This is a genomic window from Cryobacterium sp. TmT2-59, from assembly GCF_004403545.1.
GTDB lineage: Bacteria > Actinomycetota > Actinomycetes > Actinomycetales > Microbacteriaceae > Cryobacterium > Cryobacterium shii.
In genome coordinates, this window is sequence record NZ_SOGM01000021.1 from 1 (window position 1) to 57,147 (window position 57,147).

Sequence of the window (57,147 nt, forward strand, 5' to 3'; positions counted from 1 at the left end):
CGTCGACCTCGCCGACGAGCACGGAGTCGGCTGGATCGACGGGGTCGAAGCCCCGGTGTCGATGCGCACCGTGAATCAGCTCATCTGCGCCGGCGGGTACCGCAAGATCGTCTTCGGCGTGAACGGGGAGGTCCTCTACCTCGGCGGCAAGGAAAGATTCTTCAGCCAGGCCCAACGCCGCGCGATCGCCGCCCGCGACGGCGGCTGCATCATCTCGGGCTGCCAGGTCAACGCGGCCTGGGCCGAGGTGCACCACATCATCCCCTGGGCCAACCACGGCCCCACCGACATCAACAACGGGGTGCTGCTGTGCTGGTTCCACCATCACAGCATCGAGACCTCGGGGTGGCTGATCCGGATGGTGCGCGGCAAACCCGAGGTCATGGCCCCGGTCTGCTACGACCCGGCCCGCACCTGGGTACCGGGCCAGGACCACCGGGCCCACCGGGCCAGCGGTGCCGGCCGCGGCAACCGGGCCAGGACCCGCGCCCACCCCCAGGCCACGGTTTCAACCGACTAGCCGCCAACAGTCGTGTCAGGCTCGTGAGCGTGCGCGGAAGGCGCCGGGAGTGACCAGGAGGCCATTGCGGGGCTGCTGAGGCTGCTGAGGCTGCTGAGGTTGCTGAGGCTGGTGAGGCTGGTGAGGCTGGTGAGGCTTGCAGGGCCTGCTGTGACTCCTACCCGACCGTGTTCATCAGCAGTGGGCCGCAGAATGAAGAACGCCCGGCCCCGCAAGCGGGGCCGGGCGTTTCTACTGTGGAGCCACGGGGAATCGAACCCCGGACCTCCTGCTTGCAAAGCAGGCGCTCTACCAATTGAGCTATGGCCCCGCATGATCACGGGGAGTGGAATTGAAGCATGTGTGCAGTGCTACGTGGGGATACCGGGATTTGAACCTGGGACCTCTTCGTTATCAGCGAAGCGCTCTAACCAACTGAGCTATATCCCCCTCTTGGGCAGATTTGAGACTACCCGATGCGGCGGGTAAATCCCAATCGAGCCGGAAATCGGCCCGATCGGGATGACCCGAGACTAGTTGTTCGTGAAACCGACGAGCAAACCGCCGGTGATTTTCACGCTCAGGTTGTACAGAACCGCGTACACGGCTCCCAATGCGGTGATGACGACGGTGTTCAGGATGGCCACCACGAAGGCGAACCCCATGACGTTCCCGATCGAGAGGATGCTCGCCAGGTCCGAGGAGGAACCTGCGATGTCCGTGTACAGGGCGTCGATCTTGTCAAAGATTCCAGTGCCGTTCAGAACGGTGAAAATCAGGAACGTGGCGACAATGGTGACGATGCCGAGGCACAGCGCGACCAGAAACGACAGCTTGACCGCGGACCAGAAGTCGACGTAGACGAGCTTGAGCCGGACCTGCTTGGTCGTGGCCGGCTTGCGTCCGGACTTCTTGGCGAGCTTTTCGGCGACACTACTCATTTACGGGCTCTTCCTCTCCTAAGACGCTCTCCGGGTCGCCCGCGGTGATTTCGGCGACCAGATTACGCTCAGTGTTCTTCGCAATGGCGATGATTCTGTCTTCATCCGCAAACTTGGCGAAGACCACGCCCATCGTATCCCGTCCCTTGGCCGGGACCTCGGAGACGTCAGAGCGTACCACCTTGCCGCTGGCAAGTACCACCAGGACCTCGTCCTCCTCCTCGACGATGAGGGAGCCGACCAGGTCACCGCGGTCGTCATTGAGCTTGGCCACCTTGATGCCCAGGCCGCCGCGGTTCTGCAGGCGGTACTGGTCTGCGGCGGTGCGCTTGGCGTACCCGCCCTCGGTCACCACGAAGACATACCCGTCGTCAGAGACCACGGATGCGTCCAGCAGGCTGTCGGCGCCGCGGAAGTGCATGCCGATCACGCCGGAGGTGCTGCGTCCCATCGGCCGCAACGCCTCATCGGACGCCGTGAACCGGATGGACATGCCCTTGCGGGACACGAGCAGCAGGTCGGAGTCGTCCTCGACCAGCAGGGCGGAGACGAGTTCGTCACCTTCGCGCAGCTTGATCGCGATGATGCCGCCGGTGCGGTTGGTGTCGTACTCGCTGAGGGCGGTCTTCTTGATCAGCCCGTCTCGCGTGGCCAGGGTCAGATACTGGGCCACTCCGTAGTCACGGATGTCCAGAATCTGCGCGATCTGCTCGCCCGGCTGCAGTGCGAGCAGGTTGGCGACGTGCTGACCCTTGGCGTCACGGCCGGATTCTTGGGCCTCGTAAGCCTTGGCGCGGTAGACCCGCCCGGTGTTCGTGAAGAACAGGAGCCAGTGGTGCGTCGTCGTGACGAAGAAGTGCTCCACCACGTCATCGGCGCGCAGCTGGGCGCCCTTGACGCCCTTGCCGCCGCGGTGCTGGTTGCGGTAGTTGTCGCTGCGGGTTCGCTTGATGTAGCCGCCGCGGGTGACCGTGACCACCATTTCCTCTTCGGGAATGAGATCTTCGATCGACATGTCGCCGTCGAACCCGAACATGATCTCCGTGCGCCGGTCGTCGCCGAACTTGTCGGTGATCTCGGTGAGTTCCTCACTGATGATCGTGCGCTGGCGCTCCGGGCTGGCAAGGATCGACTTGAACTCCACGATCAGCAGTTCCAGCTCGGCGGCCTGGTCGATGATCTTCTGGCGTTCGAGCGCGGCCAGGCGGCGCAGCTGCATGGTCAGGATGGCGTCGGCCTGGAGCTTGTCCACGTCGAGCAGTTCCATCAGGCCGGTGCGGGCGTCGTCGACCGTGGCAGAACGACGGATGAGCGCGATCACCTCGTCGAGGGCGTCGAGGGCCTTGAGATACCCGCGCAGGATGTGCGCATCCGCTTCGGCCTTGTTCAGGCGGAACTGGGTGCGCCGAACGATCACTTCGACCTGGTGAGCGACCCAGGCGGCGATGAAACCGTCCAGGGACAGGGTGCGCGGCACCCCGTCGACGATCGCGAGCATGTTCGCGCCGAAGTTCTCCTGCAGCTGGGTGTGCTTGTAGAGGTTGTTCAGCACGACCTTGGCGACGGCATCTCGCTTGAGAACGATCACGAGGCGCTGGCCGGTCCGGCCGGAGGTCTCGTCCCGGATGTCGGCGATGCCGCCGATCTTGGCGTCCTTGACCAGATCGGCGATCTTGATCGCGAGGTTGTCGGGGTTGACCTGGTACGGCAGTTCCGTGATCACGAGGCAGGTGCGGCCCTGGAGCTCCTCGATGCTGACGACGGCGCGCATCGTGATGGATCCGCGGCCGGTACGGTAGGCATCCTGGATGCCCTTGATTCCGAGGATCTGGGCGCCGGTGGGGAAGTCAGGGCCCTTGATGCGCTGGATCAGCGCTTCGAGCAGCTCGTCCCGGGTCGCCTCGGGGTTCTCCAGGTACCACAGGGCACCGGCCGCCACCTCGCGCAGGTTGTGCGGCGGGATGTTGGTGGCCATTCCCACGGCGATACCGACCGAGCCGTTCACCAGCAGGTTCGGGAACCGCGAGGGCAGCACGGTGGGCTCGAGGGTGCGGCCGTCGTAGTTGTCCTGGAAGTCGACGGTGTCCTCGTCGATGTCGCGCACCATCTCGAGCGCGAGCGGAGCCATCTTGGTTTCGGTGTACCGCGGGGCTGCGGCGCCGTCGTTGCCGGGAGAACCGAAATTGCCCTGGCCGAGGGCCAGCGGGTAGCGCAGGCTCCACGGCTGCACGAGGCGCACGAGCGCGTCGTAGATCGAGGAGTCGCCGTGCGGGTGAAACTGGCCCATCACGTCGCCGACGACGCGGGCGCACTTCGAGAAGGCCTTGTCCGGGCGGTAGCCGCCGTCGAACATGGCGTAGATGACGCGGCGGTGCACGGGCTTCATGCCGTCGCGCACGTCGGGCAGCGCGCGCCCGACGATGACGCTCATCGCGTAGTCGAGGTAGGAGCGCTGCATTTCCAGCTGCAGATCGACCTGGTCGATCTTGCCGTGCTGCACGAGGTGCGCGGCCTTGGCGGCGGTGTCTGCTGCCAGCGACGCGGCATCGACCTCGGTGCTGCCCTCGCCCGGGGTGTTGGTGTCGCCGGTGTTAATGTCGTCAGATGTCAAGGAAACGCACGTCCTTCGCGTTTTTCTGGATGAAGTTACGGCGGGACTCGACGTCCTCGCCCATCAGGGTGGAGAAGATTTCATCGGCGGCGGCAGCGTCGTCGAGGGTGACCTGCAACAGCGTGCGGGACTCGGGAGCCATGGTGGTCTCCCACAGTTCCTTGTAATCCATCTCGCCGAGGCCCTTGTAGCGCTGAATGCCGTTGTCTTTCGGGATGCGCTTGCCGGCCGCGGCGCCATCGGCCAGCAGCGCGTCGCGTTCCCGGTCCGAGTAGACGTACTCGTGCGCCGAGTTCGCCCACTTCAGGCGGTAGAGCGGCGGCTGGGCCAGATAGACGTACCCCAGATCGATCAGGGGACGCATATACCGGAACAGCAATGTGAGCAGCAGGGTCGTGATGTGCTGGCCGTCGACGTCGGCGTCGGCCATCAAAACGATCTTGTGGTACCGCACCTTGTCCGGGTTGAACTCTTCGCCCATGCCCGCGCCGAACGCGGTGATCATGGCCTGAACCTCGGCGTTTCCGAGGGCACGGTCGAGTCGCGCCTTCTCCACGTTCAGAATCTTGCCGCGAAGCGGCAGGATGGCCTGGAATTCGGGGTTACGGCCCTGCACGGCGGACCCGCCGGCCGAGTCACCCTCGACAATGAAGATCTCGGAGAGGGACGGATCCTTGCTCTGGCAATCCTTGAGCTTGCCGGGCATGCCACCGCCCTCGAGGAGGCCCTTGCGCCGGGCGGTCTCGCGCGCCTTGCGGGCGGCCATGCGCGCGTTGGACGCCTGAAGCGCCTTGCGGATGATCTCCCGCGCCGGGTTCGGGTTGCGGTTGAACCAGTCGGACAGCTGGTCGTTGGCGACCTTCTGCACGAAGGACTTCGCCTCGGTGTTGCCCAGCTTGGTCTTTGTCTGGCCCTCGAACTGCGGCTCGGCCAGCTTGATCGACACGACGGCAGTCAGACCCTCCCGCACGTCGTCGCCGGTGAGGTTGTCATCCTTTTCCTTCAGGATTCCCTTTTCCCGAGCGTACTTGTTGACGAGCGTGGTCAGCGCGGCTCGGAAACCTTCTTCGTGCGTGCCACCCTCGTGGGTGTTGATCGTGTTCGCGTAGGTGTGCACGCTTTCGGTGTACGCGGTGGTCCACTGCATGGCCACCTCGAGCGCCATTTTCCGCTCATGGTCTTCCCACTCGAAGGAGATGATCTCGTCGTTGACGAGGTCGGCCTTCTTGGCCCGGTTCAGGTACTCGACGTAGTCGACGAGGCCCTTTTCGTAGAGGAACGTGCGGCTGACCGGCTTGCCCTCGTCGTCGAGGTGCTCCGGCCGCTCGTCCGTGAGCGTCAGGCTGAGGCCCTTGTTGAGGAATCCCATCTGCTGGAAGCGCGCGCGCAGGGTCTCGAAGTCGAATTCGATGGTCTCGAAGGTTTCCGCGCTCGGCCAGAAGGTGATGGTCGTGCCGGTCTCGTCGGAAGGTTCGTCCATCGTGAGCGGGGCGTTGGGCACGCCATCGGCGAAGCTCTGTCGCCAGACGTGTCCCTGTCGGCGCACCTCGACCTCGAGGCGGGACGACAGAGCGTTGACCACGGAACTGCCGACGCCGTGCAGACCACCGGATACCGCGTAGCCGCCGCCGCCGAACTTGCCGCCGGCGTGCAGAACGGTCAGGACGACCTCGACGGTGGAACGGCCCTCCGCCTTGTGGATGTCGACCGGGATGCCACGGCCGTTATCGGCGACGCGAACGGCGCCATCCGACAGGATTCTGATGTCGATGGTGTCGCAGTGGCCGGCGAGGGCCTCGTCGACGGAGTTGTCCACGATCTCATAGACCAGGTGGTGCAGACCGCGCGGACCGGTGGAACCGATATACATTCCGGGTCGTTTGCGAACGGCTTCAAGTCCCTCGAGAACCTGGATATCGTCGGCACCATATCCGTGCTCCGGCTCGATCTGTGGTTCAACTGACATCTGAAATTGGGCTCCTGACCGTCGCGCGGGCGACCCTTTAGCTTACCAAACGGGCCAAGCGTACGGGCCACAAACGGGCATCTGAGAGGTTTTATTCGCGGGGTTGACCTGTTTTGGCTACTTAGCCGTAGGTATCGCGCGGACCGCGCCCTGGAATTGATCTGGGACCCTTTTTCCAGGAGGGGGCGTTGGGCCCCTGAAAACGGATTGACTCGATGCCGGCATCCGGGTAACGGACCGCGATCTGAGTCATGATTTCGACCCGCATCATGCGCAGCTGCGTCGCCCACGCGGTCGACTCGCACTGCACCGTCAGCACACCCTCGTCGATTCCGGCCGGAGTGGAGTGTTTCGACGTTTCCTCGCCGGCCAACTCGATCCAGGAGGCCAGCAGCTCGGATTGGGCCAGCGGTGAATTCCAGCCCAGCTGCAGGGTGAGGGAGTTAATGGTGTCGCCCAGTCCCCGGGGGTCCCGACCCGCGCCGAAGGGAACACTCGAGCCGATCTCGGGGCCGGGTCTCCGCCGTGCGCGGATCCGTTTCGCGTTGGGATCGCCGAACACGTCTTTGAATCGCAGGTAGACCCTGGATGCCTCGCTCGGCTCAGCCATCGACGACCGCCCCGGCGTGAATGTGGATCGTGTGTGCCGTCAACTCCTCGGGAACATCCTCGAGCACCGCGGCGGTGATCAGAACCTGCTCGAAACCGGTGACGGCGGCCGCCAGCCGGCGGCGGCGGGACAGGTCCAGTTCGGCGAAGACGTCGTCGAGGATCAGCACCGGGTCGCCCGTGGCAGAATCGCGCCGCAATAACTCGGCCGACGCGAGCTTGAGGGCGAGCGCGAATGACCAGGACTCACCGTGGCTGGCATAGCCCTTGGCCGGCAGGGCATTGAGCATGAAGATCACGTCGTCGCGGTGCGGCCCGACCAGGGTCATCCCCCGGTCGATTTCCTTACGGCGCAGCCCGGCCAGGGCCGTCCGGAAAGCATCCGCCGTCGTGCCCGCGGTGTTCGTGCCGATCGATCCGTCTGGCCCGGTGCCGGACGAGGGCGGCGGGGTTACTTCGCCGGCCGCTTCGTCTTCGCTGTCCGCCCCGGTGATGCTGAGCAGGGGCACCAGTGCGGGGCCGTGATTCTCACCGGCGACGGCCTGGTACGCCGTGCCCAGTGGTTCGCCGAGAAGGCGAACGAGTTCGGAGCGTTCGTCGATGATCTCGGAACCGAGCGACACCAGGCGGTCGTCCCAGATTTCCAGCGTCCCCAGCTGCGTGGTGCGCAGTCCGGATGCCCTGGCCGACTTCAACAGGGTGTTGCGTTGGCGCAGCACCCGGTCATAGTCCGCCAGGACGCCCGTGAGCCGCGGACTGCGCAGCACCAGCAATTGATCGAGGAAGCGCCGGCGCCCGGACGGGTCTCCGCGCACGAGCGCGAGGTCTTCCGGGGCGAACAGCACGCTCGAGAAATAGCGTGTCAGCTCCCGGGTCTTGATCACGGACCGGTTGACCTGGGCCCGGTTCTGGCCGGACCGGTTGATCTGAACCTCGGTCAGGATGTCGCGCCCGTTGTACTCGAGCTTCGCCCGGATGATCCCGGCATCCTGGCCGGCGCGAATCATGGCCGCCGTATTCGATACCCGGTGAGAGCTCAGGGTACTCAGAAAGCCGAGGGCTTCGACCAGGTTCGTCTTGCCTTGGCCGTTGCGGCCCACAATGAGGTTGGGCCCGGGCGTGAACGCCACTTCGACCTGCGCGTAGTTGCGGAAGTCGGTCAGGGACAGGTGAGTTACCCGCACCCGTCTCAGTCGGCCTTTTTGACGGCGTGACCACCGAATTGGCTGCGCAGCGCCGCGACCGCCTTCATGGCCGGCGAGTCGTCCTGTCGGGAGACGAACCGCGCGAAGATGGCTGCGCTGATCGTGGGGACAGGAACGGCATTGTTGATGGCTTCTTCGATCGTCCAACGGCCTTCACCGGAGTCCTCGACGAAACCTTCGATTTCGCGCAGTTCGGGATCCTCGTCCAGGGCCTTCACCAGTAGCTCGAGCAGCCAGGACCGCACGACCGTTCCACGCTGCCAGGCCTTGAAGATGCCCGGAACGTCCTTGATTAAATCGTCGCGCTTCTCCAACAGTTCATAGCCCTCGGCGTATGACTGCATCAGGGCATATTCGATGCCGTTGTGCACCATCTTGGCGTAGTGACCGGCGCCGACCTCGCCGGCGTGCACGAAGCTCTCTTCACGTGGTCCTTCCGGGCGCAGTGCGTCGAAGACGGGCATGGCCCGCTCGACCTGCTCGGCCGAACCGCCCACCATCAGGCCGAAACCGTTCGTCAGTCCCCACACGCCGCCCGAGACCCCGGCGTCGATGTAGTGCACTCCCTTGGCGGCCAGGAGTTCAGCATGGACGAAGTCGTCCGTGAAGCGGGAATTGCCTCCGTCGATGACCAGGTCCCCGGCCGTCAGGACTCCCGACAGCTCGGTGATCACGGCATCCGTCACGGCCCCGGCGGGCACCATCACCCAGACCAGACGGGGGGCGGGAAGTGCCTCGATCAGCTGGGCTACATCGGCCACATCCGACACCTGGGCGTTCCGGTCGTAGCCCGTGACCTCGTGACCCCGCTCACGGAGACGGTCGCGCATATTCGCGCCCATTTTGCCGAGACCGATGATGCCAATGTGCATTGTTGTCCTTTAAGTGCTGCCGGTTTACTGCCGGTTTTCTAGTGCTGCTGGGTGGTAGCTGGCTGATCGGCCTAGCGCAGCAGCAGGTTCGGCTGGAGCAGGTACTTATAGCTGTCGGCGCCGGCCTGCTCGCGTGAGGTCTGGCTGGTGATCAGCACGGGGCCGGGCTTGTTGGGGTTCTCGGTCTTCGTGAACGAGATGCGAACGAATTCCGAGTGCACGGCGCCGAGGCCGTCCAGGAGAAACTGAGGCTTCAGCGACACGACGGTGTCGGTGCCGGAGAGGATCGCGTCGATCGTCTCGGAGGCCTGCGCCTGCTCGGATCCGACCGCTTCGAGGGTGAGACCGTCCGCGGTGAAGGTGAAGCGGAGGGCGGCCTCACGCTCGAGCACAAGCTGGACGCGCCGGGTGGCCTCGATCAGATCTGCCGTGTTCATGACCGCGTAGTTGTCGACGTTCTCGGGGAACAGCCGGCGCACGGGCGGGTAGTTCCCCTTGATCAGCAGTGACGTGACGGTCTTTTTGTCGGCCGTGAATGCGATCAGTTCCCGGTCGTCCGTGTTCGTAATGGCGATCGAAATGGTGCCGCTGTGGCCGAACGTCTTACCGACCTCCTGAAGAGTGCGTGCCGGCACGAGGGCCGTGATGGTGTCCGTGCTTGTGGTGCTGCCCGGGTCCCAGTCGATCTCCCGGACCGCGACCCGGTAACGGTCGGTGGCGACGAGGCTGAGGCTGTTCTCGGTGATCTGCAGCTGCACGCCGGTGATGACCGGCGTCACGTCGTCGCGTGAAGCGGCAACGGCGACCTGGGCGACAGCGGCGGAGAATTCTTCGGCCGGAACGAGCCCGGACTGCGCGCTGACCTGCGGGATGCTCGGGTATTCCTCAACCGGCATGGACAGCAGGGTGAAACTCGCGCTGCCGCAGCTGACCGTGATGCGGGACTCGTTGGTGGAAAAGTGCACCGGAGCGTTCGGCATCCGGCTGGCGATGTCCGCGAGGAGTCGGCCGGAGACCAGTACCTTGCCCACTTCTTCGACATCAGCGGCGATCTCGGTCTGCGCCGAAACCTCATAGTCGAACGAGGAGAGGATGAGGCTGGTTGCGGTCGCTTCGATCAGCACGCCGCTCAAAATGGGCAACGTGGTGCGCTGGGGAAGAAGCTTGACAGCGAAGGAGACGGCTTCACTGAAGACGTCCCGGTTGGCCTGAAATCTCACGAAGTCGCTCCTGTTCGGTTTAGACCTGGATACGGCCTCAATGGTAGTCGTGTTTTTGTTGGGACCCCGTGACACCGGCGGTGGCACTAAAGGTTGTTGGATCGAGAGAGATAGAAGTTAATTGTTAATATTCTTAACCAGTGTGGAAACTGTGGATAACTTTGTGGATACGGTTCCCTGACTGGGAACTACAACCGTGTGACTTGTTAGCAGCCTGTGAGCGTTAATCGCTCCTCGGCGGTGGGCCCTCGGAGGCCCCGAGCGAGTTTGCACAGGCATGACCCGAGTTTCTACAGGTTGAACCCAGTTGTGCAAAGTGTTTCCACAGGTTTATCCACAGGTGTGAAAACTGGGTCGAAAGGGACTTATTTGTAGCGGTGGTTCTGCTTGATGCGGTTCGTGAGCTCTGTGACCTGGTTGTAGATCGAGCGTCGTTCCTTCATCAGTTCGCTGATCTTCTTGTTGGCGTACATGACCGTGGTGTGGTCGCGGTTGCCGAACAGCTGGCCGATCTTGGGCAGGGAGAGGTTGGTCAGCTCACGGCACAGGTACATCGCGATCTGGCGCGCCGTGGCGATGGCCTGGGAGCGGGAGGAGCCGTAGAGGTCGTCGACCGAGAGCTTGAAGTAGTCGGCCGTGTTCGTGATGATGTCCACCGGAGCGATGACGTTGTCCTCGTCGAGGGTGATGAGGTCTTTGAGCACGGTCTGCACGAGGTCCATGTCGACAGGGGTGCGGTTCAGGCTGGCGAATGCCGTGACCCGGATGAGTGTTCCTTCCAGTTCGCGGATGTTCGACGAGACCTTGGAGGCCATGAATTCCAGGATGTCGTGGGGGACCTGCAGCTTCTCGCTCTGGGCCTTTTTGCGCAGGATGGCGATCCGGGTCTCGAGGTCGGGCGCCTGCACATCCGTGATCAGGCCCCACTCGAACCGTGAGCGCATGCGGTCCTCGAAACCGGTGAGGTGCTTGGGCGGCAGATCGCTGGTGATGACGACCTGTTTGTTGTGGTCGTGCAGGGTGTTGAAGGTGTGGAAGAAGGCTTCCTGGGTTTCCGCTTTGCCCTGCAGAAACTGGATGTCATCGATCATCAGGATGTCGATGTTGCGGTACCGGGACTGGAAGGCGGAGCCCCGGTTGTTCGCGATCGAGTTGATGAAGTCGTTCGTGAATTCCTCGGAACTCACGTACCGAACACGGATGCCGGGGTACAGGCTCATCGCGTAGTGGCCGATGGCGTGCAACAGGTGGGTCTTGCCCAGTCCGGAGGAACCGTAGACGAACAGCGGGTTGTATGCCTTAGCCGGCGCTTCGGCGACGGCGACGGCCGCGGCATGGGCGAAACGGTTGGACTGGCCGATCACGAAATTGTCGAAGCTGTACTTCGAATTCAGCCGGGTGTCGTGCGGTCGCTCCGGCGATGTGCTCTCGAAAACCGATTGCGGGGCTGCCGGGGTCTCCACATCGGGTGCGGACGAGGACTCGTGGACCGGTCGGATCGATTCCTGTTCCAATTCAGGATTCACCACGACGTAGAAGGTCGAGACCGCAGTGGACTCGTCGAGCTGGCCCATCGCCGTGAGCAGCGGAACGCGCATACGCTGGTTCAGCATGCTCGCCGTGAATTCGTTGGGCACCTCCAGGTAGAAGGTGCCGGCAGCGATTCCCTTGGGTTCGACCAGATTGAGAAAGCCGTACAGCATCGGTGTGATGGTGTCATCGGATTCCAGACTGGTCAGTACTGACCGCCAGGTCTCCTCGATCGGCTGTTCTTCGGTGGCCATGGTTTCCCCGTATCTCTAATTGTTGCCTTCTACGGCGAGAGAGATCGAGGGCTGTGCCCGACTCCGAACGCGTGATCCAGCCAAAGCATCCACAAGGTTATCCACCGCCTGTGTGCAAATAAGGCCGAATTCTCAGGGTTTGTTGAAAACCTGTGGATAACTTTGTCTCACGGTAGCCAATCACCGACGGTGAGGCCAAATTCGTTCGCAGTTCGTGCGCGTGTCGATGACGGAAAAGGGCGAGAATGTGTGTAAAACCAACTGTTCAGGGACTGCGAGTTTGACCAGCACCGGTCGAAGCCGTAGTTTTAATCAGTTGACCCCAGCCCGAGGGCTACCTCACTCTTTCCCGGCCGCTCAGTTTGGCCTACGGAGATTTAACACGTGGAGACAAAACCATGAGCAAGAGAACGTTTCAGCCGAACAACCGCCGTCGCGCCAAGGTGCACGGCTTCCGCCTTCGCATGAAGACCCGTGCCGGCCGCGCAATTCTGGGTGCTCGCCGTCGCAAGGGTCGCATCGAACTTTCCGCTTAAGCACTCTCGTGCTCGCGGGGGCCAATCGCATCACCAGCGGCGACGACTACAAAGCAGTCGTTCGCCGGGGTGTGCGGGTCGTTGGCCCACACCTGGTGACCTACCTGCGCAGGAACCCCGATGGGGTCCCCGTGCGGTTCGGGTTCATCGTGGCGAAGAACGTCGGTGACGCCGTCAGGCGCAACCGGGTTCGGCGCCGCCTGAAAGCCGCGAGTTTCGAGTTGCTGTCGGCCGTGCGCCCGGGAACGGATGTCGTCATCCGCGCACTGCCCTCCGCGACCGACGCCGAATGGTCGACCCTGCGCGCAGAACTGTCCGAGGCACTGGAGAAATACCAGCGCAACAACGGTTCCAGGGTCAAACCGACGAGCGCGATTCGAGAGAGTCGGTAAACGTCGGTGAACAGGGTCCTGGTAACACTGCTGCTCCTCCCCCGCAACGCGGGGGTTCTGCTCCTGCGGGCATATCGGGCCGTGATCTCCCCGCTTTACGGCGATGTCTGCCGGTACTACCCCTCCTGTTCGGCGTATGCACTCGGCGCCGTTCAGGAATACGGACTCATCGTGGGTTCAGCTCGAGCCGCGCTCCGGCTGGGCCGATGTCATCCATGGACCGAAGGCGGGATTGATGACGTTCCCCTCAAGCGGAAGCGTCGCTACACCGTGACGCCGTTTGGTTTTGTTATCGCAGCGAGCCACGGAAAGGGCTGACGCAAAGATGGACCTCCTAGGTACGATTCTCTGGCCTCTGAAATGGGCCGTCGAGCTTCTGCTCGTCGCCTTCCACTGGCTGTTCTCCAACATGGGGATGGGCTACAACGACGGCATCACCTGGGTGCTCTCCATCGTCGGCCTCGTCATCGTGGTGCGGGCCGCCCTGATCCCGATCTTCGTTCGGCAGATCAAGAGCCAGCGCAAGATGCTCGAGGTTGCTCCGCAGCTCAAGAAGATCCAGGACAAGTACAAGGGCAAGAAGGACCAGTTCTCCCGCGAGGCCATGTCCCGCGAGACCATGGAGCTGTATAAGCGCACGGGCACGAACCCGCTGAGCTCCTGCCTGCCGCTGCTGCTGCAGATGCCGATCTTCTTCGCCTTGTTCTCGGTGCTCAACGACGCCCAGAAGAGCCAGGCCGGCGTCGGGCCACTGAACAGCGATCTCGCCAAGAGCTTCGGCAACGCCCTCCTCTTCGGCAACGCCCCACTGCACGACTCGTTCGCCTCCCAGTGGACCAAAATGACGTCTGGTCAGGACTTTAACGCCACGGTCATGATCATTGCAGCCACCATGGTCGTGCTGATGACCGCGTCACAGTTCATCACCCAGCTTCAGATCGTCTCGAAGAATATGTCGCCGGAAACCAAGGCGAGCCCCATGTTCAAGCAGCAGCGCATCATGCTGTACCTGCTCCCCCTCGTCTTCGCCTTCTCCGGTGTCGCCTTCCCCCTCGGCGTGATGTTCTACTGGCTCACGTCCAACATCTGGACGATGATCCAGCAGTTCCTGGTCATCCGCAACATGCCGACGCCCGGCAGCGAGGCCGCCAAGGCCCGCGAGGAGCGTCTCGCGCGCAAGGGCAAACTGATCGCCCCCGACGGTGAGATCATCGTGGTTGAAGAACCCAAGAAGCCCCAGCGTCAGCAGCCGGTTGCGAAGAATCGTGCCAAGAAGCAAACCGGCCCCAAGAAGTAAGAAGAGACGAACGTGACTGAGAACTCAGATGTGATCGCCGCGGATGCCCCGGCAGACGACTCCCCCAGCCTCGACCAGCTCGAGCAGGAGGGGGATATCGCCGCCGACTACATCGAGGAATTCCTCGACATCTGCGACCTCGACGGGGACATCGACATCGACGCGCGCAACGGTCGGGCCTACCTGTCCGTCAACTCCGCGGACGTGGCGAACCTCCGGTTGCTGTCCAAGCCGGACACGGTCAATGCTCTTCAGGAGCTGACCCGGCTCGCCGTGCAGAACAAGACCGGTTCCTTCTCCCGGTTGATCCTCGACATCGGTGGATCGCGCGACGCCCGCCAGGCGGAACTCGCGTCTCTGGTGGCCCGCGCGGTGGAGCGCATCGAAGCCGGTGCCTCCGAGGCCGCCCTGCCGCCCATGTCCTCGTACGAACGCAAGCTCGTGCACGACCTGGTCTCCCTGGCGGGCTATGTGTCCGAGTCCAGCGGCGAGGGCCGGGACCGCCACACGGTCATCTCCGCTTCCTAGTTTCACGTGAAACATTGACTGACGCACTTGAGGTCGAGCCCGCCGCGGCGGCCGTCCTGTTCGGGGACCGGATCGAGGTGGCGCGAGCGTTCGTGGAGAACCTGGCGGCTCAGGGCGAAGAGCTGGGCCTGATCGGGCCGCTCGAGTTGCCGCGGCTCTGGAGCCGCCACATCCTCAACTGCGCCATTGTCGCTCCCCTGCTTCGACCGGGCCTGGTCGGCGATGTCGGGTCCGGCGCCGGGCTGCCCGGTCTGGTTCTCGCGATCGCGCGACCGGACGTGACCTTCGTTCTGATCGAACCGATGGAGCGCCGGGTGGCATGGCTGAACTCCCAGGTCGCCGCGCTCGGGCTTTCGAACACGAGCGTCGTTCGGGCCCGCGCAGAGGAGGTGCGACTCTCCCGCCCTCTGGACCAGGTGACCGCCCGCGCGGTGAGCGCCTTCCGCACGCTGATCCCGCTGACCGCCCCCTTGCTGCGGTCCGGTGGTGAGCTGGTCCTGATGAAGGGTGCGGGCGCCACCGCCGAGGTGGAGTCCGCCGCGAAGGCTGTTCGCAAGTACCGTCTCAGCAATGTTGAGGTAATCACGCTCGGCGAGGGCGTGCTGCAGGACGTGACGAGGGTCATAAGGGCTACAGTGGATTAGGTCCCCGGTGTCTGCGTCTTGTCTGCGTTTTTCAGTGGTGAGACACAACCGGGTCGCCCGTCGGATGGCTCATCAATCGTCGAACGCAAAGGTTTCACGTGAAACATCCTGGCGAATCCCAGCAAGTCAGCAAGACCGCCGCAGGGTACGACGACACCACTCCCCTGGCCCGGGAGATCTCGGATCTGACCCGCCGCCGGCAGTTGATCGCTTCGGAACGTCTGCCGAAGCCGGACAGCACCCGGGTCATCACGATCTCCAACCAAAAGGGCGGCGTCGGCAAGACGACGACGGCGGTGAACCTGGCCGCGGCGTTGGCACGGCAGGGTGCACGTGTGCTGGTGATCGACCTGGACCCACAGGGAAACGCCTCGACTGCTCTGGGTGTGGAACACCGCGCCGACACCCCGAGTGTCTACGACGTGATCGTCAATGACGTGGAGATGGCCGGGGTCGTTCAGAGCAGTCCGGAATTCGGCAACCTGTACTGCGTCCCGGCCACGATCCACCTGGCCGGCGCCGAAATCGAGCTGGTTTCCCTGGTTGCGCGGGAGCAGAGGCTCAGCCGGGCGCTGGCGCGGCACCTGAAGTCGATGGCCGACCCCTACGACTACGTCTTCATCGACTGTCCCCCGTCGCTCGGCCTGCTCACCATCAATGCATTCGTCGCCGCCCGCGAGGTCCTGATCCCGATCCAGTGCGAGTACTACGCACTCGAGGGTCTCAGCCAGCTGCTCAAGAACATCGAGCTGATCGAGAAACACCTGAACCCCGACCTGTCCGTGTCGACGATTCTGCTGACGATGTACGACAGCCGCACCAATCTAGCGAACCAGGTGGCGCAGGATGTGCGCGATCACTTCCCGGAACAGGTGCTCAGCACCCTCATTCCGCGTTCTGTACGCGTTTCTGAGGCCCCCAGCTATGGTCAGAGTGTCATCAGCTACGACCTCAACTCAGCAGGATCGCTCTCCTACCTCGAAGCAGCAGCAGAAATCGCCCGCCGGGGCGCCCCGAAAACAGGAGAAGTTCAGTAATGGCGAAAAGAACAGGCCTCGGACGTGGCATCGGCGCGTTGATTCCCATCCACGATGACCCGACGCAGGCCCGTCCCGTCGACGTGTTCTTCCCCTACTCGGAAGAACTCCGGCCGGTGGCGAACGTGGAGCTGGTTCCGGTCCCCGGTGCGCGCCTCGCTCACCTGGATCCGGGCGACATTGTGCCCAATGCGCACCAGCCCCGCAGCGTCTTCGACGAGACAGACCTCGCCGAACTCGTACACAGCATCAAGGAAGTCGGTGTGCTGCAACCCATCGTGGTGCGCCCGATCGCTGAGATGCCGGGCAAGTTCGAGCTGGTCATGGGCGAACGCCGCCTCCGCGCCACCAAAGAGGCCGGCCTCGCTACCATCCCCGCCGTCATCCGTGAGACCGCGGATGTCGACATGCTGCGCGACGCCCTGCTGGAGAACCTGCACCGGGCGCAGCTCAATCCGCTCGAAGAGGCCTCGGCCTACCAGCAGCTGCTCGCGGATTTCGGCATCACCCAGGACGAACTCGCGTCGAAGATCGGCCGGTCGCGCCCTCAGATCACCAACACCATTCGTCTGCTCAAACTGCCCGAACCCGTGCAGCTGCGCGTCGCGGCCGGGGTCCTGACGGCCGGTCACGCCCGTGCGATCCTCTCCGTCGGCGACCTGGCGGGCATGCTCCAGCTGGCCGACAAGATTGTGAACGAGGACCTCTCCGTTCGCGCCGCGGAGGCCGCTGCCACCTCCCTGCCTCGGCTGGCACCGGTGAGGCCGGCCGCCGGGCGGCGGCAGGGACACCTGGACGAAATCGCCGAACACCTCGGAGATCGCCTGGACACCCGGGTAAAGATTCATCTCGGTGTTCGAAAAGGCCAGATCACAATCGATTTCGCTACAATTGGCGACCTTAACCGCATCCTCGGTGTTCTGGGGGAACCCGGCTTCGGAACCAGCTAGCCCACCCCCCCCCCCCGGCGGGAACATGTTTCACGTGAAACATTTGGCACGGTAATACGAGAGTGTCCAGCTCGGTGCGGGTACACCGTTGTCCAAGGTGCACGGTGTCCTGGCCGGAGGCGCTTCGGCCACGGGCGAGCAACTGGCCGACTGGAATGTTTCACGTGAAACCCCCGGCGCGGTTGCTCTGCATATGGCCGCGGCCCGACTCGTCCGTGGCGAAACTGTGGGGACTCTGTCACATCAGCGACAGCGTCACCGACAGCAGCAGGCCCGGCGCGGGCGCCGGTGATCAGAGTGAGTAGTCCTTGAGCGGTCCCTTGTTCAGGGAGGTGCGGTGGCCACCAGGGCGTTTTGGACGTGCCACGGGTCCGTAGTGAACCCCTCTCCGCGCCAGGTCCGTCTCCGTTGATCGAAGGAGCGGGACCCAACAGTGCGTCACTATTCTTCGCGAAGCCCTGGGTCGCCAGACCCGGGGTGTCTTTCTGACCATTTTCGCGTCACCAGGAGGCATGCTAAGGGATGGCTGGGGATAACAGAACGGTCTTTAGGAGGGCCAGAGGAGGTCGAAATGGAGGCGAATCAGCTGGCGGGCGTGACCAGACGGTTGGCAACTCATGTTTCACGTGAAACACTGCAGCGGACCGCGCGGTCCGATTGAGCTCGGCGGCGTCGCCGCGGTCAGGACCCGGCGATCGCCGCCCGGGCGAGGGCCTCGTAGACGGCGCCGAGCGATTCGCCGGTCGCTTCGATACTCAGCGGCGAGAGGGACGTCTCGGTCAGGCCGGGGAGCACATTCGCTTCCAGGAACCAGAGCACGCCGTCCGGGTCGACGATCAGGTCGATCCGCGAGATGTGGCGCAGGCCGAGCAGTTGGTGGATCGCGACCGCGGTTTCGGCGGCGCGGTCGGCGATTTCCTGGTGGATCCGGGCTGGAGTGTAGAACAGGGTCTCCCCCGCGTTGTAGCGGGCCTCGAAGGAGTACACGCCGTCGATGGGCACGATCTCCACGGCCGGCAGGGCCACGGGACCGTGGCCGCGGTCGATCACGGTGACGGCGAGTTCCGTTCCGGTGATCCGCTCTTCGACCAGGGCCACGGTGGCGTAGGTGTACGCGTCCACCATGGCGCGCGGCAGGCCGGCTGCGGACTCGACGATCGTGACGCCCTGGGCGGATCCGCCCTCTGAGGGCTTGACCACCAGCGGGATCGGCAGTGCGGTCAGGAGGTGCTCGAGCACGCTCGCCGCGCCGAGGTCGCGGAAGGTGTCGGTGGAGAGGGCGATGGAATCCGGAGTGGCGAACCCGGCCCGGCGGACAAGCTCCTTCGCAATCGGCTTCGACCAGGCGAGGCGGGCCGGGCCGCCCTGGGAGCCGACGTGAGGGATGCCGGTGGTTTCCAGGAGGGCCAGAAGCGCGCCGTCCTCGCCGGTGGCACCGTGCACGACGGGCCAGATGACATCGGGGTTCCGCCGGGTGAGTTCGGCGAGCATCCCGGCCTGGGGGTCCAGCACCGAGACGGTGTGTCCCAGACTGGTCAGGGCATCGGAAACCCGGCGCCCTGACCGCAGTGACACATCCCGTTCGTGGGAGATCCCACCGGCGAGAACAACAATGTCAAGTGGCAAAAAATCGCTCATGATCAGGTATTTTCCTTGCTCTAGCTGGGAAAGTCGAAGAATTAGGCGGTCTCGGGCGGCGGTGAGCCGAATCGAGCGCTCTCGCGCAAGGGGTCCAGCGAGCCCGTGCCGGCGAAGGTCTCGAGCAGGTCGAGCTCGTCCCTGATCACGGTGGCGAGGCGGCGCACGCCGATCCGGATATTTCCCGGGGTCGGATAGCAGAACGACAGACGCATGTTCTGGCGTCCGTCTCCGTCGGCGAAGAACGCGGTTCCGGGCGTGTAGGCGACGAGTTCCTTGACGGCGCGCGGCAGCATCGCCTTGGAGTCGAGCCCTCCCGGCAGCGTGACCCAGACGTAGAAGCCGCCGTTGGGGTTGGTCCAGGTCAGCTCCGGCAGATACTCCTCCAGAGCGCCCAGCAGGGCGTTCTTGCGTTCGTGGTAGACCCCGCGGAAGGTGTTGATCTGGCCCTTCCAGTCCGCCGTGGCCAGGTACTCGGAGATGACCAGCTGGCTGAAGGAGCTGGGTGAGAGCACAGCGGCCTCGTTGGCGAGCACCAGCTTCTCCCGGATGGCGTGCGGGGCCAGCGCCCACCCCACCCGGAAACCGGGCGCGAGCGTCTTGGAGAACGTGCCGAGATAGACGACGCCCTCCTGCTCGAGCGAGCGCATGGCATCCGGTGCCGGCTGGTCGAAGTACAGCAGCCCGTAGGGGTTGTCCTCCAGCACGAGGATGTCGTTCTGGCGGGCGATCTCGAGAATCTCCACCCGGCGTTCCCAGCTCAGGGTCACTCCGGCCGGATTGTGGAAGTTCGGGATCGTATAGAGGAACTTGATGGTCTTGCCGGCCGCCTTCAGCCGCACGATGTGCTGGCGGAGGGCCTCGGGGATGAGTCCGTGCTCGTCCATCGGCACATGGTCGACCTCGGCCTGGTACGACTTGAAGATGACCATGGCGGTGACGTAGCTGGGGCCCTCGGACAGCACGACGTCTCCCGGGTCGAGGAAGAGCTTGCTGACCAGTTCCAGGGCGTGCTGGGAACCGGTCGTCACGACGACGTCGTCGGCGTGGGCACGGATGCCTTCCAGCGCCATGACCTCAAGGATCTGCTCTCTCAGCACGGGAACTCCCTGACCAGAGCCATATTGCAGGGCAACCGGACCCTGCTGTCGCATGACGCTGTCCATGGCGTTGATCACGAGTTCCTGCGGCAGGGCGGCGACGAACGGCATGCCTCCGGCGAGCGAGACGACCTCGGGGCGGGAGGCCACGGCGAACAGCGCCCTGACCTCGGAGGCGCGCAGCCCGGCGGCTCGATCGGCGTAGTGGTGGTACCACGGGTCGAGATTGTTACCGGTCTGGGGGGAGCGCTGTCCTGGCACGTCACTTCCGATCTGGTGAGGTTTCAATCGTATGGGGTATGGCCCGGGCGGAATCACAAAAAATGCCCGCCCGGCGTGAGCCGGGCGGGCATTGCGCCTCAGGGAGACGAGAGTGTTGCTGTTACGCGAGGTACGCGGCCAGGTCCTTCTCGAGTGCGACCTTGGGCTTGGCGCCGATGACGGTCTGGACGACCTCGCCCTTCTGGAACACCTTCATCGCGGGGATGGAGGTGATCTGGTACTTGGCAGCCAGGGCGGGGAAGTCGTCGACGTTCAGCTTGACGATGTCGAGCTTGTCAGCGTTCTCGCTGGCGATCTGGTCGAGGATCGGGCTGACGGCGCGACACGGGCCGCACCATTCCGCCCAGAAGTCGACCAGAACGGTCTTCGAGTTGTTGATGACTTCCTGGTCGAAGGTGACGTCGGTGACGGCGCGTGCAGACATGTGGTTTCTCCTTAGTTCGTGGACGTGGTGAGGACGGTCTCGCCGGCGCTGGCCAGCAGGTCCGCGGGCAGGGAAGCAAGATAGTGTTCCGCGTCGAGGGCGGCCACGGTGCCGGATGCGGCGGCCGTAACGGCCTGGCGATAGGTCGGGTCGATGACGTCCCCGGCCGCGAAGATGCCGGTCTGGCTGGTCTTCGAGGTGCGGCCGGCGACGGCGATGGTGCCCTCAGGGGTCAGGTCGAGCTGGTTGTGCACGAGGTGGGTGCGCGGGTCGTTGCCGATGGCGACGAAGATGCCGCCGACGGGGAGCGGGCTTTCCTCTCCGGAGATCGTGTTGCGCAGGACCAGGCCGTCGACGGCATCCGTGCCCGTGATGCCGGCCACTTCGGAATTCCAGACGAATTCGATCTTGGGGTTGCTGAACGCGCGCTCCTGCATGATCTTGGAGGCCCGAAGGGTGTCCTTGCGGTGCACTACGTAGACCTTGCTCGCGAACCGGGTGAGGAAGGTGGCCTCTTCCATGGCGGAGTCACCGCCGCCGATGACGGCGATGGTCTTCTCCTTGAAGAAGAAGCCGTCGCAGGTGGCGCACCAGGACACACCGCGGCCGGAGAGGCGCTCTTCGTCGTCGAGGCCCAGCTTGCGGTACGCGGAACCGGTGGCGAAGATCACGGCGAGAGCCTCATGCTTCTCGCCGCTGCCGAGGGTCACGGTCTTGGTGGTGCCGGTGAGTTCGAGTTCGGTCACATCGTCGTAGACGACCTCTGTTCCGAAGCGCTCGGCCTGCTCCTGCATCTTGGCCATGAGTTCGGGGCCCTGGACGCCCGCCGGGAAACCGGGGAAGTTCTCGACCTCGGTCGTGTTCATCAGCTCACCCCCGGCCTCGACCGAACTGGCGATCAGCAGCGGCTTGAGGTTGGCGCGTGAGGCATAGATCGCGGCGGTGAATCCGGCCGGGCCAGAGCCGATGATGATGATCTGACGCACGCGTAGACTCCTTCAAGTTGCGGGGGAAGCGATCTGGATTGCTCGCTGCCGGGTACAACACATCCTAATCCGATGATATTCCGAGCCGGCTGAGTGCGGGTCAGGCGCCGGCGCGCGGGCCGAGAACCGGTCAGCGGCGACGGATGCGATCGAGCACCGGGTCGAGGAATCCGCGCAGCTCACTGCTGCGCATGAGCAGCAGCAGGCCGAAGTAGACCGCCGACATGCCCAGGCCGATGACGCCCATGGCCAGGACCGCCTGGATCTTCCCCGACAGCGCGAATCCGGCTTCCCGGGTGCCGCCGAGTACCTGCAGGAGAGCGACCCCGGCCAGGATCGCGGGCACGGTGGCCACGGAGTACGTGGCGAGGCTGCGCAGAATGCGCCGACCGTCGATGCCGCCCAGCCGTCCCCGCAGCAGCCACGCGGCCAGCCCGGCCTGCGCGATGCCCGACACGGTGACCGTAAGGGCGACGCCGGCCGCGATCCAGGCGCTGGGCAGGAGTGCGCAGGCGAGGACGCCGATGATGACCAGGGTCACCTGGAACAGGGTGAAGAAGAACGGGGTGCGGGTGTCGCCGAGGGCGTAGAACGTGCGCTGGATGACGAACAGGACGCAGAATGCCACCAGGCCGAGCACGTAGGCGATGATCACGTTGCCGATGCTCAGCACCTGGCCGTACGGGGCCACGAAGACGCGGGCGAACGGGTAGGCGCAGACGGCGATGACGGCAGAGGCGAGCATGATGATCAGGGTGGTCCCCCGGATGGCGGAGGAGGCATCCGTTCTCACCAGAGCCAGCTTCCCCACCGAGGCGTGCTCGCTCATCCGAGTGAAGTAGGCGGTGGCGACCGACACGGTGATCACCGAATGCGGGAGCATGAAGATGAGCCAGGCCGTGTTGAGCGCGGCGACCGACGCGTCGGTGTCGCCGGCGAGCGTGACCACCCGGGTCTCGACGATTCCGGCCAGGGTGGTCAGCAGCAGCATCCCGAAGGTCCAGCTGGCCATCCGGCCGGCCACGCCGAGACCGACGCCGCGGAAGCGGAAGTCGGGGCGGAAGCGCAGGCCGATGCGGTGCCAGAAGTAGAACAAAACGACGGCCTGCAGCACGACGCCCAGCGTGGCAGTCCCGGCCAGGACGGCGATCATCGCGGGCGTGAACCCGGTGGCGAGCCGGGCGCCGTTCGGGTCGGCTCCATAGAGGGCCGAGAAGACGAGCAGGCCCGCGATGGCCACGACATTGTTGAGCACGGGCACCCAGGTGAACGGGCCGAACGACTTACGGGCGTTGAGAACCTCGCCCAGGACCGTGTACAGGCCGTAGAAGAAGATCTGCGGCAGGCACCAGAACGCGAAGGCCGTGGCGAGGGCCAGCGATTCCGGCTTCATGTTCGACCCGTAGAGCACGGTCAGCATGGGGGCGAGCGCGGTGGCTGCGATGGTCGTGGCGGCGAGGATGGCCAGGGCCAGAGTGAGGAGCTTGTTGATGTAGGCCGTGCCGCCGTCGGCGTGCAGGCTGGCCCGCACGATCTGCGGCACCAGCACGGCCGTCAGCACCCCGCCGGCGACGATGACGTAGACGGTGTTCGGCAACTGGTTCGCCACGGCGAACGCGTTCGTGCTCTGGCCGACCTGGCCGATCACCCCGGCGAGCACGATCAGCTTCACGAAGCCGAGGATGCGGGAGACGATGGTCCCGGAGGCGAGGAACGCGCTGGCCCGGCCGATGCTGTCGGTTTTAGGCACGGGGCTCCGTCGTGGGCTCGGAGGCGGCGCCGCGGATGGCCGCAGGGTCGACCTCGACATCGGGTTCGATCAGCTCGCGCCGGCGGCGCACGATGTTGCGCCAGACCCCGAAGCCGAAGAACAGCACCACGAGCGCGGCGAACAGGAGCGAGCCGAGGCCCTCCCAGTCGGCGCGCACGTTGATCGGGATGAGGTGCGGCTGGTCGATCATGCTTCCGGCGGGGGTGAACAGGGTCACGCGCAGGGTCACGGAACCGTTGCCGACCGCGGCCGTCACGGGAATCGTGACGGTGCGGGCCGACTCGGCCTCGATCGTTGACTCGACGTCGTCTTCGACCAGGAGCCGGCCGTTGGAGGGGACGACCTGCACGCGCACGGTCACCGCCTGGTCGAGGGCGTTGTCCAGGGTGACCGGAATGTCCACCTTGCTGCCGACCACGTTGATCGGGCCCTTGGTGGAGACCGTGATCGAGCTGAGCAAATCGGAGGATGCCAGCAGGCTCGTGGTCGACGCGTCCAGCCAGCTGGCCCGGTGCGACGCCCACGACGTGGCGAGCAGGGCCATCAGGTCCAGGCGGTGGCCGCCCGTGACGGCCCCGGGGTCGGACAGGGCGGAGGAGAACGCGGTTACGTCGCTTTCTCGCTCCAGGAGCCGGCGGGCCAGGTTCACGCGGTCGTCGGGCTCGGCCTGGCTGTCGAAGGTAACGTCATCCGCGGCCGCCGCGCTGCGGGCGTCCTGCAGGGAGGCCGGCGAGTGCCAGAGGAGGACCGTCAGAGCGTCGAGGGTTTGGCTGAGCCGGGCGGAGGTGGGCGGCCAGCCCCGGCCGAACGTGGCCACGAGCGTGCGGGCCGTGCCGGGCTGTTCCGCCGAAACGACGGCGAGCTGCGAACTGACCTCGGCCATCGCGACGCTCCAGGCTTCGTCCGTGGTCGCCAGGGCGGCCCGCCGGAGCGAGTCGGAGACGGGACCGTCGGATACGAGCCCCACGCCCCGCCCGGCACCCAGTGCGACGACGCTGTTCGGGGTGAGGTCGGTGGCCTGATGGGAGACGTTGGAACCGGTCAGGATGGTCGTGGTGAGGCCGTTCGCGGTGAAGGTGCCCAGGTCGGCGTCCGCGACCACTCCCTCCGCCGGCCACGCTATGTCCGTAGCGGTATATTCCCACGCCAGCAATTCTTCCGTGGTCGGCGGCGTGCCGTCGGCCGGGGACGCCGGTGGCGTCTGTGCCGGTGCCGTGGCCGGTGCCTGATTCTGCGGCGTCTGGTCCGCCGGGGTCGTCTGGGCCGGCGTCGGCGGCTGGGTGAACAGGGTCGGGTCGATGGCCTGGTCGAAGGATGTCGGTGCCAGCAGGGTGTCGCCGCCCGCCTGGGCCTGCAGCGCAATGTCGGTATCCGCATAGCTCAACGGGAATATATCGTTTCTCGCCAGTGCCAGCCGGTTCAGCCACGCGGTTGCGCTGGGCGGCGCGGACGTGCCGAGGATGCGAATGGAGGCGATGATCATCGGGTCGATGGCGAGCGTGACCGGTCGGCCGATCACGCCGTCCAGCTGTCGGGTCAGTACGCCCGTCGGGCCGGTGAAGCTCTCCAGCGCCTTGGCGGTGATCAGGCCCGTCGACTGTTCCGGAACGGTGATCGGCATGACCACCGAAAGGTTGACCGGGGTGACCTCTTCATCGGAATACCAGACGAACGTGCCGCGGCCCTGCGCCCGCGTTGTTCCCTCCGTGGAGAGGGTGACGGCGATTCCGCGGGCACCCCACGCATTGCCAGTGGTGAGACCCACGGAGTCTGCGGGCACGGTCAGGGTCAGGACCTCGGTGCTGTCGGGCTGGATCGAGACCTTCATGGCCTCGCTCATCAGCAGGTCACCCGGCCTCGTCGATTTCTCGGGATGGAGCCACTTCTCCAGGGCGCCGCGGGTGATGAGGGCGCGTTCGGCCAGATAGACGTCGAGGGTGCCCGGAGCGATCGGATCGACGGTCGGATTCGTGATCGTCACGGTCACGGCCAGGTCCTGGCCCATTTTCAGCGGTGCCAGCGTCGTCGGCGTCACGGAGATCGCCACCGAATCGGCCGAGGTGGCGGCCGGCGATGCAGGGGATCCGGCAGCGTGCGCTCCAGTCGTGAGGCCGGCCAGCACGGGAAAGGCGGGCAGGAGAGCGGCCGAAGCCACCGGGAGCACGCCGGCGAGCAGCCCGATCAGGACGACTCCGGCAGAGGCTCGCACTCGCCGCCGGAGGCCGCGGACGGCGTCGGGGTGAGCGGGCCGGCGCGCAGGAACTGAGTCGGCCACCATAAGGGGATTCTACGGCGTGCCAGGTGGGATAACACTGCGCGGGCACGTCCGGACCGCCGCCGGCAACTAACATGGGGGGCATGCAGAGCGTCGCGACAGCCCTCACGCGGCTGGGCGACCTGGCTGCCAGCCCCACCGTTTCCCGACTGGCGAACGCGTTTTCCGCGGCCGGCCATGAACTCGCCCTCGTCGGCGGCCCGGTGCGCGACGCGTTCCTCGACCGGCCGATCCACGACCTCGATTTCACGACGGATGCCACCCCGGACGAGATCCTCAAGGTGGTCAAGCCCATCTCCGACGCCCACTGGGACATCGGCCGCGCGTTCGGCACGATCGGCGCCCTGGTCGCCGGTGAGACCGTGGAGATCACCACCTACCGGGCCGACAGCTACGACGGCCAGACCCGCAAACCGGAGGTCGTCTTCGGCCTCAGCCTCGAGGACGACCTGCTGCGCCGCGACTTCACGGTCAACGCCCTCGCCCTCCGATTGCCGGAACTGGCCCTGGTCGACCCGGCGAACGGCATCGCTGATCTTCTGGCCGGAATTCTGCGCACCCCGATTTCGCCGGAGCGGTCCTTCGGCGACGATCCGCTGCGGATGATGCGGGCCGCCCGGTTCACCGCGCAGCTGGGATTCAGCCTCGACGCGGACACCAGGGTCGCGATGGAAGCGATGGCGGACCGCATCCTGAACATCTCGGCCGAGCGCGTGTGTGACGAGCTGTCGAAGCTGCTGAAGTCGGACAGCCCGCGGGTCGGAATCGAACTCCTGGTGGACACCGGCCTGTTCGGCCGGGTGCTGCCGGAGATTCCGGCACTGCGGCTCGAGATCGACGAGCACCATCACCACAAGGATGTCTACCAGCACACCCTCACCGTGCTGGACCAGGCCATCGGCTACGAGAAGTCCCGCGCCAGTTTCAACGGGCCGGACCTGATCGTGCGGCTCGCGGCGCTCATGCACGACACCGGCAAACCGGCCACGCGCAAGCTCGAGCCGGGCGGCGTGGTCAGTTTCTACCACCACGACCTGGTCGGGGCGAAGCTGGCGAAGAAGCGCCTGCGCGCCCTGCGGTTCGACAACGACACCATTTCGGCGGTGGCCCGCCTGATCGAACTCCACCTGCGATTCTTCGGCTACACCGAGGGCGCCTGGACCGATTCCGCCGTGCGCCGCTACGTGAGGGATGCCGGCGACCAGCTGGAACGACTGCACATCCTGACCCGGGCGGACGTGACCACCCGCAACCGTCGCAAGGCCGACCGGCTCGGCTTCGCTTACGACGACCTGGAACAGCGCATCAAGGAACTCGCCGAGCAGGAAGAGATGGCGGCCGTGCGCCCCGATCTCGACGGACAGCAGATCATGGCGATCCTCGGCGTTTCGCCGGGCCGTGAGGTGGGCGAGGCCTACCGCTTCCTGCTGGAGCAGCGGCTGGACGACGGACCCCTCGGCGAGGAAGAGGCCACCCGCCGCCTGACCGCCTGGTGGGCCGCTCGGGCCCGGTAGGCCTGGCCAGACTGGCCAGACTGGCCGGACTTGCCGGACTTGCCGGACTTGCCGGACTTGCCGGACTTGCCGGACTTGCCGGATTGCCGGATTTGCCGGGCTTGCCGGGCGCGACCGGCCCCGGGTCGACGCGGCCCGAGTCGACCCGGCTCCGCTCGCGTCGAGGTCGCCACTTCCGGTCGACGTCGGCAGGTGTGCCGGGCGAACTCGACCGCAACTGGCGAGCTCGGCGCATCCGTCTTCCCCTCCACAGGATGTGCCGACCTGGGTTCGTTCACCGTCCGCCGCATTGCCGGCCGGGCGCCGCGCGGCTCGGCCAGCATCGGGGGCGTGGATAATCGCGATTTTCCCTATCGAACTGACCTCCGGCGCACCAGCGACCAGGAGCTGATCGGTCACGACGGCCGAGCCCTGCGGCGGGGGGTCACGGCGGGTGAGCAGGAGAGGCTCCTCCGGGGCATCTATGTGTCGTCTCCGGTGTGGGCCGCCGCGGACGACGACGCCCGGTATCTGCTTCGCATTCAGGCGGTCGTCCTGACACGCCGTTCCCGGCCGGTTCTCTCGCACCTGTCGGCCGCCCGGATCTGGGGCCTTCCCGTGCTGGGCCGGTGGCCCGCCGAGGTTCACCTGATGTGCGGCGGCGATGCTCATCGCCATGCGCGCAATGGTGTCGTCTGGCACTACGACCGCATCGACGATGACGAGGTCGTCGAGATCAACGGCTTCCTCGTGACGAGCCGATTACGCACGATGGTCGATCTTGCGCGAACCGAACGATTCGCAGCCGCCGTCGTCGCCCTGGACGCCGGCCTCCGGACGCCGTTCGTGCTGCCGAGTGGCTCTCGCGAGCAGGACATCACCCACGCTGAATTCCAGGAGGCGGTCACCCGGCTGGGTGCGGTGCGCGGCTGCCGCGGCGCACGCCTGGCTGCCGCGTTCGCGGACGGGCAATCCGGTTCCGCCGGAGAATCGGTGAGCCGCGCGAACATCTACCTGGCCGGGCTGCCCGCGCCGGAGCTGCAGGTGGCTTACCTTCGGCCGGCCGGAGGGGAAGACAAAGTGGATTTCAGGTGGCACGCCCGACACAATGTTCGCCGAGTGACTCTCCTGGGCGAGTTCGACGGGAAGGTCAAGTACACACGCGACCAGTACATGGCCGGCCGCACAATCCAAGAGGTCGTGTGGGACGAGAAGGTGCGAGAGGACCGCCTGCGCGCGCCGGCTGGAGGGCCGGATCGAGGAATGGTGCGCTGGCTGTGGGATGTCGCGGTGAGTCCTGTTCGGCTCCGCGCGGTTCTGATCGGTGCCGGGCTGAGGCCGGAACGATGAGCCGCCGCACCGAGTTCGGCACTTCCGGTCGAGTTCGACCGGCGCACGTGGCGACCTCGTCCGGAAACGTCGAACTCGGCGACTCTCCCGGAACGATGAGCGTCGGCGCGGAGGGCGCCGCGCCGGAGCGTTGGCGGATCGCCGCGGCATCCGGTAGTCTTGGCAGGTTGTCTACGCGCCGGATTCCCGGCCTCCGTTTTCGACACATGCACAACCCTCCTGTTGCAGAGATTCTGCAGCCGTTTAGTCCGAAGGAGGTGGGTTAGTCATGCATCAGTACGAGTTGATGGTTATCCTCGATCCCGAGATCGATGAGCGCACCGTAGCTCCCAGCCTTGACAAGTTCCTCAACGTTGTTCGCAACGATGGTGGAACCATTGACAAGGTTGACGTTTGGGGTCGCCGCCGTCTCGCCTACGAGATCAACAAGAAGTCAGAAGGCATCTACGCCGTCGTCGACTTCACCGCGAACGCTTCTGCCACGGCCGAGCTCGACCGCCAGCTGAAGCTGTCGGAAGCCGTCATGCGCACAAAGGTTCTTCGCGCAGAAGAAGGCATCGCCCAGGTTGCCGTCGCAAGCAAGCTTGCCGCCGAGAAGGCCGCCCGCAAGGCAGCCAACCCGAAGGTCATTGCTGCGAAGGCTGAAGCCGCCGCTGCCGCTCCGACCGCCAAGGTCGCCGCGTCCGCAAAGCCCGCCTCGGCGGTTGCTGCTGCAGCGGTCAAGGCTGCTCCGGCCAAGGTCGAAGCTCCGGTCGCCGACGCTCCTGCTGCGGCAGAGGCTGAGGCTCCCGTTGCTGCCGACAAGGCAAGCGACAAGTAGCCCATGGCCGGCGAGACCGTAATTACCGTGGTGGGCAACCTCACCAGCGATCCGGAACTGCGTTACACGCAGAACGGGCTGGCGGTTGCCAACTTCACCATCGCTTCCACTCCGCGCAATTTCGATCGCGCTACGAGTGAGTGGAAAGATGGCGAGTCGCTCTTCCTGCGCGCGAGCGTTTGGCGTGAATTCGCCGAGCACGTGGCTGGTTCGCTGACCAAGGGTACCCGTGTCATCGCTACCGGGCGTCTCAAGCAGCGTTCGTATGAGACGAAGGAAGGCGAGAAGCGAACGAGCATGGAGCTCGAGATCGATGAAATCGGTCCTTCGCTGAAATACGCCACCGCTCAGCTCACTCGAGCGCAGTCATCGTCCTCCCCCCGTGGCGGCGGCGCACCTGCCGTCTCCGGGAACGACGAGCCCTGGGCCGCCAGCGCCCCCGCCGCGAACACCGGCGGAGATGTCTGGAGCACCCCGGGCAACTTCAGCGACGAGACACCCTTCTAAGCCGAGCCTCCGGGCAGTCGGCTGAAAAACACTTCATAAGAAAGTAAGGAAATCATGGCTGGAAAGTCGAGCGGCGACCGCCGCAAGCCGCTCCGCGGAGCTAAGGGTGGCAAGAACGCCGCTCCCGCGAAGTCCATCCGGGTTGGTGTCATCGATTACAAGGATGTCCCCACCCTTCGCAAGTTCATCTCCGAGCGTGGAAAGATCCGCGCCCGTCGCATCACCGGTGTTTCCGTTCAGGAACAGCGCCTCATCGCCCGCGCCGTCAAGAACGCTCGCGAAATGGCGTTGCTCCCCTACGCCGGTTCAGGCAGGTAGGACCTCATGTCAAAAATCATTCTGACGCACGAGGTCTCCGGCCTCGGTGCACCCGGTGACATCGTCGAGGTCAAGAACGGGTACGCCCGCAACTACCTCTACCCCCAGGGCTTCGCTGTCTCCTGGACCCGCGGTGGCGAGAAGCAGATCGAACAGATCAAAGCTGCTCGCGTCGCCCGCGAGCACGCCACCTTCGAAGAGGCACAGGCACTCAAGGCTGCACTCGAGAACACCAAGGTCAAGCTGGTCGTCAAGGCCGGCGAAGGCGGACGCCTGTTCGGCTCCGTCAAGACCACGGATGTTGCCGAAGCAGTGGCGGCAGCCGGTCTCGGCGCCATCGACAAGCGCAAGATCGAGCTCAGCCCGATCAAGATGACCGGTGAGCACCAGGCAACGGTTCGTCTTCGCGACGAACTGAGCGCCACCATCACACTGCTGGTGGTAGCCGCCAAATAGCATCACCCTCGAGGTGTAGCGGCGGGCTCCGAATGGAGCTCCGCCGCTACACCTTTTTAAGCTGTCCCGCTCACCCTGTTCAGGGGTGATTTCAGATCTTGAAAATGAGCCTTTGTACACAGGTTTGCTCACAGCACATGAAGCTTCAACACATTGTTTAGATTAGTTTTCCCACAGAGCTGTGAATAGTATAAAAGCCTGATCAAAATGCATTTTTTACGGGAAATTCTTAAGTTTTCCACAGGACAGTGCACAGGTTGTGCACAAGACACGCGGCGTTTCGCCCAGATTCTCCACAGGGTTATCCACAGCCCGTTTTGGAGCGGCCGAACCGGGTACGTAGGGTGGGCAGGCGGCCACAATCGAGGTGTGCGAGGGGTGCCGGCAGTCGGTGTCAGTGGGCCCTGATAGACCAGCACCACGAGCAGAAGGAGGCACGAGTGTCGATCGCTCACCTGGGTCTGGCAGATAAGCGCGGGAGTGACCAGCGCGGCGGAATGGAAGCCCGGCACACCGAGCGCACGCTCCCCCACGACCTCCTCGCCGAGCAGAGCGCGCTCGGCGGCATGATGCTGAGCAAGGACGCCGTCGCCGACGTCGTCGAAACCGTCCGGGCCGCCGACTTCTACATCCCCAAGCACGAGATCATCTTCGACGCGATCCTCTCCCTCTACGCGCAGGGCGAGCCCACCGATGTCATCGCCGTCACCGACGAACTCACCAAACTGGGCGAGCTGTCCCGGGCCGGCGGCGCGGACTACCTGCACACGCTGACCAGCCTGGTTCCGACCGCGGCCAACGCCGGTTTCTACTCCTCGATCGTCGCCGAACGCGCCCTGCTGCGCCGCCTGGTCGAGGCCGGCACCCGCATCGCACAGATGGGCTATTCCGGCGAGGGCGAGGTGCTCGACCTGGTGAACAACGCCCAGGCCGAGATCTACTCCGTCACCGGAGGCACCGAGACCGAAGATTACGTGCCCCTCACCGACGCGGTCACGGCCGCGATCGAGGAGATCGAGGCCGCCAAGCTCAAAGACGGCCAGATGACCGGTGTGCCGACCGGCTTCGCCGACATGGACGAGCTCACCAACGGATTCCACCCCGGCCAGCTGATCATCGTCGCCGCGCGACCGGCGCTGGGTAAGTCCACGTTGGCCCTCGACTTCGCCCGGGCGGCTTCAATCAAGCACGACATGCCCAGCATCTTCTTCTCCCTCGAAATGGGACGCAGTGAGATCGCCATGCGCCTGCTCGCGGCCGAGGCATCCGTGCCCCTGCAGAGCATGCGCAAGGGTGCCGTCGACGCCCGCGACTGGACCACCATCGCCGCCACGCGCGGCCGCATCAACGACGCCCCGCTCTACATCGACGACAGCCCCAACATGACGCTGGTGGAGATCCGGGCCAAGTGCCGCCGGCTCAAGCAGCGGGTCGGCCTCAAGATGGTCATCATCGACTACCTGCAGCTGATGACGTCGGGCAAAAAGGTCGAGTCGCGCCAGCAGGAGGTCAGCGAGTTCTCCCGGGCGCTCAAGCTGATGGCCAAGGAACTCCAGGTTCCCGTCATCGCGCTTTCCCAGCTCAACCGTGGTCCCGAGCAGCGTGCCGACAAGATGCCGGCCATCTCCGACCTCCGCGAGTCGGGCTCCCTCGAACAGGACGCCGACATGGTCATCCTGCTGCACCGTGAGAGCGCGTACGAGAAAGACAACCCGCGCGCCGGCGAGGCCGACCTGATCGTGGCGAAGCACCGAAACGGCCCCACCCGCACGGTGACCGTCGCGTTCCACGGCCACTACTCCCGCTTCGCCGACATGGTTCCGGGCGCGTAGCAGGCCCATTCGGCCACGGGCCGGATCGATTCTGCCGCCGGTCATATTCTCCGGCCGGCAAGTGATCACCGCTACGCTACGAACGGAAGATGCAAGTGCCGCCCCAGTTCGGATCGATCCGTTCTCGCTCTCGCGTCCGCCGCTAAGGAGACATGCGCGTGAAGGTTGGCATCAGGCGAGAACGTCTGCAGGGTGAGCGCCGCGTCGCGGCCACCCCCGAGACGGTGACCCAGCTCACGGCCCTCGGACTCGAGGTTCTGGTCGAGTCCGGTGCGGGCTCCGAATCCGGGCATCCCGATGGCTCGTACACGGATGCCGGCGCCACCGTCGTTCCCGAACTGGGCCTCGGCGAGCTCGACGTGTTCTGCCACGTGCGCCCCCTCAGCCCCGACCTCGTCGGCGGCCTCCGTTCCGGCACGATCACGATCGGCCTGGCCTCCCCCGCCTCCGAGCTTCCCACCGTCGCCGCACTGGCCACCGCGGGCGTCACCTCGTTCGCCCTCGAGCTGGTGCCGCGCATCTCCCGCGCCCAGTCGATGGACGCCCTGACCTCCCAGGCCCTCGTCTCCGGCTACCGCGTGGTGCTCGAGGCGGCCATCCGCTTCCCCCGATTCTTCCCGCTCTACATGACCGCCGCCGGCACGATCCCGCCGGCGCGCGTGCTCGTGCTGGGCGCGGGCGTCGCCGGCCTGCAGGCCATCGCCACGGCCAAGCGCCTTGGCGCCCGGGTCTCCGCGTACGACGTGCGCCCGGCCTCGGCGGACGAGGTGACCTCGATGGGCGGAACCTTCATCACCCTCGACCTGGACGCCGTGGAAGGCACCGGCGGGTACGCCCGCGAACTCAGCGAGGATCGGTCGGTGCGACAGCGGGAACTGCTGGCGCCCCACGTGGCCGCCGCCGACGTGCTGATCACCACGGCCGCCATCCCGGGCCGCCCGGCCCCGCTGCTCGTGACGCAGGACATGGTCACGGCCATGCGGATGGGCTCGGTCGTGATCGACCTTGCCGCCGAGACCGGCGGCAACGTCGAGGGCGTCGTCGCGGGGCGGGACACCCAGGTGCCCACCCGCACCGGGGACGGCACCGTCACCCTGGTCGGAATGAAGGACGCACCCTCGACGATGCCCGCCGACGCGTCCCGGCTCTTCGCCAAGAACGTGGCCAACCTGCTCGCCCTGATGACCGAAAGCGGCACGGTCTCCCCCGATTTCACGGACGAGGTCGTTGCCGGGGCCTGCCTGACGCACGGCGGCACGATCCGGCACGAGCCGACGGCCACGGCCCTGACAGGAGAACAACACTGATGGATCCGATCACTTTGCTGACAGTCGTCGTCTTGGCGGTCTTCGTCGGCTTCGAGGTCGTCTCGAAGGTGTCCAGCACCCTGCACACCCCCCTGATGAGTGGCGCCAACGCGATCCACGGCATCATCCTGATCGGCGCCATCACGGTCGCCGGCCAGACCCTCAACCTCTGGCTCCTGACGGTCGCTCTAATCGCCGTGGTTCTGGCCACCGCCAACCTGGTCGGCGGCTTCGTCGTCACCGACCGGATGCTCAAAATGTTCGCGCCGCGCAAACCGGCCGGCGCCGACACGAAGGATGCCACGAAATGAGCCTTCTCTCGCCGGAGTGGACCAGCATCCTCTACCTGATCGCCGCGGTCTGCTTCATCCTCGCCCTCAAGGGGCTCTCCTCGCCGAAGACCGCCCGCCGCGGCAACCTGATCGGTGCCGCCGGTGCGCTCCTCGCCGTGATCACCGTCTTCCTGTCGGCCCGGCTCGACAACATCCCGGCCATCCTGATCGCCATCGCGGTCGGCTCGGCGATCGCCGCCCCGATCTCTCGGCGCGTGGAGATGACGCAGATGCCCCAGCTGGTCGCCCTGTTTAACGGGGTCGGCGGCGGCGCCGCGGCGCTCGTCGCGGTGCTCGAACTCGGCAACAGCGAGGGCCCCTGGGTCAAGGTCGCCGTGGTGTTCACCATGCTCGTCGGCGCGGTCTCCTTCTCCGGCTCGGCCGTCACGGTCGGCAAACTGCAGGGCCTGATCAGCTCGCGGCCGCTCATCTTCCCCGGCCTCGCCGTCGTGATGGGTGCCATCGTTCTGGCGGCTCTCGTGGCCGGCGGCTTCGTCGTCGCGACGGGCGCGACCGGATGGGCCATCGCACTCCTTCTCCTGGGACTCCTGGTCGGCGCGCTCCTGGTGCTGCCGGTCGGCGGTGCGGACGTGCCGATCGTGATCTCCCTACTGAACGCCTTCACCGGGCTGGCAGTCGCGGCTTCCGGCATCGTGCTGGGCAACCTGCTGCTCGTCGTGGCCGGCACCCTCGTCGGCGCCAGCGGAACGATCCTGACCCGCGCCATGGCCTCCGCCATGGGCCGCGGCGTGAGCGGCATCCTGTTCGGTGCCTTCAAGGGCGGCTCGACCGCCGGATCGACCGCGCAGAGCGACCGGCCGGTGCGCAGCTCGAACCCCGAAGACGTCGCGGTGCTGCTCAACTACGCCCAGCGCGTGGTCATCGTGCCCGGCTACGGCCTGGCCGTCGCGCAGGGCCAGCACACCATCGCCGAGCTCGCCACCACCCTCGAGGCGCGCGGCGTCGAGGTGGTCTTCGCCATCCACCCGGTGGCCGGCCGGATGCCCGGGCACATGAACGTGCTGCTGGCCGAGGCGAACGTGCCCTACGAGTCGCTCAAGGAGATGGCCGAGGTCAACCCGGAGTTCAAGAACACGGATGTCGCCCTCGTCGTCGGCGCCAACGACGTGGTCAACCCCGCGGCGAAGACCTCGCCCGGCTCACCCATCTACGGCATGCCGATCCTGGATGTCGGCGAGGCCCGGCAGGTCGTGTTCCTCAAGCGGTCCATGCGCCCCGGCTTCGCGGGGATCGAGAACGAACTGCTGTTCGACCCGAAGACCACGCTGCTGTTCGGCGACGCGAAGGACTCCCTGACGAAGATGCTGAGCGCGGTCAACGCGCTCTGATCAAACGTGCTCGGGTCGGCGCTGTAGTGTTCAGACAGGAGCCGAACCCGAGCGGGTCCGCCGAGGGAGAGCCATGACGACCAGATGGGCGAGATTCGTCCGTGGCTGGCTCACGGCATCCGTCGCCGTTCTCGTCGCCGCCCTGTCCCACGTCGCGGCGGGCGGGAACGCGCCCGGCCTGCTCAGTGCCGCCCTCGCCCTCGCCTTCGCCGGCATGGCGTCGGTGTTCCTGGCCGGCAAGAGCCTGTCCCTGCTGCGCCTCACACTGTCCGTCGGCGTCAGCCAGCTGCTGCTGCACGTGCTGTTCGGACTCGGCGGCACCTCCGGCATGACCATGACGAGCTCCCACCACCACGGCGCCGTGACCGTGGCCGCCGACGCCGCGGCCCGGCCTCTGATGGCCGCCGAGGGCATCCTGCCCGACAGCGCCTGGATGTGGGTGGGGCACGGCCTGGCCGCCCTCGTCACGATCGTGGCGCTCTACCGCGGCGAGAAGACCTTCTGGGCGCTCCTCGCCGAAGCCACGAACCACCTGACCCGGGTCCTGATCCGGACCCTCGCGCCGGTCGCGATCCAGACGGATGCCGCGACCGTGCGACCCGGCTTCGGCGGAGTCTTCGTGCCGGCCGACCTCGGCGTGCTGCTCGGGAGCGTGCTGCGGCGCGGCCCGCCGGCCCGCGCCCTGAATCCCTGACCCGCCGCTCGGCCTGACTCGAACGACCCCGTTCGCGACCCGGTGTGGTCCCGGCGTTCACGCGCGCCTTCACGCACCCACCTCGACGACCGGAGTAATTCGATGACGCACGCCCCCCGACGACGCCCGGCAACGGCGGTATTTCTCACCCTGATCGTGATCGCCCTCTCCGTTTTCAGCCCGGCGGCGCCGGCGGCGACCGCTCACGACCAGGTCCAGTCGACCGTCCCGGCCGACGGGGAACGCCTCGACGTCGCGCCATCGACGGTCACCATCCGCTTCACCGACGAGATCCTCGAGATCGGTGCGATCGTGCTGGTCGTCGACAGCGAGGACCGCAACTGGGCCGAGGGCGAGATGCGCCTCGACGGGCCGGAGGCCACGCAGGCACTCGCGGCGGGGATGAAGGACGGCGCCTACCAGGTGCGCTGGCGGGTCGTGTCGGCGGACGGGCATCCGGTGTCGGGGGCGTTCGCCTTCTCGATCGGAACGGCGGCGCCGTCCGAGCCGGGCGCGGGCGCGACCGCGGCCCCGAACCCGTCGACCGGCCCCGGCGCTGCGTCCGACGCCGACGCCGACCAGTCGGATGCTGCGGGCCTCCCGCTCATCGCGGTCGGACTCATCGGGGCCGGCGGCGGCCTCGCCGCCTTCGCCCTGTTCGCCGCCTGGCGCGCCAAACGCCGCAAAAACACCTGAAACACCTGAAACACCTGAAACACCTGAAACACCTGCAACACATCACCCTTCCCATCGGCTTGTTTCCACACCAGGAGAACCACTCATGAAGATCACCTCCACCCCCACCCGTCTCGTCGTTGCCGCCGCCGCGTTGCTGCTCACCCTCTCGGGCTGCGCCGGCACGGCCGAGACGCCGGCGCCGGCAGCCGACACGACGCCGGAGGGAAGCTCCCTGAGCATGACGGATGCCTGGGTCAAGGCCGCAGACAGCGGCATGTCCGGCGCCTTCGGGCTGCTCGAGAACTCCGGGGCGGAGGACGTCACCGTCACCTCCGCCGGGTCACCGGCGGCACCCATGCTCGAACTGCACGAGACCGTCGCCAACGACGCCGGCGACATGATCATGCAGAAGAAGGAGGACGGCTTCGTCATTCCCGCCGGCGGTTCGATCGAGCTCGCGCCCGGCGGCAACCACATCATGTTCATGGGGCTCGCCGCCCCCCTCGCGGCCGGCGACGACGTCACCGTCACGCTCAACCTGTCCGACGGCTCGAGCTTCGTCTTCACGGCCCCGGTCAAGGACTACACGGGCGCGAACGAGACCTATGAGGGTGGCAACGCCAAGTGAGTGACGGACGGCAGGAACAGCCCGACCCGGCGCGTCGGCGCCTGAGCCGGCGGCACCTCCTCCTGGGTGGTGCCGCCGCCGGCATCGGCGCGACCGGTGCCGTCGCCCTCGACCTCGCCGTCAAGGCCGGCGCCGCCGCTCCGGCGCGCACGGCCGAGCCGATGGTCAGCGGGTCGGACACCGTGCCGTTCTTCGGCGCGCACCAGGCGGGCGTGGACACCGCCCCGCAGGCGCACGCCAGCTTCGTCGCCCTGGTCCTCCGAGACGGGGTCGATCGCGCGGGGCTGCGGCGGATGATGCGCATCCTCACCGACGATGCGGCCCGCCTGACCCAGGGGGACGCCGCCCTGGCCGACTCCGAACCCGAACTGGCCGTCGTTCCAGCCCGGCTCACGGTCACTTTCGGCTTCGGGGCCGCCTTGGTGGCCCGGGCCGCCGGGACCGCCCCCGGCTGGCTGAAACCACTGCCCGCGTTCACGGTCGACCGGCTCGAGCCGGCCTGGACCGGCGGCGACCTGCTGCTGCAGATCGCCGCCGACGATCCGATGACGATCGCCCACGCCACCCGGATGCTGCTCAAGGACGTGCGCTCCTTCGCGAGCGTGCACTGGGTGCAGCCGGGATTCCGCCGCTCAGCCGGCTCGGAGAAGCCCGGCACGACCATGCGCAATCTGTTCGGCCAGGTCGACGGCACGGCGAACCCCGTGGTCGGCACGGACGACTTCAGCGCCCTGGTCTGGGGCCCGGCCGACAACCCCGCCTGGCTCACGGGCGGCACCGGCTTCGTGCTGCGCCGGATCAGCATGGACCTCGACAAGTGGGACAAGCTCGACCGGTCCGGACGTGAGTCCGCGGTCGGGCGCACGCTCGCCACCGGAGCGCCGCTGACGGGAACCAGGGAGAAGGACGTGCCCGATTTCGCGGCGACCACCGCGCTCGGGTTCCCGGTGATCCCCGAATACTCCCACCTGCGTCGGGCCCGGTCGGAGGACAGGAGCCAGCGCATCCATCGCCGAGGGTACAACTACGACGACACCCCCACCGGAACCGCCGTCTCCAATTCCGGGCTCCTCTTCGTGTCCTTCCAGGCGGACGTTGACGCGCAATTCGTGCCGATCCAGCAGCGCTTGGACACCCTCGACCTGCTGAACCAGTGGATCACCCCGATCGGCTCGGCCGTGTTCGCCATTCCGCCCGGCTGCGCGGCCGACGGCTTCATCGGCGACACCCTGCTGTGAGTGCTCATCGGGCCCGGCCGGCGCCCCGGGCGGAGGGCGCCGGGCCCATCGGGGCACATCGGGCCGGCCGCGTAGACTAGGCCAGTCTTCAACCCGCAATGAAAGAGGTCGCCGCGTGGCCAACGCCCAGGCATCACACTCCGTCGGTACCCGCTACTGGAGCGTGCCGATCGTGCGCGCCGCACTCGCCTTCGTGCCGGCAGCCGCCATCACCTTCAACGCGAACCACTCGGCGCAGTTCGGCCTGGTCGTGTTCGGCGCCTTCGCGCTGGTCAGCGGCGTGGCCGTCGGCCTGCTGAGCCGCCGCACTCTCACGGATGCCCGCGAGCGATCGCTGTTCCTCCTGCAGGGCGTGGTGGGCATGGCGGCCGGCGCGCTCGCGCTGGCCTTCAACGCCGGCGGGCTCGGCTTCTTCCTCTACCTCGTCACGGTCTGGGCGGCGGTGACCGGTTTCCTCGAGCTGTACAGCGGCATCCGTGCCCGGCGGCGCGACCCAGGTGACCGCGACTGGCTCGTGGTCGGCGCGTTCACCGCCGTGCTCGCACTGGTCTTCCTGCTGCTCCCGCCCAACCCGGTCGTGTCGGTCGGTCTGCTCGGCGCGTACCTCGTGATGCTGGGCGTCTACCTCGTCATCGCGGGGCTCTCCCTCAAGTGGGCGTCCACGCCAGATCCCCGCACGCTCACGGCCTCACCCAACGATTCGGACACCCTGTGACCCAGAACACCCCGCGCAAGCCCGGCCGCTCCGCGCTGATGACGCCCAAGGAGACCTTCGGTTTCTCCGGCGTGATGGCCCTGTTCCTGGGGCTCGTGGTGCTGATGAGCACCCGCGACGTGCTGCTCGCGCTGTTCGGCACCGCCGTGACGTTCGTCGTCGTGCTCGGAGTGATCCTGGTGCTGATGCGCGCCATGAAACCGAACAGCGCCGAGCAGACCGACACCGACGGCGAGACCCACGGCTTTAACCTCAACCCCTGACCTGCGGCGCCGCGCGGGAGCTGCGCCGCTCCGCGGGTGGCACGCCACCCGCGGAGCGGCGACCCGCTACGGCAGGTAGTCGAGCAGTGGGTCCGCGAGGCCCACGTAGCCTGCGGGCGTGAGCTCGAGCAGGCGCGCCTTGGCGGCGTCGCCGATCTCCAGGCCGGTCACGAACGCGACCAGGTCGTCCCGGTTGATGCGCTTGCCGCGGGTGAGTTCCTTGAGCAGGGCGTACGGATCCTCGATCGACGAGCGGCCCGCCGACACCTCGGCCCGGATGACGGTCTGGATCGCCTCGCCGAGGATCTCCCAGTTCGCGTCGAGGTCCCGGGCCAGGGCGTCCCGGTCGATGTCGATCTCGCCCAGACCCCGCACGATGTTGTCGAGGGCGAGCAGAGAGTGCCCGAAACCGACGCCGATGTTGCGCTGCGTGGTCGAGTCGGTCAGGTCGCGCTGCAGGCGCGAGGTCACCAGCGTTGCCGCGAGCGAGTCGAGGATCGCGCTGGAGAGCTCGAGGTTCGCTTCGGCGTTCTCGAAGCGGATGGGGTTGATCTTGTGCGGCATGGTCGATGAGCCCGTGGCTCCGGCCTGCGGGATCTGACGGAAGTAGCCCAGGGAGATGTAGGTCCAGACATCCGTGGCCAGGTTGTGCAGCACCCGGTTGACGTGGGACATGCGCGAGTAGAGCTCGGCCTGCCAGTCGTGGGACTCGATCTGGGTGGTCAGCGGGTTCCAGGTCAGGCCGAGACCCTCGACGAACTCGCGAGAGACGGCCGGCCAGTCGACGGCGGGATCGGCCGCGACGTGGGCGGCGAAAGTGCCGGTGGCACCGCTGAACTTGCCCAGGTACTCGCTGTTCTCGACCTGCTTCGCCAGGCGCTCGAGACGGTAGACGAACACCGCCAGCTCCTTGCCGACCGTGGTGGGCGTGGCCGGCTGGCCGTGGGTGTGGGCGAGCATCGAGTCGGCCCGGTAGTCGAGGGCGCGCAGGCGCAGGGCCCCGATCACGGCGCGGAACTTGGGCAGCCAGACCTCACGCACGGCGTCACTCACGGTCAGTGCGTAGGAGAGGTTGTTGATGTCCTCGCTGGTGGCGGCGAAGTGGGTGAGCTCGCTGATGTGGTCGAGTCCGAGCGTGGTCAGGCGGCGACGCACGAGGTATTCGACGGCTTTCACATCGTGCCGGGTGGTGGCTTCCAGCGTGGCGAGTTCATCGATCTCGGCCTGGCCGAAGTCGGTGACCAGGGCGCGCAGGGACAACTTCTGCTCGGGCGTCAGCGGCACGGAACCGAACAGGCTGCGGTCGGTGAGCGTGATCAGCCACTCGACTTCGACCTGCACGCGAGCCCGGTTGAGGCCGGCCTCTGACAGGTACTCCCCCAGTTCGGTGACGGCGGCGCGGTAGCGGCCATCGAGTGGGCTGAGGACCTGGGGCGGTAACGGACTCATCGGACTCCCTGTCGGATTGCGGGTGCAAGTTGCGCGAAGAGCGCTTCATTTGCGCTCTCAATCATGCCAAGAACCGTGTCAAAAAATGCATCGTCGGAATAGTACGGGTCCGGCACGTCCCGCAGGCCGGCCTGGGCCGGGTCGAAACTGAGCAGCAGGCGCACCTTGCTGCGGTCCCGGTCGGTGGCGGCCCAGTTGCGGAGGATCCGTTCCTGCCCCCGGTCGAGCACCACGACCAGGTCGAGGTCGTCGAACCAGGCCGGGTCGAACTGGCGTGCCCGGTGATGGCTCCCGTCGTAGCCTCGCTTGGCCAGGGCGGTGATCGTGCGGATGTCCGCCTGCTCGCCCACGTGCCAGTCACCGGTGCCGGCGGAACTGGTGGTGATCAGCCGGCCCAGGCCGGAACGCGTGACCAGGTCACGCAGCATGACCTCGGCCATCGGCGAACGGCAGATGTTCCCGGTGCAGACGAAGACGATCCGGAACGGCGTCGATTCGTCCGGTGTGATCGACGCGAAAGCCATACCTCCATTGTGTTGCACCCGCCACCCCTCCACAGCCGTCCGCCGGTCGTACATTCCGTGAACTTGCGGGTGGACCCCGCCCGGCCACCGGGAGGTGGCACGCTCGCTGGCAGCATCGTCGCGACGGGGGTGCAGGGAGGAGGGCCGTGTTCGGTTCAGACGGCACGTTCATCAGCGACTCCGGCCTGCCGGCTCGCCTGGCCGAGCTCCGGGAACGACGGATGCTGCTCCGCGCCCTGCGGGACGACGTCGAGATCGCCGCCCGCTCCCTGGCGCCGACCGACCTGACCGGGTCCTGGCGGTCCGCGGCGCAGCGCGGCTACGCCGAGCGGCGCAGCGAACTCGCCGGGGAACTCCACCGGGCCGCCCGCCACCTGGAGGACGCCCTCGCCGCGGTGGCGGCGGAGATCGAGGAGGTCCAGGTCGTCCTGGCCGCGGCGTCGACCCGGACCCCGGGGGCTCCGTGACGGGGCTTCCGGCGACCCCGGCGACCCCGGCGGCGGACGAGGATCCCGCGGCCACCCTGATCGTGTCCGGCGGGGGCACCACCCTCGTGGCCACGGATGTGCTGCTGGCAGAGGCGTCGTGGCTGCGTGCGCTGCAGGCCGACGCCGAGGGGTGGCAGGCGCGGCTGGCGGGCATCCGTGCCCTGGACTCCGCGCCGGCGCCGTCCCCGGCCTGGACGGGCGGCGAAGCGGCCGGCTGCGTCTTCGGGGTCGGCCGGGCCATCGACCGGGTGGCGGAGCACAGCCGCCACCTCGCCGACTCGCTCATCGCCGCCGCGGAGGGGTACGGCGAGGCGGAACGGCGGAGCGAGCGCGTCGCCCGTGCGGGCGGCGTCTGGCTGGGATTCACGCTCGGCCGGCTGGCGCCGTTCCTGGCGCTGGCCGCCCTGCCGGCACTGACCAGCGGCGCTGCCGGATTCCTGCTCGGCAGCCTGCTCACCGGGGCGCGGCCCGGCGACGGCCCGGCGACGGCGGCTGGCTGGTTGCGGGCGAATCCGCGCGCGCTGACCGACCCCGTCGTGGTCGCGGCGGTGCGGGTGCTCGTGTCCTCGGTGGATGACGCGGCGGTCGGAGCCGCGGGTCTGCCCTATCCGGTCTCCGCCCTGCTCGGGGACGAGGGCCTCGGCCTGCTCGGTGTGGCCACGTCGGCGGCGGGGGTGCGGGCGCTGTCCCGCCCGCTCGGCCTGTTCCAGGAGACGCCGGTGTCGGTGGTGCCCGTGTCGGTGGTGCCCGTGCCGGTGGTGCCCGTGCCGGTGGTGCCCCTGGGCGGGCCGGGAGTGGCCGGGCAGCGGCCCGCGACCCGGGCGACGCCTCCGCCCGCCGGGTTCGCCGACCTGGCCGACCGCATCCCGTCGGTGTCCGAGGACGGCTCCCAGGTGCGCATCGAGCGGTACGGCAGCGCCGAGAGCCCGTCCTGGGTGGTCTACATCGGCGGCACGGTGGAATGGAGCCCGGTCGCCGCGGAACAGCCCTGGGACCTCACCTCCGACCTCTCCGCCGTCGCCGACCAGGACTCCGGCTCCTACCGGGCGGTGGTGCAGGCCATGCGGGAGGCCGGGGTGCGGCCGGCGGACCCGGTGATTCCGGTGGGCCACTCGCAGGGCGGCCTCGTCGCCGCGCAGGTGGCGGCGTCCGGGGAGTTCAACACGGTCGCGGTCGCCACGTTCGGGGCGCCCGACGGCCAGATCACGCTGCCTCCCGGCGTGGACGCCGTGACGGTCGAACACTCCGACGATCTGATCCCGGCGCTGGGCGGCACGCCGGGTGCCGAGGATGATCGCCTGCTCGTGCGGCGAGAGGTGTTCGCGGGGCGGGAGGTGCCGCCGGATCAGCCGCTGCCGGCCCACGCCCTCACCGCCTATCGGGCCACCGGGCGGCTGATGGACGAGTCCCCGGAGCCGCGCCTGCAGGAGTTTCGGGCAACCATGGCGACCGTGGTCGGCGCGGAACCGGGACAGGCCTCCCGGTGGCGGGGCATCCGGGTGGCCGGTGAGTGACCAATGGGCGACTCGCCGGCGCCCACACGGTCTTACCGGCTGGGTCTGGCGGGCCGGAACACCAGGTTCAGCAGCCAGCTGATGATGCCCAGTACCAGGGCGCCGAGCACGCCCCACCAGAAGTCCTCGATCACGAGGCCGAAACCGATCACGTCCGTGAACCAGGCGACCAGCATCAGCAGGAGGCCGTTCACGATCAGCGAGATCAGGCCCAGGGTGAGGACGTAGAGCGGGAAGGCGATGATGCGCACGAACGTGCCGACGACGCCGTTGACGAAACCGAACAGGAGCGCGATCAGCAGGTAGCTCATGACCACGGAGAAGGTGTCGTTCGCATAGGGCTGCAGGGAAACGCCGGCGACGAGCACCGTGGTGAGCCACAGGGCGACGGCATTGAGGGTCAGCTTGAGCAGGAATCGGGCCATGCCTCCATGATGGCACCGCGCCCGGCGATGCGCAGGGCCGGCCACCGGGCCGAACGTCGCCAGCATTATGCGGCCACGCGAATATGCTCCGGCGTAGAATCGCCGAGTGAGCCCTTCAGACCAGCCCTCGGTCCGCCTGCGCCCCGAGATTGTCGCACTGCCGGCCTATCGGCAGGGACAAGCCGCCGCCACCACCGCGTTCAAACTCTCGAGCAACGAGAACCCCTTCGACCCGCTGCCCGGCGTCATCGCCGCGGTCAACTCCGAAACGGCGTACAACCGCTACCCGGATGCCTCCGCCCTGGCCCTGCGGGAACGCCTGGCCGCCCGCTTCGATCGCAGCGTCGACGAGGTGCATGTCGGGGCGGGATCGGTGGCCCTGCTGGCCCAGCTCATCCTCGCCGCCGCGGGTCCGGGCGACGAGGTGCTCTACTCCTGGCGGTCGTTCGAGGCCTACCCGAGCCTGGTCACCGTCGCCGGGGCCACGAGCATCCGGGTGCCGAACCGGGACGACCACGGTCACGATCTGCCCGAGATGGCCACCCGCATCACCGAGCGCACCCGCGTGGTCATCGTCTGCAGCCCGAACAACCCGACCGGCACCATCGTCACCGCCGACGAGTTCGAGGCCTTCATGGCGGTCGTCCCGAGGGATCTGCTCGTCATTCTGGACGAGGCATATATCGAGTTCGTCACCGATCCGGAGGCGGTCAACGGCGTGCCGCTCCTGAAGCGGTTCCCGAACCTGGTCGTGCTGCGCACCTTCTCCAAGGCCTACGGCCTGGCCGGCCTCCGCGTCGGCTACGCCCTCGGTCCCGTCGCCGTTCTGGACGGCGCCCGTGCCACCGCGATCCCGCTGTCGGTGACCGGTGTGGCCGGGGCCGCGGCGATCGCGTCACTTGACGCCACCGACCAGCTGCTGCGGCGGGTGCGCACCCTGACCGAACGCCGCGACGCGGCCTGGCGCGCGCTGACCGAACAGGGCTGGAACATCCCCGCACCGCAGGGCAACTTCATCTGGCTGCCCACCGGTGAGGAAACCACCGACATCGCCGACGTGCTTTCGGCGGTCGGCCTGATCGTGCGCCCCTTCCCGGAGGGCATCCGGATCTCGATCGGCGAGGAAGAATCTGTGGAAAAGCTCCTGGCTATCTGCTCAGACATTGTCGACGATCTACCAACGGGACACTCGGCCCGGCGGCTAGGTTAGTACGATGCCAGCGACTGAAGACGCCTCGCCCATGGTGCGACTCCTCTCCCCCGAGGGCGTCTTCGCGCCGAGCGAATCCGCCGCCGAATTCCTGCCCTACCTGGACCGGCTGACCGAGGCCGACTACCGGCGTTTCTACCGGGACATGGTGGTCGTCCGCCGATTCGACACCGAGGCCGCCAACCTGCAGCGCCAGGGCCAGCTGGCCCTCTGGGTGCCCAGCCACGGCCAGGAGGCCGCCCAGGTCGGTTCCGCCCATGCGACCAGGCCGCAGGACCACGTCTTCCCCTCCTACCGGGAGCACGTCGTCGGCATGATCCGAGGACTCGACCTGGTCGACATCCTGCGGATGCTGCGCGGCGTCACGCTCGGCGGCTGGACCCCCGAAGAACACGGTAACTTCCACCTGTACACCCTGGTGCTCGCCTCCCAGACCCTCCACGCCACGGGCTACGCGATGGGCATGCAGCTCGACGGCGCCACCGCGACCGGCAACCCCGAGACCGACCAGGCCGTCATCGTGTACTACGGCGACGGGGCGTCGTCGCAGGGCGACGCCAACGAGGCGCTCGTCTTCGCGGCGAGCTACCAGACCCCGCAGGTGTTCTTCCTGCAGAACAACCACTGGGCCATCTCGGTGCCGGTCACCCGCCAGTCGCGCACCCCCCTCTACCTGCGCGCCGGCGGGTTCGGCATGCCAGGCACCCAGATCGACGGCAATGACGTGCTCGCCAGCTACGCCGTGACCGCCAAGCACCTCGACGACGCGCGCGCCGGCAAGGGTCCGGCCCTGATCGAGGCACTCACCTACCGCGTCGGCGCCCACACCACGGCGGACGACCCCACGAAATACCGCGACCCGGAGGAGCTCGCCTACTGGGTGGCCCGGGACCCGATCGTGCGGTTCCGCAGCTACCTGCGGGGCCTCGGCGTCGAACAGGAGTTCCTCGACGCCGTCGACGAGGAGGCGGAAGACCACGCCGCGGATGTGCGCCGCCGGGCCCTGGACATCCGCTCACCCGAGACGAACGTCATCTTCGACAACGTCTACGCCGAACCTCACCCCCTGATCGACGAGGAGAAGGCCTGGCTCGCCCGGTACGAAGCATCCTTCGAAGGAGGCGCCGCGTGAGCGACACGATCGAAATGAGCCCGGCCGGCACCCCGGCCGGCACCCCGGCGAGCACCCCGGCGAGCACCCCGACCGTGGCCAACCTGCCGATGACCAAGGCGCTGAACGCCGGCCTCCGCCAGGCCATGCGGGACAACCCCAAGGTCCTGATGATGGGCGAGGACATCGGCCCGCTCGGCGGGGTCTTCCGCGTCACCGAGGGCCTTTTCGCCGAATTCGGCGACAAGCGCGTGCTCGACACCCCGCTGGCCGAGTCCGGCATCATCGGCACGGCGATCGGGCTGGCTCTGCGCGGCTACCGCCCCGTCTGCGAGATCCAGTTCGACGGATTCGTGTTCCCCGGCTTCGACCAGATCACCAGCCAGCTCTCGCGCATGCGCAACCGGCATGAGGGTGAAGTGATCATGCCCGTCGTGATCCGCATCCCCTACGGCGGCCACATCGGCTCGATCGAGCACCACCAGGAGAGCCCGGAGGCCTACTTCGCGCACACGCCGGGACTGCGCGTGGTGAGCCCGTCGAACCCCCACGACGCGTACTGGATGATGCAGGAAGCCATCCGGAGCGACGACCCGGTCATCTTCTTCGAGCCCAAGAGCCGCTACTGGCCCAAGGGCGAAGTCAATCTGGCCGAGAGCGGCACGCCGCTGCACGCCAGCCGCGTGGTGCGGAGCGGTACGGATGCCACTGTCGTCGGCCACGGCGCCATGGTGAGCGTGCTGCTGCAGGCTGCCGACCTCGCCGCGGAGGAGGGCACCAGCATCGAGGTCATCGACCTGCGGTCGATCTCGCCGATCGACTACGGCCCGATCCTCACCTCGGTCGAGAAGACCGGGCACCTGGTCGTCGCGCAGGAGGCCCACGGCTTCGTCAGTGTCGGCTCGGAGATCGCCGCCACCGTGATGGAGAAGGCGTTCTACCTGCTCGAAGCCCCCGTGTTGCGGGTCTCCGGGTTCGACACCCCGTTCCCGCCGGCCGCCGTGGAGACGCACTTCCTGCCCAGCCCGGACCGCGTGCTCGAAGCCGTCGACCGCGCCCTCGCCTACTGAGACCACCCGAGATGACCACGCAGTCCCCCCGGCAGTCACCTTTCCGGTCCAGAGTGACCGTTCCGCGGGGCACTCTGGACCGGAACGGCCACTCTCGCCTCACCAATCGCAAGGAGCTCGCTTCATGAGCGTGTCGAAATTCACCCTGCCCGATGTCGGCGAGGGTCTCACCGAGGCCGAAATCGTCGAGTGGAAGGTGGCGCCCGGCGACACCGTCGCGATCAACCAGGTGCTGGTCGAGATCGAGACCGCCAAATCGCTGGTCGAACTCCCGTCGCCCTATGTCGGCGTGGTCGGCGAGATCCTGGTGCAGCCCGGAACGACCGTCGACGTCGGAACCGTGATCATCACCATCGTCTCCGACGCCGGCACCGATGCCGAGGTGTCCGCTCCCCCGACGGGGGCGAATGAGAACGAGCTGGCCGGCGCGGCAGCGGATGCCGGTTCCACGATCTCCGACGAACCGGCCGAGAAGGCCGGCCCCGTGCTCGTCGGCCGCGGTGCCACCGCGACCATGCCCACCCGGCGGAAGCGCCACGGCAGCACCCCGGTCGCCCACGAATCGATCGCGCCGCCGCCCGTCATCGCCCCGCGCGCCGCGGCGGCGCCCCTTCCCCGGCTCCCGCGTGCGGCATCCGCCGGACCGGTCATCGCCAAACCGCCGATCCGCAAGCTCGCCAAGGATCTCGGAGTCGACCTGTCCCTGGTCGAGGCGACCGGCCCGGTCGGCGACGTGACCCGGGAGGACGTGCTGCGCGCCGCCACCCAGGCCAGCGTCTTCCGCAACATCCAGACGCCGGAGTGGCCGAGCGACCGCGAGGAGCGCATCGCCGTCAAGGGCGTGCGCAAGGCCATCGCCCAGGCCATGGTCTCCAGCGCGTTCACCGCACCGCACGTGAGCCTCTTCGTCGATGTCGACGCCACCCGCACCATGGAATTCGTCAAGCGGCTCAAGGCATCCACCGACTTCGCCGGCGTGCGGGTCTCCCCGCTGCTGATCATGGCCAAGGCCATGATCTGGGCGGTGCGGCGCAACCCCACGGTCAACTCGATCTTCACCGACGAGGAAATCGTGATCAAGCACTACGTCAACCTCGGCATCGCGGCGGCGACCCCGCGGGGCCTGATCGTGCCCAATGTCAAGGAGGCCCAGGACATGAGCCTGCTGGAACTCGCGGGCGCGCTCGAACGACTCACCCTCACCGCGCGCGACGGCAAGACCACCCCCGCCGACATGTCGGGCGGCACGATCACGATCACCAACATCGGCGTGTTCGGGATGGACACGGGCACCCCCATCCTCAACTCCGGCGAGGCCGGCATCGTCGCCCTCGGCACGATCAAGCAGAAGCCGTGGGTGGTGGACGGCGAGGTGCGCGCCCGCTTCGTGACCACGATCGGCGCGAGTTTCGACCACCGGGTCGTCGACGGGGATGTCGCGAGCCGGTTCCTGGCGGATGTCGCCAGCATCATCGAGGAGCCCGCGCTGCTCCTCGAATAGCCGGTTGAATATTTGGGAAGCCTTGCCTCACCAGTTCTTTTGCTCGCCGGTGAGGTAAGGCTTTCCACGCTGGCGGGGGATGCCGGCTTGTGTTCTGATATTCGTTATGACCTCACTCACGTCCGCTGGAATCGCTTCCCTCAGTCCCTCGGTTGCTGTTGCCGCCGCCGAACCGAAGCGCACCGAGAGCCATGCCGGCCGGCTCAACTGGCTGCGTGCCGGGGTGCTCGGCGCCAACGACGGCATCGTCTCCGTTGCGGCCCTCGTCGTCGGTGTGGCCGGGGCGACCGGCTCCACCGCCGCCATCGCGGCGGCAGGCACCGCCGGCCTCGTCGGTGGGGCCATCTCCATGGCCCTCGGCGAATACGTCTCGGTCAGCAGTCAGAGTGACAGCCAGCGCACCCTGATCGAGCGCGAGAAGCGCGAGCTCAGTATCGACCCCGAAGGCGAACTGCAGGAACTCGCGGAACTCTACGAAAAGCAGGGACTCGCCCCCGCCACGGCCCGGCAGGTCGCCGTGGAATTCACGGCGATCGATCCCGTGCGTGCCCACCTGCTCGCCGAGCACAACATCGCCGAGGACGACGTCGTCAGCGCCTGGCACGCCGCCTGGGTCTCGGCCGCGGCCTTCACCCTCGGCGCGTTGCTTCCGTTCCTGGCAATCCTGCTCCTGCCCGAGAGCGTGCGCATTCCGATCACCTTCGGTGCCGTGCTCATCGCCCTCGCGGCGCTCGGCATGACCGGCGCCCACCTCGGCGGCAGCCCGAAGCTCCGCGCGACCATCCGGGTCGTGCTCGGCGGGGCCGCGGCTCTGGTCGTCACCTTCCTGATCGGTTCCCTGCTCGGCACGTCGGGCATCGTCTAAACCGGCCCCGCCCCGTCCTGACCCCCGAAAAGGTCCCGGGTCACCTCTCGCGCGGCGCGCACCTAATGGTTTTGACAATCATTATCAATAGGCCTAGCCTTGAACCGTGATCAAGAAGCGATTCGTCCTCCCTGTGCTTGCGGCCGCGACCGCTCTGCTCCTGGCCGGCTGCGCTCCGACCGGGGGAGTTGATTCCGGCGCTGCCGACGACCTCCAGGTGGTCGCGACGACCACGCAGGTGGCCGATTTCACTCGCAATGTCGTCGGCGACACCGTCGGCGTCTCGGTCACCCAGCTCATCCTGCCCAACCAGAGCGCGCACAGCTTCGACCCTTCGGTGGCTGACCTGACCGCCCTCGGAGCAGCCGATGTTCTCGTGATCAACGGCGTCGGACTCGAGGAGTGGCTCTCCGACGCGATCAGCGCCAGCGGATTCGACGGCGTGACCATCACCGCAGCGACGGGAGTCGAGGTCCTCGGCGGCACCGAGAAATCCGGCAACCCGCACATCTGGACCGACGTGTCCAACGCGGAGACCATGGTGCAGACCATCGCCGACGGCCTCGGTGCCGCGAGTGTCGACCAGGCCGCGGACTTCGCTGCGAATGCGGCAGCCTACCGGGGCCGACTGGCCGAACTCGACACCTGGATCCGCACCAATATCGACGCCGTTCCCGCGGCGGAGCGCCTGCTCGTGAGCAACCACGACGCGTTCACCTACTTCACCGAGGCCTACGGCATCACGTTCGTCGGTTCCATCATCCCGAGCTTCGACGACAATGCCGAGCCCAGCGCCGCTGCGATCGACAAGCTCGTCGCCGACATCAGGGCCACGGGGGTGAAAGCCGTCTTCTCCGAGGCGTCGATCAGCCCGAAGGCCGCCGACACCATCGCCACAGAGGCGGGCGTCGCCGTGTACTCGGGGGAGGAGGCGCTGTTTAGCGACTCGCTCGGCGCAAAGGGCAGCGACGGCGCCACGTACATCGACTCCCAGGTGCACAACGTCACCCTGATCCTGGAGTCCTGGGGGGCCACGCCCACCGCGGTTCCCGCAGACCTGCGATAGTTGATCTGTGAACGAGAACCCTTCTCAAGTGCGGGCCGGCGCCCCCCTGGCCCTCAGAGTGGTGGGGGCCGCCTTCTCGTACGGCCACCTGCCGGCACTCGAGGGCATCACCTTCGACCTGCGGGCGGGCGAGGCCGTTGCCCTGATCGGGCCGAACGGCTCAGGCAAGTCCACGTTGCTCAAGGGCATCCTCGGCCTGGTGCAGCGGGTGAGCGGCACCGTGGAGGTGCTCGGCGAACCGACGGCCCCGGTCGGCTCGATCGGCTACGTGCCCCAGGCCGGCGACCTCGATCCCCAGTTCCCGGTGACCCTGGAGCAGGTGGTCCTGATGGGGCGCTACCGCACCCTGGGCTGGCTGCGCCTGCCCGGCAAGCGTGACCGCGAGGCCGTTGCCCGGGCCCTGGACGCCGTCGGGCTCACCCAGCGCGCGAAGACCCGGTTCGGCGAGCTGTCCGGCGGCCAGCAGCAGCGCGGCCTGCTCGCGCGGGCCGTGGCGTCCGGCCCGCGGCTGCTGCTGCTCGACGAGCCGTTCAACGGCCTCGACCAGCAGAACCGGGACGCCCTCGTCGGCACCGTGAAACGGCTGAAGGAGGAGGGGGTGGCCGTGCTCGTCTCCACCCATGACCTGCAGCTTGCCCGCGAAGTCTGTGAAGAGGTCCTGCTGCTCAACGGCACGCAGGTGGCGTTCGGCCCCCGCGAGTCGGTGCTGAGCCTGGAGAACGTGCAGCGCACCTTCCACGAGGTCGGCGTGGAGCTCGACGAGCACACCGTCGTCCTGCCGGACCACTCGGGACACTGACGTGGAGCTCCTGAACCCGCTCGTCGACGCGTTCGCCCTGCCGTTCATGACGCGGGCGCTCGTGGTGCTGGGCGCGCTCAGCCTCGTGGCCGGCGTGGTCGGTGTGCTCGTCAACCTGCGGGGACTCGAATTCATCAGCGACGGGCTGACGCACGCCGTCTTCCCCGGCATCGCCATCGGATTCGTCTGGGGCGGGCGTGACGGACTGTTCGCCGGAGCAATGGTCGCCGCGCTCTTCGCCGCGGTCGTGCTCACCCTGATCGTGCGCCGGTCGGTGAGTTCGGATGCCGCGATCGCCATCGTCTTCACCGCGATGTTCAGCGTCGGCGTGATCCTGGTCTCGCGCGAGACGAACTACGTCGGGCAGCTGGAACAGCTCCTGTTCGGCCGACTGCTCACGGTCAGCCCGATCGAGGTCATCCAGACGGTCGTCATCTGCGGCATCGCCCTGCTCCTGGTCGCCTTCACATTGAAGGAAGAGGTGTTCCGGGCATTCGACCGGGTCGGCTTCGCCGCCTACGGGTACCGACCGCTGGCGCTCGACCTCGTGCTCAACGTGGCCATCGCGTTCGTCGTGGTCGCGGCCTCCAGCGCCGTCGGCAACCTGCTCGTGCTGGCCGTGCTGATCGTTCCGGGCGCCGTAGCGCGGCTGGTCACGGCGCGGCTGTGGCTCCTGTTCCCGATCGCGGCCGGGTTCGCGGCCCTGGGCTCCTGGCTGGGCCTGGCCCTCGGCTTCCAGGCCTCCGTGCAGTCCGGGATCGACCTGCCCAGCGGGGCGACCGTCGTGCTGGTGCTCGTCGCCGGCTACGCCATCGTGCTGCTGCTGCGCCTGGCCGTCGACGGGCTGCGGCGGCCCAGGGTCGCCCGCTGATGGGCTACTTCGAGAAGGCCCTCCTGGCGGCGGCCGGGATCGGCGCCCTTTCCGGCCTGGTCGGCGCGCTCGTCGTGCTCCGCCGGCGGACGTTCTTCGCGCAGGCCCTCACCCACGCGACCTTCCCCGGCGCGGTCGCCGCCACGATCCTCGGCATCAGCATCCCGCTCGGCGCCGCGCTGGCGAGCATCCTGATCGTGGGAATCATGACCCTGATCGGGCGGGTGAAGCGTCAGGGCAGCCAGGTGGCCTCCGGCATCCTGCTCACCGCCGGCTTCGCGCTCGGCGTGCTCCTGCAGGCGCTCAACCCGTCGCTGCCGGTGCAGGTGGACTCCTATCTCGTGGGGTCCATCCTGACCGTCACCACCGGCGACCTGATCCTGGCCTTTTCGGTGCTGGTCGCGGCCGTGGCGGTGATGCTCTTCCTGGGCAAGGAAATCCTGTTCTCCACGTTCGACTCGAACGGATTCCGCGCGGCCGGCTACCGGGAATGGCCGATCGAGCTGCTCACCCTGGCCCTCATCACGGCAACCGTGGTCACGGCGATGCCGGCCGTCGGCGCGATCCTCGCGATCGCTCTGATCGCGGCACCCGCCGCCGCCGCCCGGCTGGTCGTGCGCACCACCACCCAGATCCTGGTCGTCGCACCGGTGCTGGGTGCGGTGGCCGGGCTCGTCGGTGTGCTCCTGTCCCGGGCGATCGACGTCGCCGCCGGACCCGCGATCGCCCTCACCGCGGCGGCGTTCTTCGTGCTCGCCCTGGGCGGTCGCCGGCTCGTCCGGGCCCCGTTACGGTTGAGACTATGAAGCGGAACACCTGGCAGCGGGAGGCCGTGCGCACGGCGCTGGGCGCGGCCGAGGGATTCGTCAGCGCACAGGGGCTCCACTCCAACCTGCACGCGACCGGGTCACCGATCGGTCTGGCCACGGTGTACCGGGCGCTCGCCGACCTGGCCCTCGAGGGTGAAGCCGATTCCCTGCAGTCGCCCGAGGGCGAGGGCCTGTACCGCGCCTGCAGCACGACCGACCACCATCACCACCTGATCTGCCGCAATTGCGGCCTCACGGTCGAGATCGAAGCGGATGCCGTCGAGACCTGGGCGAAGAACGTCGCCGCCGAGAACGGGTTCACCCAGGCCGCCCACGTGGTCGACGTCTTCGGCCTCTGCGCCGCCTGCACCGCCGCCGCCCCCGCCGTCTCACCTCCCGCCGCACCCCCCGCCCCAGTCCTCGAGTAGCGAACGAATTCGACGGAGATTCTGCTCCCACAACCCTGTTTTCCCGGCTTCAGCGCCAAAAATGGCAGAATCTCCGTCGAATTGGTTGAGTTTGCGCCGGGGGAGAGCAGCGCGTAGTGTTGGACGCTGCTGCGCATATCTGTGCGTGCACTGCTGGTTCGCCTCGCTTCCGCCTTCGCGGGAATGTCGTCGTGCCAGCCGACAAGAGATCTTGGGAAGGGCATTCGCCCTTCGGTATTGGAGGAGAACCATGGCAGCTACTTGCCAGGTGACCGGAGCCGTTCCTGGCTTCGGACACAACATTTCACACTCGCACCGACGCACCAAGCGTCGTTTCGACCCGAACGTTCAGACCAAGAAGTACTACGTACCGTCGCTTCGCCGTAACGTCACGCTGACCCTGTCCGTCAAGGGCATCAAGGTCATCGACGCTCGTGGCATCGAGTCGGTCGTCAAGGACCTTCTCGCCCGTGGGGAGAAAATCTAATGGCCAAGCAGCATGACGTCCGCCCGATCATCAAGCTCCGTTCGACGGCTGGAACCGGTTACACGTACGTGACCAAGAAGAACCGTCGCAACGACCCCGACCGTCTCGTGCTCAAGAAGTACGACCCCGTAGTGCGCAAGCACGTTGACTTCCGTGAGGAGCGCTAAAAATGGCGAAGAAGAGCATGATTGCCAAGAACAACCAGCGCAAGGTTATCGTCGAGCGCTACGCAGCGAAGCGCCTTGAGCTCAAGAAGGCCCTCGTTGACCCGGCCGGCACCGACGAGTCGCGTGAAGCAGCTCGCCTCGGCCTGCAGAAGCTTCCCCGCAACGCGTCGCCGGTTCGCCTGCGCAACCGCGACGCGGTTGACGGCCGTCCCCGTGGACACCTCAGCAAGTTCGGTATCTCGCGCGTTCGTTTCCGCGACATGGCTCACCGCGGCGAACTGCCCGGCATCACCAAGTCCAGTTGGTAGAGCGCGCGTGACCGCCTAGTCGGTCATTCGGAACCTCCGGTTCCGGAAAAAAGAGAAGATTTCGACTTCGGTCGGCGTCTTCTCTTTTTTTGTCTCATTTTTCGCGTAGAGCGGAAATGGGGCCGTTCCGGAGGGGCAAACCGCCTCGAAACGCCGTAAATCCGCGGAATTCCGGGGAACTCTGCTAGATTCAACCCGGTCCAACCGGCCAACGGAGGCGCTTTTCGAAGCGTCGCCCGACATACGTGAATACCTGTTTTTACAGACAAAGGTCCGAGGAGGACACTCAATGGCTGACAAGTCGCTGAACAAGACCGAGCTCGTTGCCAAGGTTGCCGCAGACTCTGGCCAGAGCCAGGCTGCAGTCGACGGCGTTCTGAACGCTTTCTTTGCAACTCTCGCTGACACCGTCGCGAACGACGGCAAGGTCACCATCCCAGGCTGGCTCGGAGTCGAGCGCACCGCAACCGCAGCGCGCACCGGCCGCAACCCGCAGACCGGCGAAGAGATCGCCATCGCCGCCGGCCACCGCGTCAAGCTGACCGCCGGCAGCAAGCTCAAGGCTGCCGCCAAGTAGGTTTCGCCCCAAGAGGGCAGGGCGTCGACTTCGGTCGACGCCCTGTTTGCTTTTAACGGCCCCCTGTCATGATGGGGGGCGACGACCGCGGGGGAGTCACGGCGCGGCCCACGAGGTTAGGCTTAGTCGGTGCCTCGTCTCGTACGTATTTCCGGTCCGGCAGTACTCCTGCTGGTCGCCATGCTTGCGACGCTCGTGGCCCTGGCCTACGGCGGCGGCTCGGCCGCCCAACTGCTGGCCGATCCCGGGCCGGTCGTGCGCTGGGGCCTTCCCCTGGCCAAACTGCTGGTGAACGTCTCCGCGGCGGGAACCATCGGTGCCCTCGTGCTCACCGTCTTCGCGCTGAGCCCGCGTGAGCCCGAGTACAACACGGCGATCGACTTCGCCTCCGGCTCCGCAGCGGTCTTCACCGTTGCATCCGCCCTGACCGGCTTCTTCACCTTCCTGCAGGTGACGACCATCCCGCTCAGCTTCGACGACCGGTTCAGCGCGACCGCCGGACAATTCTTCAGCGACATCGAAATCGGCCAGGCGTGGCTGGGCACCACCCTGATCGCGGCCGCCGTCACCGTGCTCTGCTTCGCGGTGCGCTCCCAGACCGGGCTCGTCTTCGTCACGGTCCTCGCGGTGGGCGCTCTCGTGCCGATGGCGCTGCAGGGGCACGCGGCCGGCGCCGAGGGACACAATATCGCCATCACGGCGCTGGGGCTGCACCTCGTCTTCGCCGCGATCTGGTTGGGCGGCCTGCTCACCATCATCGTGCTCCGCAAGCAGCTGGCCGGCGGCCGCATCGATGTGGTCATCGACCGGTACTCCACGCTCGCCCTGGTCAGCTTCATCGTGGTCGCGGCCTCGGGCTACGTCGGCGCGGAACTGCGGCTGGGCACCTGGGAACGCTTGTTCACGCCGTACGGCATCCTGGTGCTGGTCAAGGTCTTCGCCCTCACCGCGCTGGGCGTCTTCGGCGCCGTGCAGCGCCGAACCCTGATCCGACGGATGCAACGCTCCGAGCAGGCCGGGAGGCCGCACGCCGGTCGCTGGTTCTGGTGGCTCGTCGTGGCCGAGCTCGGGTTCATGGGGTTGGCCTCCGGCGTGGCGGCCGCTCTCGCGAAGACGGCGACCCCGGTGGCGCAGGTCACGGCGACCCAGGTGCCCACGTCGACGCCCGCCCAAATCCTAACCGGCGAGCTCCTGCCGCCCGAACTCACCTTCGGTCGCTACTTCACCGAGTGGAGCTTCGACCTGGCCTGGGTGCTGTTCTGCGCCTTCGGGATCTTCTTCTACGTCGCCGGGGTGGCCCGCCTGCGCCGCCGCGGTGACCAGTGGCCGGTGTTCCGCACAGTGCTGTGGGTGACCGGCATGCTCGTCCTCTTCTACATCACCAACGGCGGGGCGAACCTCTACGCGCAGTACCTGTTCTCCTCGCACATGCTTATGCACATGGCCCTGACCATGCTGGTGCCGGTGTTCCTGGTGCCGGGGGCGCCGGTGACGCTCGCCGCCCGCGCGATCCGCAAGCGGCAGGACGGCAGCCGCGGTCCGCGCGAGTGGATCCTTCTCGCCGTGCACTCACGGTACGCGGGCATCCTGGCCAATCCGCTGGTCGCCGCTGCCCTCTTCGCCGGGTCGCTGTGGGTCTTCTACTACTCGTCGCTGTTCAGCTGGGCGACCACCGATCACATCGGCCACGAGTGGATGGTGGTGCACTTCCTGATCACCGGCTACCTGTTCGTTCAGTCACTGATCGGCATCGACCCGGTGCCCTACCGCCTGCCCTACGCCGGCCGCCTGCTCCTGCTACTGGGAACCATGGCGTTCCACGCCTTCTTCGGGGTGACGATGATGACCGGAACCGGGCTGCTCCTGGCGGACTGGTACGGCGCGATGGGGCGTGACTGGGGCCTCAGCGGCATCGCGGACCAGCAGATGGG

58 protein-coding genes, 2 tRNA genes and 1 pseudogene (1 of these 61 only partly in view) are annotated in these 57,147 nt (G+C 66.9%); 42 read left to right on the forward strand and 19 right to left on the reverse strand.

From position 1 onward, the window contains the following. Window positions 1-520: HNH endonuclease signature motif containing protein (locus tag E3T24_RS03600; RefSeq protein ID WP_134434306.1), on the forward strand; the 520-nt coding region annotated here is incomplete at its 5' end. A 237-nt stretch (window positions 521-757) separates the two neighbouring features. Here E3T24_RS03600 and E3T24_RS03605 read toward each other — a convergent pair. The 10 genes from E3T24_RS03605 to dnaA form a co-directional block, all read right to left on the reverse strand. Further along, window positions 758-830, reverse strand: a tRNA-Ala gene (locus E3T24_RS03605). Window positions 831-875: 45 nt separating this feature from the next. Beyond that, a tRNA-Ile gene (locus tag E3T24_RS03610) sits at window positions 876-949 on the reverse strand. A gap of 83 nt (window positions 950-1,032) precedes the next feature. Further along, the gene (locus E3T24_RS03615) at window positions 1,033-1,440 is read right to left on the reverse strand and encodes a DUF3566 domain-containing protein (RefSeq protein WP_134365374.1); all 408 of its coding nucleotides are present in this window, start codon (window positions 1,438-1,440) and stop codon (window positions 1,033-1,035) included. After that, window positions 1,433-3,976, reverse strand: coding sequence for a DNA gyrase subunit A (gyrA, locus tag E3T24_RS03620; protein WP_241976063.1), 2,544 nt, complete (start codon window positions 3,974-3,976; stop codon window positions 1,433-1,435). Before gyrA ends, E3T24_RS03615 begins: the two co-directional genes overlap by 8 nt. 64 nt (window positions 3,977-4,040) lie before the next feature. Then, window positions 4,041-6,017, reverse strand: a complete 1,977-nt coding sequence (gyrB, locus tag E3T24_RS03625; RefSeq protein ID WP_134365372.1) for a DNA topoisomerase (ATP-hydrolyzing) subunit B — start codon at window positions 6,015-6,017, stop codon at window positions 4,041-4,043. Window positions 6,018-6,138: 121 nt separating this feature from the next. Then, a complete protein-coding gene (locus E3T24_RS03630; RefSeq protein ID WP_134365371.1) occupies window positions 6,139-6,627 on the reverse strand; it encodes a DciA family protein in 489 nt (162 codons plus the stop codon). After that, entirely contained in the window at window positions 6,620-7,810 is a 1,191-nt protein-coding gene (recF, locus tag E3T24_RS03635) for a DNA replication/repair protein RecF (protein WP_134365370.1), read from the reverse strand. Before recF ends, E3T24_RS03630 begins: the two co-directional genes overlap by 8 nt. A 5-nt stretch (window positions 7,811-7,815) precedes the next feature. Beyond that, on the reverse strand, window positions 7,816-8,703 hold the full coding sequence (gene gnd, locus E3T24_RS03640; RefSeq protein ID WP_134365369.1) for a phosphogluconate dehydrogenase (NAD(+)-dependent, decarboxylating): 888 nt from the start codon (window positions 8,701-8,703) through the stop codon (window positions 7,816-7,818). A 71-nt stretch (window positions 8,704-8,774) separates the two neighbouring features. Further along, entirely contained in the window at window positions 8,775-9,923 is a 1,149-nt protein-coding gene (gene dnaN / locus E3T24_RS03645; protein WP_134365368.1) for a DNA polymerase III subunit beta, read from the reverse strand. Window positions 9,924-10,288: 365 nt separating this feature from the next. Next, complete coding sequence (gene dnaA, locus E3T24_RS03650) at window positions 10,289-11,707, reverse strand: chromosomal replication initiator protein DnaA (RefSeq protein ID WP_134365367.1); 1,419 nt, start codon at window positions 11,705-11,707, stop codon at window positions 10,289-10,291. Between the two features lie 398 nt (window positions 11,708-12,105). On the opposite strand from dnaA, the gene rpmH reads away from it, so the two are divergent. The 8 genes from rpmH (at window position 12,106) to E3T24_RS03690 (ending at window position 17,091) form a co-directional block, all read left to right on the forward strand. Next, window positions 12,106-12,243 carry a 50S ribosomal protein L34 gene (gene rpmH / locus E3T24_RS03655; protein WP_104100646.1) on the forward strand — a complete coding sequence of 46 codons (138 nt, stop codon included), beginning with the start codon at window positions 12,106-12,108 and terminating at the stop codon, window positions 12,241-12,243. Between the two features lie 8 nt (window positions 12,244-12,251). Then, window positions 12,252-12,635 carry a ribonuclease P protein component gene (gene rnpA, locus E3T24_RS03660; protein ID WP_134365366.1) on the forward strand — a complete coding sequence of 128 codons (384 nt, stop codon included), beginning with the start codon at window positions 12,252-12,254 and terminating at the stop codon, window positions 12,633-12,635. A gap of 6 nt (window positions 12,636-12,641) precedes the next feature. Next, window positions 12,642-12,953 (forward strand): membrane protein insertion efficiency factor YidD, encoded by a 312-nt coding sequence (yidD, locus tag E3T24_RS03665; protein ID WP_134365365.1) that lies wholly within the window; start codon window positions 12,642-12,644, stop codon window positions 12,951-12,953. A gap of 7 nt (window positions 12,954-12,960) precedes the next feature. After that, window positions 12,961-13,932 carry a membrane protein insertase YidC gene (yidC, locus tag E3T24_RS03670; protein ID WP_134365364.1) on the forward strand — a complete coding sequence of 324 codons (972 nt, stop codon included), beginning with the start codon at window positions 12,961-12,963 and terminating at the stop codon, window positions 13,930-13,932. A gap of 30 nt (window positions 13,933-13,962) precedes the next feature. Next, on the forward strand, window positions 13,963-14,460 hold the full coding sequence (locus E3T24_RS03675) for a R3H domain-containing nucleic acid-binding protein (protein WP_174235722.1): 498 nt from the start codon (window positions 13,963-13,965) through the stop codon (window positions 14,458-14,460). Between the two features lie 14 nt (window positions 14,461-14,474). Beyond that, window positions 14,475-15,104, forward strand: a complete 630-nt coding sequence (gene rsmG, locus E3T24_RS03680; protein ID WP_134365362.1) for a 16S rRNA (guanine(527)-N(7))-methyltransferase RsmG — start codon at window positions 14,475-14,477, stop codon at window positions 15,102-15,104. Window positions 15,105-15,202: 98 nt separating this feature from the next. Beyond that, on the forward strand, window positions 15,203-16,141 hold the full coding sequence (locus E3T24_RS03685; protein ID WP_134365361.1) for a ParA family protein: 939 nt from the start codon (window positions 15,203-15,205) through the stop codon (window positions 16,139-16,141). Continuing rightward, window positions 16,141-17,091, forward strand: coding sequence for a ParB/RepB/Spo0J family partition protein (locus E3T24_RS03690; RefSeq protein WP_134365360.1), 951 nt, complete (start codon window positions 16,141-16,143; stop codon window positions 17,089-17,091). The genes E3T24_RS03685 and E3T24_RS03690 overlap by 1 nt, the downstream gene beginning before the upstream one ends. Window positions 17,092-17,772: 681 nt before the next feature. Here the strand turns inward: E3T24_RS03690 and E3T24_RS03695 are convergent. From E3T24_RS03695 to E3T24_RS17200, 6 genes are all read right to left on the reverse strand, one after another. Beyond that, window positions 17,773-18,729, reverse strand: a complete 957-nt coding sequence (locus E3T24_RS03695) for an ATP-grasp domain-containing protein (RefSeq protein WP_134365359.1) — start codon at window positions 18,727-18,729, stop codon at window positions 17,773-17,775. Window positions 18,730-18,770: 41 nt separating this feature from the next. Further along, entirely contained in the window at window positions 18,771-20,090 is a 1,320-nt protein-coding gene (locus E3T24_RS03700; RefSeq protein WP_134365358.1) for a PLP-dependent aminotransferase family protein, read from the reverse strand. Window positions 20,091-20,211: 121 nt separating this feature from the next. Continuing rightward, window positions 20,212-20,535, reverse strand: coding sequence for a thioredoxin (trxA, locus tag E3T24_RS03705; RefSeq protein ID WP_134365357.1), 324 nt, complete (start codon window positions 20,533-20,535; stop codon window positions 20,212-20,214). Between the two features lie 11 nt (window positions 20,536-20,546). Continuing rightward, window positions 20,547-21,521 (reverse strand): thioredoxin-disulfide reductase, encoded by a 975-nt coding sequence (gene trxB / locus E3T24_RS03710; protein ID WP_134434307.1) that lies wholly within the window; start codon window positions 21,519-21,521, stop codon window positions 20,547-20,549. A gap of 130 nt (window positions 21,522-21,651) precedes the next feature. After that, window positions 21,652-23,271 carry a lipid II flippase MurJ gene (locus E3T24_RS03715; RefSeq protein WP_338145008.1) on the reverse strand — a complete coding sequence of 540 codons (1,620 nt, stop codon included), beginning with the start codon at window positions 23,269-23,271 and terminating at the stop codon, window positions 21,652-21,654. Further along, window positions 23,264-25,570: a DUF6049 family protein gene (locus E3T24_RS17200; RefSeq protein ID WP_166787148.1), complete on the reverse strand. Its 2,307-nt coding sequence runs from the start codon at window positions 25,568-25,570 to the stop codon at window positions 23,264-23,266. The genes E3T24_RS03715 and E3T24_RS17200 overlap by 8 nt, the downstream gene beginning before the upstream one ends. An 80-nt stretch (window positions 25,571-25,650) precedes the next feature. Here E3T24_RS17200 and E3T24_RS03725 point away from each other — a divergent pair, with 80 nt between their 5' ends. From E3T24_RS03725 to E3T24_RS03800, 16 genes and pseudogenes are all read left to right on the forward strand, one after another. Next, window positions 25,651-27,081, forward strand: coding sequence for a CCA tRNA nucleotidyltransferase (locus E3T24_RS03725; RefSeq protein WP_134365354.1), 1,431 nt, complete (start codon window positions 25,651-25,653; stop codon window positions 27,079-27,081). Between the two features lie 330 nt (window positions 27,082-27,411). Further along, a complete protein-coding gene (locus E3T24_RS03730) occupies window positions 27,412-28,410 on the forward strand; it encodes a hypothetical protein (protein ID WP_134365353.1) in 999 nt (332 codons plus the stop codon). Window positions 28,411-28,678: 268 nt separating this feature from the next. Beyond that, window positions 28,679-29,026, forward strand: a pseudogene (gene rpsF / locus E3T24_RS18235) (30S ribosomal protein S6); the annotation flags it as partial. A 207-nt stretch (window positions 29,027-29,233) separates the two neighbouring features. Then, window positions 29,234-29,737, forward strand: a complete 504-nt coding sequence (locus E3T24_RS03740; RefSeq protein ID WP_134365351.1) for a single-stranded DNA-binding protein — start codon at window positions 29,234-29,236, stop codon at window positions 29,735-29,737. Between the two features lie 54 nt (window positions 29,738-29,791). Continuing rightward, a complete protein-coding gene (gene rpsR, locus E3T24_RS03745; protein ID WP_035835236.1) occupies window positions 29,792-30,055 on the forward strand; it encodes a 30S ribosomal protein S18 in 264 nt (87 codons plus the stop codon). A 6-nt stretch (window positions 30,056-30,061) separates the two neighbouring features. Then, complete coding sequence (rplI, locus tag E3T24_RS03750; protein ID WP_134403029.1) at window positions 30,062-30,511, forward strand: 50S ribosomal protein L9; 450 nt, start codon at window positions 30,062-30,064, stop codon at window positions 30,509-30,511. 440 nt (window positions 30,512-30,951) lie between these two features. Continuing rightward, entirely contained in the window at window positions 30,952-32,343 is a 1,392-nt protein-coding gene (gene dnaB / locus E3T24_RS03755) for a replicative DNA helicase (protein ID WP_134365349.1), read from the forward strand. Window positions 32,344-32,501: 158 nt separating this feature from the next. Then, on the forward strand, window positions 32,502-33,650 hold the full coding sequence (locus E3T24_RS03760) for a Re/Si-specific NAD(P)(+) transhydrogenase subunit alpha (RefSeq protein WP_134403037.1): 1,149 nt from the start codon (window positions 32,502-32,504) through the stop codon (window positions 33,648-33,650). Beyond that, on the forward strand, window positions 33,650-33,961 hold the full coding sequence (locus E3T24_RS03765) for an NAD(P) transhydrogenase subunit alpha (protein WP_134365348.1): 312 nt from the start codon (window positions 33,650-33,652) through the stop codon (window positions 33,959-33,961). Before E3T24_RS03760 ends, E3T24_RS03765 begins: the two co-directional genes overlap by 1 nt. Further along, window positions 33,958-35,331, forward strand: coding sequence for an NAD(P)(+) transhydrogenase (Re/Si-specific) subunit beta (locus E3T24_RS03770; protein ID WP_134365347.1), 1,374 nt, complete (start codon window positions 33,958-33,960; stop codon window positions 35,329-35,331). Before E3T24_RS03765 ends, E3T24_RS03770 begins: the two co-directional genes overlap by 4 nt. A 73-nt stretch (window positions 35,332-35,404) precedes the next feature. Further along, on the forward strand, window positions 35,405-36,025 hold the full coding sequence (locus E3T24_RS03775) for a hypothetical protein (RefSeq protein WP_134365346.1): 621 nt from the start codon (window positions 35,405-35,407) through the stop codon (window positions 36,023-36,025). Between the two features lie 102 nt (window positions 36,026-36,127). Continuing rightward, the gene (locus tag E3T24_RS03780) at window positions 36,128-36,721 is read left to right on the forward strand and encodes a copper resistance CopC family protein (protein ID WP_134365345.1); all 594 of its coding nucleotides are present in this window, start codon (window positions 36,128-36,130) and stop codon (window positions 36,719-36,721) included. Between the two features lie 85 nt (window positions 36,722-36,806). Next, complete coding sequence (locus E3T24_RS03785; RefSeq protein ID WP_134403030.1) at window positions 36,807-37,331, forward strand: copper chaperone PCu(A)C; 525 nt, start codon at window positions 36,807-36,809, stop codon at window positions 37,329-37,331. Next, window positions 37,328-38,569, forward strand: a complete 1,242-nt coding sequence (locus E3T24_RS03790; RefSeq protein WP_134403031.1) for a Dyp-type peroxidase — start codon at window positions 37,328-37,330, stop codon at window positions 38,567-38,569. Before E3T24_RS03785 ends, E3T24_RS03790 begins: the two co-directional genes overlap by 4 nt. 115 nt (window positions 38,570-38,684) lie before the next feature. Further along, window positions 38,685-39,284 (forward strand): DUF308 domain-containing protein, encoded by a 600-nt coding sequence (locus E3T24_RS03795; RefSeq protein ID WP_134365342.1) that lies wholly within the window; start codon window positions 38,685-38,687, stop codon window positions 39,282-39,284. Next, window positions 39,281-39,547 carry a hypothetical protein gene (locus E3T24_RS03800; protein WP_134365341.1) on the forward strand — a complete coding sequence of 89 codons (267 nt, stop codon included), beginning with the start codon at window positions 39,281-39,283 and terminating at the stop codon, window positions 39,545-39,547. Before E3T24_RS03795 ends, E3T24_RS03800 begins: the two co-directional genes overlap by 4 nt. A 66-nt stretch (window positions 39,548-39,613) precedes the next feature. On the opposite strand, the gene purB is transcribed toward E3T24_RS03800, so the two are convergent. Beyond that, window positions 39,614-40,996, reverse strand: coding sequence for an adenylosuccinate lyase (gene purB / locus E3T24_RS03805; protein ID WP_134365340.1), 1,383 nt, complete (start codon window positions 40,994-40,996; stop codon window positions 39,614-39,616). Next, the gene (locus E3T24_RS03810; protein WP_134365339.1) at window positions 40,993-41,520 is read right to left on the reverse strand and encodes a low molecular weight protein-tyrosine-phosphatase; all 528 of its coding nucleotides are present in this window, start codon (window positions 41,518-41,520) and stop codon (window positions 40,993-40,995) included. Before E3T24_RS03810 ends, purB begins: the two co-directional genes overlap by 4 nt. 146 nt (window positions 41,521-41,666) lie before the next feature. On the opposite strand from E3T24_RS03810, the gene E3T24_RS03815 reads away from it, so the two are divergent. Continuing rightward, window positions 41,667-41,987, forward strand: coding sequence for a hypothetical protein (locus E3T24_RS03815; RefSeq protein ID WP_134365338.1), 321 nt, complete (start codon window positions 41,667-41,669; stop codon window positions 41,985-41,987). Next, window positions 41,984-43,522 (forward strand): hypothetical protein, encoded by a 1,539-nt coding sequence (locus E3T24_RS03820; RefSeq protein ID WP_134434308.1) that lies wholly within the window; start codon window positions 41,984-41,986, stop codon window positions 43,520-43,522. The genes E3T24_RS03815 and E3T24_RS03820 overlap by 4 nt, the downstream gene beginning before the upstream one ends. A 32-nt stretch (window positions 43,523-43,554) precedes the next feature. Here E3T24_RS03820 and E3T24_RS03825 read toward each other — a convergent pair whose 3' ends face one another. Beyond that, window positions 43,555-43,947 carry a phage holin family protein gene (locus E3T24_RS03825; protein ID WP_134365336.1) on the reverse strand — a complete coding sequence of 131 codons (393 nt, stop codon included), beginning with the start codon at window positions 43,945-43,947 and terminating at the stop codon, window positions 43,555-43,557. A gap of 106 nt (window positions 43,948-44,053) precedes the next feature. On the opposite strand from E3T24_RS03825, the gene E3T24_RS03830 reads away from it, so the two are divergent. The 15 genes from E3T24_RS03830 to E3T24_RS03900 all read left to right on the forward strand — a co-directional run. After that, window positions 44,054-45,157 carry a histidinol-phosphate transaminase gene (locus E3T24_RS03830; protein WP_134365335.1) on the forward strand — a complete coding sequence of 368 codons (1,104 nt, stop codon included), beginning with the start codon at window positions 44,054-44,056 and terminating at the stop codon, window positions 45,155-45,157. A 4-nt stretch (window positions 45,158-45,161) separates the two neighbouring features. Continuing rightward, a complete protein-coding gene (locus E3T24_RS03835) occupies window positions 45,162-46,289 on the forward strand; it encodes a thiamine pyrophosphate-dependent dehydrogenase E1 component subunit alpha (protein WP_134403033.1) in 1,128 nt (375 codons plus the stop codon). Window positions 46,290-46,378: 89 nt separating this feature from the next. Beyond that, on the forward strand, window positions 46,379-47,338 hold the full coding sequence (locus E3T24_RS03840) for an alpha-ketoacid dehydrogenase subunit beta (protein WP_241978613.1): 960 nt from the start codon (window positions 46,379-46,381) through the stop codon (window positions 47,336-47,338). A gap of 124 nt (window positions 47,339-47,462) precedes the next feature. After that, window positions 47,463-48,839, forward strand: a complete 1,377-nt coding sequence (locus tag E3T24_RS03845) for a dihydrolipoamide acetyltransferase family protein (protein WP_134365333.1) — start codon at window positions 47,463-47,465, stop codon at window positions 48,837-48,839. A gap of 106 nt (window positions 48,840-48,945) precedes the next feature. Further along, window positions 48,946-49,704, forward strand: coding sequence for a VIT1/CCC1 transporter family protein (locus E3T24_RS03850; protein ID WP_134365332.1), 759 nt, complete (start codon window positions 48,946-48,948; stop codon window positions 49,702-49,704). A gap of 106 nt (window positions 49,705-49,810) precedes the next feature. Continuing rightward, window positions 49,811-50,770 (forward strand): zinc ABC transporter substrate-binding protein, encoded by a 960-nt coding sequence (locus E3T24_RS03855; protein ID WP_198415947.1) that lies wholly within the window; start codon window positions 49,811-49,813, stop codon window positions 50,768-50,770. A 7-nt stretch (window positions 50,771-50,777) separates the two neighbouring features. Next, complete coding sequence (locus tag E3T24_RS03860) at window positions 50,778-51,569, forward strand: metal ABC transporter ATP-binding protein (RefSeq protein ID WP_134365331.1); 792 nt, start codon at window positions 50,778-50,780, stop codon at window positions 51,567-51,569. Window position 51,570: 1 nt separating this feature from the next. Continuing rightward, window positions 51,571-52,440: a metal ABC transporter permease gene (locus E3T24_RS03865; RefSeq protein ID WP_241976055.1), complete on the forward strand. Its 870-nt coding sequence runs from the start codon at window positions 51,571-51,573 to the stop codon at window positions 52,438-52,440. Beyond that, window positions 52,440-53,246: a metal ABC transporter permease gene (locus E3T24_RS03870; RefSeq protein ID WP_134365330.1), complete on the forward strand. Its 807-nt coding sequence runs from the start codon at window positions 52,440-52,442 to the stop codon at window positions 53,244-53,246. The genes E3T24_RS03865 and E3T24_RS03870 overlap by 1 nt, the downstream gene beginning before the upstream one ends. After that, window positions 53,243-53,677: a transcriptional repressor gene (locus E3T24_RS03875; RefSeq protein WP_134365329.1), complete on the forward strand. Its 435-nt coding sequence runs from the start codon at window positions 53,243-53,245 to the stop codon at window positions 53,675-53,677. Before E3T24_RS03870 ends, E3T24_RS03875 begins: the two co-directional genes overlap by 4 nt. A 250-nt stretch (window positions 53,678-53,927) precedes the next feature. Next, entirely contained in the window at window positions 53,928-54,164 is a 237-nt protein-coding gene (gene rpmB, locus E3T24_RS03880; protein WP_104099753.1) for a 50S ribosomal protein L28, read from the forward strand. Next, a complete protein-coding gene (gene rpmG, locus E3T24_RS03885) occupies window positions 54,164-54,331 on the forward strand; it encodes a 50S ribosomal protein L33 (protein ID WP_104099752.1) in 168 nt (55 codons plus the stop codon). Before rpmB ends, rpmG begins: the two co-directional genes overlap by 1 nt. Window positions 54,332-54,333: 2 nt before the next feature. After that, window positions 54,334-54,639, forward strand: coding sequence for a 30S ribosomal protein S14 (gene rpsN, locus E3T24_RS03890; protein WP_134364793.1), 306 nt, complete (start codon window positions 54,334-54,336; stop codon window positions 54,637-54,639). A gap of 289 nt (window positions 54,640-54,928) precedes the next feature. Next, complete coding sequence (locus E3T24_RS03895; RefSeq protein ID WP_066598601.1) at window positions 54,929-55,216, forward strand: HU family DNA-binding protein; 288 nt, start codon at window positions 54,929-54,931, stop codon at window positions 55,214-55,216. 129 nt (window positions 55,217-55,345) lie between these two features. Continuing rightward, window positions 55,346-57,147, forward strand: partial view of a cytochrome c oxidase assembly protein gene (locus tag E3T24_RS03900; RefSeq protein ID WP_241976059.1) — the 5' portion only. The gene runs 199 nt beyond the window's last position; the window shows 1,802 of its 2,001 coding nt (coding positions 1-1,802); its start codon is at window positions 55,346-55,348; its stop codon lies off the right edge, out of view.

Bases quoted from the DNA above. Each gene is read 5' to 3' on its own strand.
- E3T24_RS03875 (WP_134365329.1), top strand. From the start codon at position 53,243: ATGAAGCGGAACACCTGGCAGCGGGAGGCCGTGCGCACGGCGCTGGGC.
- gyrB (WP_134365372.1), bottom strand. From the start codon at position 6,017: ATGTCAGTTGAACCACAGATCGAGCCGGAGCACGGATATGGTGCCGAC.
- E3T24_RS03775 (WP_134365346.1), top strand. From the start codon at position 35,405: ATGACGACCAGATGGGCGAGATTCGTCCGTGGCTGGCTCACGGCATCC.
- rpsR (WP_035835236.1), top strand. From the start codon at position 29,792: ATGGCTGGAAAGTCGAGCGGCGACCGCCGCAAGCCGCTCCGCGGAGCT.
- rpmH (WP_104100646.1), top strand. From the start codon at position 12,106: ATGAGCAAGAGAACGTTTCAGCCGAACAACCGCCGTCGCGCCAAGGTG.
- E3T24_RS03770 (WP_134365347.1), top strand. From the start codon at position 33,958: ATGAGCCTTCTCTCGCCGGAGTGGACCAGCATCCTCTACCTGATCGCC.
- E3T24_RS03630 (WP_134365371.1), bottom strand. From the start codon at position 6,627: ATGGCTGAGCCGAGCGAGGCATCCAGGGTCTACCTGCGATTCAAAGAC.
- E3T24_RS03840 (WP_241978613.1), top strand. From the start codon at position 46,379: ATGACCAAGGCGCTGAACGCCGGCCTCCGCCAGGCCATGCGGGACAAC.
- rpmG (WP_104099752.1), top strand. From the start codon at position 54,164: ATGGCCAAGCAGCATGACGTCCGCCCGATCATCAAGCTCCGTTCGACG.
- E3T24_RS03845 (WP_134365333.1), top strand. From the start codon at position 47,463: ATGAGCGTGTCGAAATTCACCCTGCCCGATGTCGGCGAGGGTCTCACC.
- E3T24_RS03785 (WP_134403030.1), top strand. From the start codon at position 36,807: ATGAAGATCACCTCCACCCCCACCCGTCTCGTCGTTGCCGCCGCCGCG.
- E3T24_RS03690 (WP_134365360.1), top strand. From the start codon at position 16,141: ATGGCGAAAAGAACAGGCCTCGGACGTGGCATCGGCGCGTTGATTCCC.
- E3T24_RS03850 (WP_134365332.1), top strand. From the start codon at position 48,946: ATGACCTCACTCACGTCCGCTGGAATCGCTTCCCTCAGTCCCTCGGTT.
- E3T24_RS03780 (WP_134365345.1), top strand. From the start codon at position 36,128: ATGACGCACGCCCCCCGACGACGCCCGGCAACGGCGGTATTTCTCACC.
- gnd (WP_134365369.1), bottom strand. From the start codon at position 8,703: ATGCACATTGGCATCATCGGTCTCGGCAAAATGGGCGCGAATATGCGC.
- rpmB (WP_104099753.1), top strand. From the start codon at position 53,928: ATGGCAGCTACTTGCCAGGTGACCGGAGCCGTTCCTGGCTTCGGACAC.
- purB (WP_134365340.1), bottom strand. From the start codon at position 40,996: ATGAGTCCGTTACCGCCCCAGGTCCTCAGCCCACTCGATGGCCGCTAC.
- E3T24_RS03835 (WP_134403033.1), top strand. From the start codon at position 45,162: ATGCCAGCGACTGAAGACGCCTCGCCCATGGTGCGACTCCTCTCCCCC.
- rpsN (WP_134364793.1), top strand. From the start codon at position 54,334: ATGGCGAAGAAGAGCATGATTGCCAAGAACAACCAGCGCAAGGTTATC.
- trxA (WP_134365357.1), bottom strand. From the start codon at position 20,535: ATGTCTGCACGCGCCGTCACCGACGTCACCTTCGACCAGGAAGTCATC.
- E3T24_RS03895 (WP_066598601.1), top strand. From the start codon at position 54,929: ATGGCTGACAAGTCGCTGAACAAGACCGAGCTCGTTGCCAAGGTTGCC.
- E3T24_RS03765 (WP_134365348.1), top strand. From the start codon at position 33,650: ATGGATCCGATCACTTTGCTGACAGTCGTCGTCTTGGCGGTCTTCGTC.
- E3T24_RS03810 (WP_134365339.1), bottom strand. From the start codon at position 41,520: ATGGCTTTCGCGTCGATCACACCGGACGAATCGACGCCGTTCCGGATC.
- E3T24_RS03740 (WP_134365351.1), top strand. From the start codon at position 29,234: ATGGCCGGCGAGACCGTAATTACCGTGGTGGGCAACCTCACCAGCGAT.
- E3T24_RS03825 (WP_134365336.1), bottom strand. From the start codon at position 43,947: ATGGCCCGATTCCTGCTCAAGCTGACCCTCAATGCCGTCGCCCTGTGG.
- E3T24_RS03725 (WP_134365354.1), top strand. From the start codon at position 25,651: ATGCAGAGCGTCGCGACAGCCCTCACGCGGCTGGGCGACCTGGCTGCC.
- E3T24_RS03695 (WP_134365359.1), bottom strand. From the start codon at position 18,729: ATGAGCGATTTTTTGCCACTTGACATTGTTGTTCTCGCCGGTGGGATC.
- E3T24_RS17200 (WP_166787148.1), bottom strand. From the start codon at position 25,570: ATGGTGGCCGACTCAGTTCCTGCGCGCCGGCCCGCTCACCCCGACGCC.
- E3T24_RS03615 (WP_134365374.1), bottom strand. From the start codon at position 1,440: ATGAGTAGTGTCGCCGAAAAGCTCGCCAAGAAGTCCGGACGCAAGCCG.
- rplI (WP_134403029.1), top strand. From the start codon at position 30,062: ATGTCAAAAATCATTCTGACGCACGAGGTCTCCGGCCTCGGTGCACCC.
- yidC (WP_134365364.1), top strand. From the start codon at position 12,961: ATGGACCTCCTAGGTACGATTCTCTGGCCTCTGAAATGGGCCGTCGAG.
- E3T24_RS03870 (WP_134365330.1), top strand. From the start codon at position 52,440: ATGGGCTACTTCGAGAAGGCCCTCCTGGCGGCGGCCGGGATCGGCGCC.
- dnaA (WP_134365367.1), bottom strand. From the start codon at position 11,707: ATGGCCACCGAAGAACAGCCGATCGAGGAGACCTGGCGGTCAGTACTG.